Origin of the sequence: Robiginitalea myxolifaciens (assembly GCF_900115205.1) — a bacterium.
Lineage (GTDB): Bacteria > Bacteroidota > Bacteroidia > Flavobacteriales > Flavobacteriaceae > Robiginitalea > Robiginitalea myxolifaciens.
Genome location: NZ_FOYQ01000001.1, coordinates 287,274 through 344,944 on the forward strand (window position 1 = coordinate 287,274; position 57,671 = coordinate 344,944).

Here is a 57,671-nt window from a genome sequence, read left to right on the forward strand (position 1 = left end):
TTTTCCATCCGCAGGAAAATGCAGGCTCAGAATGTGAGCTTTGACGAGATCTACGACAAGTTTGCCATCCGGATCATCTACAAATCAGATCGGAAAAACGAGAAGTTCCTGGCGTGGAAAATCTATTCCATAGTTACGGACCACTTTACACCAAATCCCGTACGGCTCCGGGATTGGATCTCCTCCCCGAAGAGTACCGGATATGAGGCGCTTCACATTACTGTTATGGGGCCCAAAGGCCGGTGGGTCGAGGTACAGATTCGGTCCGATCGCATGCATGAAATTGCCGAAAAAGGCTATGCGGCCCACTTTAAGTACAAGCATGGCGAGCAGAAGGAACAAGGCATTGAAATCTGGTTGAACCGCCTGCAGGATGCCCTGGAAAATCCCAATGGGAATGCCGTGGATTTTGTGGAGGAATTTAAACTCAACCTCTATTCCAAGGAGATCTTTGTATTTACTCCCGACGGGGATTTGAAATCCCTGCCTAAAGGAGCTACCCCATTGGATTTTGCATTCCATATCCACACCGAGGTGGGTATGCATACCCGCGGGGCCAAGGTCAATGGGAAATTAGTCCCCTTGAATACTGAACTGCGCAGTGGGGACCAGGTAGAAATAATTACTTCAGATTCTGCGAAACCCAATCAAAACTGGTTGGATTATGCGGCTACAGGCAGGGCGCGATCCAAGATTCGCTCTTCGCTGCGTGAGGAGAAGAAAGAAGTGGCCATGGATGGGAAAGAGGTCCTGAGAAGGAAACTGAAATCCCTGAAGGTAAACCTGAACGAAGATGCGATCAACAAGGCTGTAGCCTACTTTAAGCTGCAAACCAGCCTGGATTTATTCTATCGGGTTGGCAATGGCACTATTGACAACCAGCAAATCCGGGATTTTGCTTCCTCCTACAACAATGCCTTTATCAGTTTCTTCAAGAACAAGATTCGCCGGTCGCCTGCACCCGAAAATATCGACAGGGAGGAGATCACCTCCAAGTTCGATATGCTCGTTTTTGGCAAGGAGGAAGAACGCTTAAGCTATAAGCTGTCCAAATGCTGCAACCCGATTCCCGGGGATGAAGTGTTTGGTTTTGTAAGTGTGAACGAAGGCATCAAGGTGCACAAGAAGAATTGTCCCAACGCTATTTCGCTGCAATCGAATTACGCCTATCGGATTATCCCTGCCAAATGGATCGATTCTACCCAGGAGGAATTCACCGCGGAAATCAAAATGAGCGGAATCGATAATATTGGACTGATCAATGACATTACCGATCTGATCTCAGATGAGATGCACGTAAACATGCGACGTATCAATTTCAATACAGAAGGCGGGACGTTTAACGGGGAGATTACAGTAGTGGTCAAAAACAACTCCACCCTGAAAAAACTCATGAACAACCTGAGGAAGATCAGCGGGATCGATAAGGTGGCCCGTAAATAATATTTCCGTACCCGAATTCCTAAATAATAACCGTATTTTTACCCCCGGAACTTCTGCCAATTATTATGGGTAATAAAGACCAGGAAATCGTCAAAAATGTCTTTACCTCTTACCTCGAAGAGAAAGGACACCGTAAAACGCCGGAACGCTACGCCATTCTTCGTGAGATCTACGAAAGCGACGACCATTTCGACATTGAGTCGTTGTATATCAAAATGAAGAATAAAAATTACCGGGTGAGCCGGGCAACGCTTTACAACACAATCGAACTCCTGCTGGAATGTAAATTGGTGCGCCGTCACCAATTCGGAACAAACCAGGCACAGTATGAGAAATCCTATTTCGACAGGCAGCACGATCACGTTATTCTGACGGATACCGGCGAGGTGGTCGAATTCTGCGACCCGCGTATTCAGTCTATCAAGAAGACCATCGAAGAAGTTTTCGATATAAAAATTAACAATCATTCCCTCTATTTCTACGGTACTCGAAACCAGAATGAGGAAACCGCAAATTAATCCGAGCTATTTATGAGCGTAGATCTCTTACTCGGCCTCCAGTGGGGGGACGAGGGCAAAGGAAAAATCGTCGATGTTTTAACCAAAGGCTATGATATCATCGCCCGCTTCCAGGGGGGACCCAATGCCGGGCATACCCTGGAGTTCGATGGGATCAAGCACGTCTTACATACCATTCCCTCTGGAATCTTTCACCCCAATGCTGTCAATGTTGTCGGTAACGGGGTGGTTATCGATCCGGTAATCTTCCGGAAGGAGATGGAGAAGCTCGGAGACTTTCCAATTGATCCGTATAAAAATTTGCTCATTTCGCGCAAAGCGCACCTGATCTTACCGACCCACCGCTTGCTGGATGCGGCCTCAGAAGCCGCCAAGGGGAAGGCCAAAATCGGCAGCACCCTCAAGGGAATCGGCCCCACCTATATGGACAAGACCGGGCGTAACGGGCTTCGAGTCGGCGACCTGGAATTGCCCGATTGGAAAGAACGCTATCGCGCCCTGGCCGACAAGCACGAGAAAATGATCGCGTTCTATGATGTCGATATCCAATACGACCTCAAAGAATTAGAAGCCGAATTTCTAACAGCTGTTGAAGATTTGCGCAAGATTACGTTCATCGATAGCGAACAATACCTCTTTGACGCCCTGGATTCCGGAAAGAAAATCCTGGCCGAAGGGGCCCAGGGATCCCTGCTGGACATCGATTTCGGGACGTATCCCTATGTTACCTCCTCCAATACCACGGCTGCCGGAGCCTGTACCGGATTGGGCATAGCCCCTGGGACCGTTGGAGATGTATTCGGAATTTTCAAAGCCTATACCACCCGGGTGGGCAGTGGCCCCTTCCCTACCGAACTTTTTGACCAGGATGGGGAGACCATGGGTCGGGTTGGCAACGAATTCGGAGCTACCACCGGCCGTCCGCGGCGTTGTGGCTGGCTCGACCTGGTTGCGCTGAAATATGCCGTACGGGTCAACGGAGTTACCCGACTAATGATGATGAAAGCCGATGTATTAAGTGGTTTTGACACCATAAAGGTCTGTACGGGTTACCACTACAAGGGAAAGCAAATTCAACACCTGCCCTACACGCTTGAGGCAGAGCACCTGACCCCGATCTACAAGGAGATGCCGGGTTGGAAGGAGGATCTGACCAAGATGAGCAAGGCGGAGGAACTCCCCGCTAACCTCCTCGCATACATCACCTATCTCGAGGAGCAGCTCGATACCCCTATTGGTATTGTAAGTGTTGGACCAGACCGGACCCAGACGATTCACCGATAAATCATCCCTTTGAAACCCTTTGCCTCCTTTCTGGTTTTTATCCTGGCAGGCATAGTGCTGTGCGAAACCCTGCAGGCACAAGATGGTACTGCTTCTGGCCAGAACTCCGATCAGGAGCAGGCAGGGAGTAAAAAAATCAATATTGTTTACGGGGGGAATTTCACCAAGGACGAAAACCTGCGTCCCGGAGCTTCTATATTCAGTAGGGATTCCCGCCAAGTACAGTTCGAGCATCAGGGGGCGGACCTTTGGTGCGATTACGCGCTGCTTTACCAGAAGGAGAACCGGCTGGAGGCTATTGGAAATGTACGCCTGGTCCAGGGGGATTCGGTTACCATGACCAGCGGTTACGTTGAGTACGACGGAGACCTCAAACTGGCAAAATCCTACCAAAAGGTAGTCCTTCGCAATCAGAATAGCACCCTAACCACTGACACCCTCTTCCTGGATCGCGAAAAGCAGGAAGCATATTACCAGCACCAGGGCAAGATCGTGGATTCTGCCAACACGCTTACGAGTCGGGTTGGAAGATACTTCATGACTACCAAGAAATATCAATTCCAGGATTCCGTCCGTATTGTCAACCCGGAATATGTCATGGAGTCGACCCGCCTGGACTACTATACCCTTTCGAAAAACGCGTACATGTACGGGCCCACCCTAATTACGGGTGACTCCTACACCATGTACTTTGAACGCGGGTACTATGACACCAATATAGAGCAGGGATACGGGATCAAAAACACCGAAATCCACTACAACAATCGGATTATCGAAGGCGATAGCGTTTACTTTGACAAGGCCACGGAATTTGCTTCGGCCACCAACAACATCACGGTAACGGACACCCTGAACAACGGGGTAATCCGTGCCCATTATGCCGAAGTCCATAAGGCTCAGGATTCGGTTTTCGCGACCCGCCGGGCGCTTTCCATTAGCCTGGTGGAACAGGACTCCCTATATATGCATGGTGACACCCTGATGGTAACGGGAAAACCTGAAGCCAGGATTCTGCGGGCATTTCGCGATGCGCGTTTTTATAAGACAGATCTCAGCGGAAAAGCGGATTCCATCCATTTTGAACAGGCAACCGGGATTACCCAGCTCATTAAACGGCCGGTGATGTGGAATCTTGAAAATCAGATGACCGGGGACAGTATTTACCTTCTCAGTGACATGGAAACCGAGAAACTCGATTCCCTGAAGGTCATTGGCAACGCCTTTATAATCTCTGAGGACACGACCGGGTATCGTGGCTATAACCAGGCCAAGGGCAAGGACCTCTTTGGAAAATTCAGGGAAAACGAACTCCGCCTGGTGGATCTGGTAGGGAACACAGAGGTCGTCTACTTTATGTACACGGACGACCAGGAACTATTCGGTATTAACAAGATCGCCTGTAGTAAGATTCGCTTACTCCTTGAGCAGAGCGATATTGATCAGATCACCTATATCACCCAACCCGACGGGACCATTTACCCGGAGGCTGAATTACCCGAGGAACAACGCGTACTGGAAGGTTTCATTTGGCGGGGGGATGAACGTATTCGCTCGGTGGATGACCTGTTTGGGGAGGACGACAATAACATCGTGCTTCCCGAAATCCGGGGACTTACCGAGTCCATTGACCGGGATGCCGAACCCGAGGAGGAGCCAAATGATCCCGTTAAAGGTAAGGCCACCCCGGCCCCTCAATTGATGAAACGCGGCGGAAACAACGAGTAGTGATGAATCCTGATTTCCGGAAATATCAGGCACAAACAGGGCCCTATCCCATGGGCCTGGAGGTAGATCGCGCTGACGGTTCTTATATCTATGACAAACAGGGTAAGGCCTACCTGGATTTTGTCGCAGGGGTATCGGCCTGTACCCTCGGGCACTGCCACCCCAAAGTAGTTGAAGCAATACAGGAACAAAGCTCCCGCTATATGCACGTAATGGTCTATGGCGAATTTGTGCTGGAACCCGCCCTGGATTTATGCCGCCGACTGGCTGCGCTTTTGCCTGACCCTTTGGATAGCACCTACCTGGTAAATTCGGGTACGGAGGCCATGGAAGGCGCCCTGAAGCTGGCAAGGCGCGTAACGGGACGTAAAGAGATCCTCGCTGCCAAGGATGCCTATCACGGCAACACCCTTGGGAGTTTGAGCCTTATGAGCATGGAGGAGCGCATGGAACCCTTCCGACCCCTGTTGCCGGGCGTTGACTACATTGCATTCAACGATTTCGATGCATTGGAACGCATTGGAGCGGAAACAGCCGCCGTAGTCCTGGAAACCATCCAGGGGGGTGCTGGTTTTATCGAACCCACTGCCGGCTACCTCAAGGCAGTCCGCGATCGATGCGATGCTGTCGGGGCCCTATTGATACTCGATGAAATTCAACCGGGATTCGGACGCACCGGAAAACTATTTGCTTTTGAGCACTACGGTATTGTTCCCGACGTCCTGGTGATGGGAAAAGGCATGGCCTCAGGACTACCGGTAGGAGCGTTTACTGCCAGTCACGAGCACATGCGGCAGCTCAGTGAAAATCCAAGTCTGGGACATATCACCACTTTCGGAGGCAATCCCGTAATTGCAGCCGCAGCCCGTGCTACACTTGAAGCGTTATACGCAGAGAAGCTCATCGAACAAACCCTTGAAAAGGAGGCCCTATTCCGGGAATTGCTGGTTCATGATACGATACAAGAAGTACGGGGCAGGGGCCTGATGCTTGCCCTCATGCTTCCGGATCCTGCAACCACCAACTACCTCGTCACTGAAACGCTCAAGCGAGGACTGATCCTCTTCTGGTTACTCTTTGAACCCCGCGCGGTACGCCTTACACCTCCCCTGACCATAAGCAAAAAGGAGATACGAGAGGGCTGCAGCATTATCCTGGAGTTACTCGACAATTACCGCCCTGTTAACTAATTTGTTGATAAGTACCCCCTGAAATCCCCATTCTCGTCCACTTAAAAAAATACTTTTAAGTCCATACGGAATCCAAACCAGTACGTATGGCGTTAGATCCGAACGAACAACCCGGACCCCCTATAGCGAAATTTGAATCCATGCTCAAGACCGACGACGTCTATTTCTTTGACGCCGAGGATTTTGAGGAAATTATCCACCACTACCTTAACAACGGGAGAATCTCCCTGGCCAAAAAGGCTATTCGCATGGGGCTGCAGCAGCACCCTGATGCATTGGAATTGAGGCTTTTAGAAGTGGAGGTTCTGGTCTTCGAGAACCATCTGGACCAGGCTCAGCTCATTCTGGATCAACTGCAGCAAATCAACAGCAGGAATCAGGAAATTTGTATCCAACAAGCTAATATCTGTTCCAAAAAGGATCAGCATGACCTGGCAATCGACTGGTTAAAACGCGCTCTGGAGCTCGAACCCGATGATCCGGATGTCCACTCGCTACTGGGAATGGAATACCTTTTCCTCGATGCCTATAGCGAGGCCCAACAGTGTTTTATGCGCTGTGTGGCCGAAGACCCAGAAGATTACGCCTCGCTTTACAACGTGGTCTACTGTTTTGAATTCCGGGAGGATTTCCGGGGTGGGATCCGCTTTTTAAATGCCTACCTAGAAACGAATCCTTATTGCCAGGTAGCCTGGCATCAGCTCGGGAAACTCTATAAGGAACTGGACATGCTTAAAGAAGCCCTCGGTGCTTTTGAATTTGCTGTAATCTCAGATGATTCCTTTATCGGGGCCTATTTCGAAAAAGGCCGGGTTCTGGAAAAACTGGGAAGGCTCGAGGAGGCTATCGAAAACTACCAGGCAACCATGGACCTGGACGACCCAACCTCTCACGCCTATCTGCGCATGGGACGTTGTTTCGAAAAATTAGGCGATGATGAGCAGGCCCAGGCTTACTACTACCGAACCGTTCACGACGATCCGCTTCTCGATAAGGGCTGGCTGGCGATCACTGAATTTTATCTCAGGCGTGAGCTGTATGAGAAAGCATTAGAGTTCGTTAACAAAGCCATTCATATCGACGGAGAAAATGCCGATTACTGGGCACGGTGCGGAAAGATACACCTGGCAACCGGAAACCTTGACGAGGCCGATTACGCATATAGTCAGGCGGTACGCCTGGAGGATTACAGCCTCGGAACCTGGAGTTCCTGGTGCGAAGTCCTTTGGCAGGCAAAAGAGTATCAGGCACTTTACGAGGTCCTTAAGCAGGCCATTAAATTTCATCCCAAAACCGGGGAATTCAGATACCGGCTCGCGGGAATCAGTTTTTTACTGGGGAAGGAGAAAAAAGCCCGTACACAGCTCAAGCACGCCATTAATATGCTTCCGGAAGCCTACCCGCAGTTCCAGGAGGATTTCCCGGAATTCCCGCATTGGGTTCCTATCGAAAAAGCATCGGACCAACCCGGGAAAGCTTCGGAATAAAAGCAGTATTTTTGCGTTTTACCAGCATGGAACAGCGCAATCCCCGCAACTATCTTTTCTTATTACTCAAGGGCATGGCCATGGGTGCCGCCGACGTGGTACCCGGCGTTAGCGGAGGAACTATTGCCTTTATATCCGGAATCTATGAGGAACTGATCAGTTCCATAGATGGAATTCGCCCGTCGTTGTTGGGAATTTGGAAAAAATCAGGATTTAAGGCTTTCTGGTCTGCGCTGAACGGGAATTTCCTGTTAGCTGTTTTTACGGGTATCGCCATCAGTGTTATTTCCCTGGCCCGTGGGATTAGCTGGCTACTGGATAACCATCCGATTTTGGTTTGGGCCTTTTTCTTTGGTCTGGTCCTGGCCAGTGTCATCTATATCGCCCGTCAGATCGAACGCTGGAACTGGAGTCACCTCCTGGTTTTCCTGCTGGGAGCCGGAATGGCTTACCTGGTTATCAACCTCCCGGTTTCCGAAGACCAGTCGGGACTGCCTTTCCTTTTCCTCAGTGGCGCCCTGGCTGTATGTGCCATGATACTTCCAGGCATATCCGGTGCTTTTATCCTGGTGCTTCTGGGTTCCTATCGGACCGTATTAGAAGCCGTGCACAATTGGGATCTGAACTTGCTGGCTGTTGTTGCCGTGGGTGCAGTTTTCGGATTGTTGAGCTTTGCCCGCCTGCTGAAATGGATGTTTGCCCGATTCAAAAATATTACCCTGGCCCTACTCACCGGATTCATCCTGGGTTCCCTGCTCAAAATCTGGCCCTGGAAGGAAGTACTGGAAACCCGCGAATACGAGGATAAAATTATTGTAATACGGGAAGCCAATGTCTGGCCCGGACAATTCGAGGGGGATCCGATGATATTACAGGCTGTGGGGTTGGCACTTCTTGGCTTTGCCCTGATCTTCCTTCTGGAGGGATTGGCTACCCGAAAGCACTCCACCTCATGATGTTTCACCACAGAAGCCTGACAGACAAATTCCTGTTGTTTATCAAAGGGCTTTCCATGGGGGCAGCCAACAAAGTCCCCGGGGTGAGCGGGGGAATTGTCGCTTTCGTGGTTGGCTTCTACGAGGAATTTATCTATTCCCTGCAGCGGATAAACGTCAAGGCGTTCCGACTACTCTTCGCAGGTCGGTTCCGCAGCTTTTACCAATATATCAACGGTACTTTTCTCTCCATCCTGGTTCTGGGAATGCTCTTCAGCTACTTCAGTGTTTCCAAGATCCTCGACTACTTCCTCGAGCGGCAGGAGCTGCTGGTTTGGTCTTGCTTTTTTGGGATGATCATTGGTTCGATCTACTTTATTTCGAAGGATTTCAAGCATTGGAATAAACGCACCATTCCTGCCGGGATTATTGGCCTGGTGGTGGGTATTTCCATTAGTTTCCTGAGTCCTGCACGGGAAAACGACAACTTATTCTTCATTTTCTTCTGCGGAATCATCAGTGTTTCAGGTATGACGTTGCCAGGACTGTCGGGTTCGTTTATCCTGATCTTACTGGGCAATTATGTTCTGCTGCTAGTGGATTCTGTCAATGCGTTATACGATACCCTGGTGGAAGTATTTCAGGGTGATTTTAGCTTTACGGAGAATACCCAGCGCCTGGATACCCTGAAGGTACTGGCCGTTTTTACGGCGGGGTCTGCCGCCGGACTGGTTACTTTAAGCCATTTACTGGGCTATGTACTCAAACATTTCAAAAACCTGACCACAGCGGTTATCATTGGGTTTATCTCCGGTTCGCTGGGCGTGGTATGGCCCTGGAAACGGGCCGTCTACAAGGTTGGGCAAGATGGACTTCCCCTTACCGATTCCAATGGAGACGCCATCCTGGCAAACTACCAGCGGTACTGGCCGGATCTCAGTCAGGTCGAAAACCTTTGGGCCCTGGTTTCAATTGCCTTCGGTATCGGGATCCTTATTGCTTTGGAATGGTATGGCAAAAACCGCCTGGAAAGAAAAAATAAACCCGCAGCATGAAACGCTTTGGCCTAATTGGAAAGAACATCGCGTACTCCTTCTCCAGGGGATATTTCGCCCAAAAATTCAAGGACCTGGGGCTGGAGTCGCACAGCTACGAAAATTTTGACCTTCCATCCATAACCGCGTTCCCTGAGCTAATCAAATCAAATCCCGACCTCAAAGGGCTCAATGTAACGATCCCTTACAAACAGGAAATCATTCCCCTGCTCGACGATCTCCATCCTGAAGCGGAAGCTATCGGTGCCGTAAACACAATCGCTTTTGTGGAAGGTAAAACTATGGGGTATAACACCGATATCATTGGATTCCGCGATTCTTTAAAACCACTGCTGAGACCCACCGACCAGGCGGCGCTTGTGCTCGGATCCGGCGGTGCTTCCAAGGCGGTTTGTCATGTGTTGGATAGTCTTGGAATTCGCTTTGAGATGGTCTCCCGAAAGCCGGGTCCCGATCAGTATAGTTACCAGGACCTGACCGACGGTGTTCTCGGACAGTACCAAATCCTGATTAATTGCACCCCGCTGGGTACCCATCCCAGAATTGAAGCAGCTCCGGATCTCAGGTATGAGGCCCTGGATTCCTCCCACTTGCTCTATGACCTGGTGTATAATCCTCCCCTGACCCGTTTCCTGAAACTCGGTTTGCAGCAAGGCTCCAGAATAAAAAACGGCCACGAAATGCTGGAGCTTCAAGCCGAAGCCTCCTGGGGAATCTGGAATTCCTGAACCCTTTTGTTTAACTACTTTTTGTTGCTATCTTACCATGTACTAGAACGGCATGCCAGTGTTGCAGGGCCAGCTAGTCCATAAACTATTCAGGATGTCTGAAGCGAAGAACAAGGAACTGTCCCAGGAGGCAGGGGGTGAGGAGTTGGAAAAGACTCCGGAGAAACAGGAATCGGAAGCCAAAACTACTCAGCCGCAGGAAGATGCTGCCGTCGAAGAAGTAGTCGAGGTAGCGGAAGATGCGAAGGTAGCTGCCAGCGAGAAAAAAGAACAGCCTTCCGAATTAGCAGCATCAGCGGAAGCGGACAAGGCAGAAGAAGCGGAAGCGGACGTGGAAGAAGAATCGGAAGCAGAAGCAGAAGCGGACGCGGAAGAAGAATCGGAAGATGAAAATGACATCGATGCGCAAAATGCAGAAGATGCCGAAGATTCCGAAAACGAGCGGCGCCACCATATCCCCTTTTTGGACTACCATGAGCTTAGCATGGAAAACCTGGTCGGGGAGTTACAGCGCTTGCTGAGAACCGAAAAAGTCCAGGCCATTCGCAGACATGCCGATACCATCAAAAGGGAGTTCGATCAAAAGTTCCGCGAATTTATTGACGAAAAGAAGGAGGAATTCGTTTCCCGGGGCGGAAACGAGATAGATTTCCGGTATAACTCGGTTACCAAACGTCAGTTTAATGAACTGTACTCCGAATACCGTGAAAAACGCAACCAATACTACAAAAGTCGGGAACGAAACCTGAAGGAAAACCTGCAGACCCGTCTGGACCTTATCGAGGAACTCAAAGGTCTGGTCCATGTCGAAGAAGACATGACTTCCACCTATAATACCTTCAAGGAGGTACAGGAACGCTGGCGCAACGCAGGACCGGTTCCCAGGAACAGCTATAACGACGTTTGGCGCACCTATCAGCACCACGTTGAAATCTTCTATGACTTCCTCCACCTGAACCGCGAATTGCGCGACCTGGATTTTAAATTCAACCTGGAGGAGAAGGAAAAACTAATCGAAAGGGCCGAAGCTTTGGCGCAGGAACCAGACCTGAATAAAGCCTTTCGCGAACTGCAAACCCTTCATAAACTATGGAAGGAGGAACTCGGGCCAGTTGCCAAGGACAAGCGCGACGAAGTCTGGGAACGCTTTAGTGCGGCTACTAAAACCATCCATGAAAGAAGGCAGGAACACTTTAAACAACTCGATGCCCGGTACGAGACCAATCTGGAAACCAAGAATGAGATTATTGCCAAAATCCTTGGGATCAGCGAACAAGTAGCCGACAATCACCGGGCTATCCAAGGTCAGATCCGGGAGGTAGAAGCATTGCGCGAGTCCTTTTTCAAGGCCGGAAAAGTACCTCAAAAGGAAAATGAAAAGACCTGGGCGGCCTTCAAAGGGGCGGTGCGGGCATTCAACAAAAAGAAGAATGCCTTTTACAAAAACCTGAAGAAGGAGCAACAGGAAAACCTCGATCGCAAACGCGCCCTGCTCAAACGAGCCGAAGAACTCAAAGAGAGCGAAGCCTGGGAGGAAGCCACCCCGGAGATGAAACGCATCCAACAGGAATGGAAGCAAATCGGCCATGTCCCCCGAAAATTCTCCGATAAGATTTGGAAGGAATTCAAGGCGGCCTGCAACCACTATTTCAACCGCTTACATTCTCGGAAAAATGCCGATCAGGCACAGCACAGCAAAGACCTGAAGGTAAAAGAGGATATCCTTTCAGAATTGAAAGAATTCCAGACGGGTAAAGACAGGGAAGCCGACCTGAAGCAACTTCAGGAATTTCTCAAGCGCTGGAAGGCTTCGGGGCGACTGCCGAGAAACCGCCAGCACCTCGACCGCAAATTCCAGAAAATTATCGATGCCATCTTCAGAAAATTGGGGGTCAGCAAACAGGAAGCCGACTTACTGCGTTATGGCGACAAAATTAAGAAGTTGGCCAAAGCAGACGATGTACGGACCATCGAGGAGGAACGCCAGTTCATCCGAAGAAAAATCGAAGAAAACAAAGGGGAGCTCCGGCAATTAGAAAACAATCTGAATTTCTTTACCGACCCTTCCGAAGATAATCCTTTGGTTAAAGAAGTAATTGAAAGCATTGACAAGCAGAAGGAAGCCCTGGAGCGGTGGCAGGAGAAGCTAAAAAAGCTCAACATCCTGAGGAACAACCTGGAAAAGGAGGCCAATCCTAAAGAAGAAACTGAAGGCGCTGATCATGAGGAAAGCGCTGGCGAACAGACCGATAAGCAATCGGAATAGCGCTTATGCCCCGGGGGTTGTTACTTCTCCGTAGAGATCAAAATCCGACGCTTCGGTAATACGGATGTCGGCAAATTCCCCGATACGCAAATAAGAAGATTCGGCCGGGATCCACACCTCGTTATCGACATCCGGAGAGTCGAATTCGCTCCGACCTACGAAATAATTGCCTTCCTTCCTGTCGATCATACAGCGTAACGTCTTCCCGACTTTTTCTTGATTCAATTCCCATGAAATCCGTTCCTGGGCTTCCATAATTTGGGCAGCTCTCCGTTCTTTAACTTCCTCCGGAACATCGTCTTCTAGTTTAAAGGCATGGGTCTGTTCTTCATGGCTGTAGGTAAAACATCCCAGGCGATCAAAGCGCGTTTCCTTTACCCAATCCAAGAGCAGTTGGAAATCCTCCTCTGTTTCACCGGGATAGCCTGTAATCAAGGTAGTACGGATGGCCATTCCGGGAACACGCTCCCGGAATTCCCGTAGCAAGGCATTCGTTTTCTCACGAGTCGTTCCCCGGCGCATGCTCTTGAGAATGGGGTCGGAAATATGCTGTAGCGGGATATCGATATAGTTACAGATTTTCGGTTCCTCCCGCATCACATCGAGGACTTCCAGGGGGAAGCCACTGGGAAAAGCATAGTGGAGACGGATCCAATCAATTCCGTCTACTTCGACCAGCGCCCGAAGTAAATCGGCCAGTACTCGCTTTTTATACAGATCCAGGCCGTAATACGTTAAATCCTGGGCAATCAGGATAAGTTCCCGTACGCCCTTTGCAGCCAAAGCTTCCGCTTCGGTTACCAATTCTTCTATGGGCTTGCTTCGATGTTTCCCGCGCATCAAGGGAATGGCGCAGAAGGAACAGGGGCGATCACAGCCCTCGGCAATTTTGAGATAGGCGTAGTTCGCCGGGGTAGCCGTAAGTCGCTCTCCCACCAATTCGTGGCGATAATCCGCTCCTAGTGCCTTGAGCAGTCGCGGAAGGTCCCTTGTCCCGAAATAGGCATCCACATCGGGGATTTCTTTTTCTAAATCAGGTTTATAACGCTCACTGAGGCAACCGGTTACAAAAACCTTATCGACTTCTCCTGCCTCTTTCTGACGAACGTATTCCAGGATAGTATTTACGCTTTCCTCTTTGGCATTGGCGATAAATCCGCAGGTATTGATTACTACGATATTCCCTTCCTGTTCATGCACAACCTCCTTATCAGAAGCGCGTAACTGCCCCATAAGCACCTCGGAGTCGTACAAATTCTTGGAACACCCGAGGGTAACGACATTAATGCGATTCTTTTTTAAAGACTTGGTTCTCATGATTCAGTCGGGACTAGCAACACTTCGATTCAGGGCGCAAAGGTAGTGATCTTTATTCCAGATAATCCTTGGGGGCACGACGGAATCTCTCCAGACCTTCAAAGGCCAAAGCAAAATTGAGTAACTGCTTTTCGGTGTATGTAGGACCAATCCAGGTCAGGGAGGCCGGGCGGCCATCTTCCCGGAACCCCATCGGTTGGGTCAGTGCAGGGAATCGGCCAACGGCCGCGACACTCGCCAGGCGGTTGCTGATGTCCAGAACCGCATTGAGCTCAAGGTCCTGAAAAGCTTCTTTAAAATAAGCCTGCCCGTCCGCTTTCATTTGTGCATCCATAGCGGCGAGTTCCTCATCCGTTAGCGTGCTCGCTGCTGTTTGTTCCAGGTAATACTGCCCGTAGGGCATCCGCAAGAGGGAATCCGCACGGTTATAATCCAGGATGGCGTTCAGATCCGCAATACCAGCAACAGGATAGGCCTCGAGATATGCAGGAAGCGCTCTTTTCATTTCTGCCGCGAGGAATTCCCGAAAGGGAAGGTTCGGCCTGTCGGGCTGCTGGAGTGCCACCAAATTTGCCCCGGCTGCTTCCAAAACATCCAATGCCCGAGCGTAAAGCGAATCAGACTCCTTCAAATCGGTGTAATATCCAAAACGTTTTTCGCTTAAATCGACTACTGCAGGCAGGAAGAGACCATCGGGAAAATAAAAGTCGGTAGAGACGTTATCCGATGGATCCTGACCGGTCATGGCATCCATTAGTACGGCGGCATCCAAAACTTTTCTGGCCATCGGCCCCGGGGTATCCAGGGCATTGGAAATTGGGATTATCCCGGTACGGCTCAACATACCCACGGACGGTTTCAATCCAACCAAACCATTTTGCGAAGCGGGCGAAAGGATGGATCCCGAGGTCTCAGTGCCTATGGCGGCAAAGGCGTAACCTGCGGCGATGGCGGCCCCGCTTCCGGAGCTCGATCCTCCGGGTGAAAGGGTAGCCCGTCCATAGGGGTTCAACGTCTGTCCTCCAATAGCACTATAGCCCGAAGGGCATTGTTGGCAGAAGAAATACGCCCATTCACTCATATTCAATTTTCCCAGTACAATAGCACCCCGTGCCTTCAGACGACCGGTAACAAACGCGTTTTCCGGACTGTGATTGGCCAGTGCTGCAGCTCCGGCCGTGGTGGGCATCCCCGCTACCCCGATATTGTCCTTAACCAGCACGGGCATGCCAAAGATGGGATGGCGTTGCTCTGCCGGCATGGCTTTTAGGACATAATCGCGATCGCGTGCCTGCTGAACGGCATCGGGATTCAGTGCAATGATCGCGTTCAATGTCTTTGTACTATCCAGTTCATATTTGAAGATTCGGCGCAGGTAGAAACGGGTAATTTCTTCATAGCTAACTTCCCCCCTGGCCACAGCATCCTGTAACTGAGTCACTGGTTGTTCGAGGATAAGGGATTTCAACTGACCGTAGCGGGCCTCGCTTAATGCCATGGCTTCCGGATACAGGGTTTCAAATACTTCCTGCTTATCCTGGAAGTGGGATTGGATCAGGGAATAATCAGGTCCACCTTCCGCTTTGGAAGCACTGACTAACGCGGCCTCGTCATAGGGAGTCCAGAGTTGCGGGACCTCAGCTGGGGTATCGGCCACCTCAGGATTGTCTTTACAGGAAATCAGCAGGGTCAGGACCCCGAATAGCAAAAGTCCTTTGCTTAACGCCTTCAATCCTTTAGTTTGTTCCATTTTTCAATGTTTTTTTGATTCATCCGGACAAATTCATCTTTGCCTTCGGCTTCGGCCAGTTTCAACGACTTTCCAGCCGCCGCTACGGCTTCTTCATACCGACCCAAAGCAGCCAGTACCAGGGACCTAACCCTGTGGAAATAATAGGTGTCCCCGCCAAGTTCGAGGGCCTGATCCAGGTAACCGAGCGCACGGGAATAGTCCCGGTCCGATTCCTGCAGATATCGCGCAGCTTCGTAATAGGTTTGTGCGGTTGGATTGTTTTGAAGGGCTGTGGCAATCTGCTTTTCCATTTCGGCTTGCGTGTCTACTTCGATGGCAAAACGTAACTCCAGCCGATCCCAGCGCCAGTACATATCCATGCCTTCATGGGTAATCTGATCAAAGCCAATTTGAAAGTTCTCGGTAACCGTAGTACGTGTTTGTGGATAGGTCGTAAACCGCAACAAATCGTCCTGAGGAGAATAGTTTTGGCGACCATCACCCCAATGTGTGGTGTCCTTGTGAATGGCAATTTCCCAAAGGTCCTCCTGTGGAAAGGCGTACAGTGCATATGTCCCGGCCGGCACTTTATTTCCTGCAATTCGAACCGGGCAGCTAAACTTGATTTTTGTGGATTCATTGGCCCCTACCCGCCAGATACGTCCGTAAGGAACTAGATTACCGAAAATTTGACGCCCCCGAACTGCAGGTCTGGAGTAACTGACCTGGACCTGGCACAGGCCCACGTCCTGAATAATAGTTTGTGCGGGACTTGCTTTAGGATGAACGAGTTGTGCACTCGCCGGGGCAAAGCCCAGCCCTAACAGAAGTCCAAATAGGAAGTATAGTCTACGTTCCACAACCATCGGAGGATTTAGTTTTCCAGCTTAAAGAAAGAATCTACAAATTCATACTTGTTGAACACCTGTAAATCTTCCATGCCTTCCCCCACACCGATATACTTGACGGGTATCTGAAACTGGTCGGAAATTCCGATGACCACGCCCCCTTTAGCGGTTCCATCTAATTTGGTAACTGCAAGGGAACTGACTTCAGTTGCCTTGGTAAACTGCCGTGCCTGTTCAAAGGCATTCTGACCTGTAGAGCCGTCGAGCACAAGCAGTACCTCATGCGGAGCGTCAGGAACTACTTTTTGCATAACGCGACGTACCTTGGAAAGCTCGTTCATCAGGTTCACTTTATTGTGCAATCTTCCCGCCGTGTCGATAAGCACAACGTCGGCCCCCTGCCCCACTGCAGATTGGAGGGTGTCAAAGGCCACAGAAGCGGGATCACTTCCCATATTTTGTTTTACAATAGGCACCTCGGCCCGATCCGCCCAAATTTCGAGCTGCTCGATCGCAGCTGCACGGAAAGTATCGGCAGCGCCTAACACTACCTTTTTACCCTGCATTCTGAACTGATAGGCTAATTTTCCAATGGTGGTTGTTTTTCCAACACCATTGACCCCTACTACCATGATAACGTAAGGACCATCGACTTCAGGCAGCTTTAATTCGGCCGCCTGGCCGGTCTCAGTCTCTGAGAGTAAACCGGCAATCTCTTCCCGAAGGATTCCATTGAGTTCCTCCGTGTTGACGTATTTATCCCGGGCTACCCGGGCCTCGATCCGCTCAATGATCTTTAGGGTGGTTTCTACCCCGACGTCGGAAGTAACCAATACTTCCTCCAAATCGTCGAGCACCTCATCATCTACCCTTGATTTACCGGCTACAGCTTTGCTTAACTTGGAAAGAAAGCTCGTTTTGGATTTCTCCAGACCTTTGTCCAGAGTCTCCTTCTTTTCCGATGAAAATATACGTTTGAAAAAACTCATGAAAATCAGCTGAATTGCTAAGATACTATATTGTAAAGAGCTGCTAAAACCAACAAAAAAACCGCCCCTTAAAAGGGCGGTTTTGCTATGTCTTGCGGGGAAATATTCCCTTCGCTCTTTTACTTTTTAGCCAACCAATCGTTCACCAATTCGGGAGCCATTACAGATTCCACGAAGGTGTAGGCTCCGGATTTAGGAGACTTAACCATTTTGATGGCTTTGGTCAGTCGCTTGGAACTGGATTGCAGGGTTGCAACGGTCTTCTTAGCCATGATTCTTTATTTTATTTCTTTATGAACTGTCATACGCTTAAGGATTGGATTGAACTTCTTGAGTTCCATACGATCCGGCGTATTCTTTTTATTCTTGGTGGTGATGTAACGGGATGTTCCCGGCATACCAGACTCTTTGTGCTCCGTGCACTCGAGAATTACCTGTACTCTGTTACCTTTCTTGGCCATGACCTAATTTTTGATCCTTGTCTTATCGGAGCACACCCTTCTCACGGGCATCCTTCAATACGGCAGAAATTCCTTTCTTGTTGATAGTCTTGAGAGCGCGGGCGGAAACCTTAAGGGTTACCCACCGGTCTTCTTCCGGAATGTAGAACCGCTTTTTGGTCAGGTTTACATCGAACCGACGCCTGGTCTTGTTGATAGAGAAGGACACATTATTTCCAAATTGGGCCCTTTTTCCGGTAAGTTCACAAACTTTTGACATTGCGCTAAACTTTCGTGGTTCAAAACAGGCTGCAAATTTATGTCATTTTAAGCGGCTGTCCAAACATCTTTTTCAGAATTTTAGGATTTCCGTCATAAGCATCTCAAAACCCTTATGTACAGCCTTTTGGACGATTCGCTCCCGATGGTTCCCCATCTCGAATTTTTGGCAAACTTCGCCCTTGGGACCACTGACTGCCAAATATACCGTACCTACCGGACTATCTGAATCTCCTTTAGTGGGTCCGGCATTGCCTGTAGTGGCGATGGCAAAGTCCGCATTGAGTACCTTCCGGGCTTGCCTGGCCATGGCAAGCGCCACCGCTTCGCTTACTACCGAATGCTCCTCGATAAGATCCTGGGGAACTCCCAGTACTTCATTCTTTATTCGCGTGGCATAGGTAACCAAACTTCCTAAAAACACCTTGGAAGCTCCGGGTACCATGGTTATCTGGGAAGCGATCCTTCCTCCGGTAAAGCTTTCGGCTGCACCGAGGGTAAGATTTTTTTCCCCGCAAATCCGCAGAATAGTTTCTTCCAGGGATTCCCCGGCCTCTTCCCCGTAGAGAATATCCCGAACCTGGTCGGCCAATTCCCCTAACAATTGATCCATTTCCTCCTCCAGGGCAACGGCATCTGTTCCCTTAGCCGAGAGTCGTAGACGCACTTTACCCAGATTGGGCAAGTAAGCCAATTTGAAGTGCCGCGGAAGATTATCCTGCCAATCCGAAATACGCTGTGCAATGGCACTTTCGCCCAATCCATAGGTAATCAGGGTGCGGTGTAAAAGTACCGGGGGACGGAATGTTTCCCGAATTCTCGGGACTACTTCATTGCTGAATAAGGCCTTCATTTCCAGGGGTACTCCCGGGAGGGAAACCAAAACCGCATTGTTCGCTTTCATCCACATTCCGGGAGCTGTACCATAAGCGTTGTGGAGTACCGTTGCCCGGCTGGGCACGAGCGCCTGGCGGCGATTCAGATCAGAGATGGGCGTGCTAATGTATTTCCGGAATAGTTCCTCGATATGCTCCAGGACGGAATCGTCCTGCTTGAGCTCATCCCCGACATATTCACAAATAGTATGTTTGGTAATATCGTCCTTGGTCGGGCCAAGCCCACCGGTCATAATGATGAGTTCGGCACGAGACTCAGCCTCCTTTAACGCCTGGATAATGTGTTCGCGATCGTCCTGTACAGAGCTTATCTGAAATACAGAAACCCCGATTTTGGTTAGTTCTGAAGCCAGAAACGCGGAATTGGTATCCACGATCTGGCCAATAAGGATCTCATCGCCTATGGTCAGAATTTCAGCCCGCATTAAAGCTCAAAATCGTTCCGGAGTTCGCCAATAACCTGGTTGATATCTGTTTTGAGCAAGGGGAAACGCTCACGAATCTCCTCCATATTCCCTTCGGTTTTCCCAAGGGTTTCTATTTCCAGGGCGGTGGCGCGGGTTTGCTCCATCCCCAACAGGTCAACGTTGGGTTTGATTTTATGCGCGAGTTGGTACACCTGTTCGTAGTTTGATGCACCAATAGCAGCTTCCAGGGCTTCTAAATCCGGGGGAACTTCCTCCAGGAATACAGAAATTACCGAAAGGATGAAATCTTCATCACCATCTGCCATCTCATTGATTTTATCCAGGCTGTAGATCATTATTTAACTTTTAGAGAAAACATAGTTTCTCCCTCGAGGGAGCCGACAAGGTAATCATTTGACGCAACCCTGCCAACCCCGGCGGGGGTTCCGGTAAAGAGGATATCTCCTTTTTTCAGTGTAAAAAAGGTGGAGACATAGGCGATGAGTTGGTCAATACCCCACAGCATTGAGTTTGTATTTCCGCTTTGTACCACTTCCCCGTTCCGTTGTAATTCAAAATTCAGGGAATTGTGATCCGTAAAGCGCTTGGCGGGTACCCAGTTCCCAATCACGGCTGCGCCGTCAAATCCTTTGGCCTTCTCCCAGGGCAAGCCTTTTTGTTTTAATTCCTGCTGCAAGTCCCTGGCGGTAAAATCCAGGCCTACCGTAATCGCATCGTAATAGGTATGGGCGAATTCGGGCGCAATATGTTTCCCAACCTTGCAGATTCGAAGCAGTACTTCGATTTCGTGGTGGATCTCATTAGAAAATTCCGGGATGTAGAAGTCCTGTTCCCGGGGCAGGATGGCCGAATCGGGCTTTATAAAGAGCACCGGATCTTTAGGGCGTTCATTGCTCAACTCGGTAATATGGTCGGCGTAATTCCGGCCAACACAGATCAACTTCATCCCAATCGGTTATTTAATTTGCTCAATTTGATTTGAGTAAGCACCTTCTTGGTGTATAGCGGAAAGTCCGCATTGAGGATCCATCCCAAATAACCGGGTTCCTGTTCCAACACCTCATCGACCAGGCGGCCTTTGTGTTTCCCGAATCCAAAGATAGGTTCCCCTTCCTCATTCCGCCTTACAAAACCGGCAAAGTCCAGGGTGTCGTTATGGGTCGAGAATGCGGCTAATTCGGCAATATCATTTTTCAATTCAGGATAGCGATCCAATTGAGCGAGCAGCACTTCATACGTTGCCTGGGTGTCGGCGCCGGCACTATGGGCATCGGTGAGTTGTTTCCCGCAGTAAAAGGCGTAGGCGGCCTCCAGGGTTCGTTTTTCCATCTTGTGGAAGATGGTCTGGACATCGACGCTTTTAGCATTTTTCATTTCAAAATCCACACCTGCCCGAAGCAATTCTTCGGCAAGCAGCGGAATGTCAAAACGGTTGGAATTAAAACCTCCCAAATCACAACCGCGAATCATCTGATAGATTTCCGAGGACAGCTCCTTGAATGAAGGGTGGCCTGCTACTTTTTCATCCGTAATTCCATGAATGGCAGCAGCTTCGGCCGGAATCGGCATTCCGGGATTCACCAGCCAGGTCTTGCTTTCCTTATTGCCGTTCGGGTGTACTTTCAAAATCGCTATCTCTACGATCCGGTCTTTGGCAATATTGGTCCCGGTGGTTTCCAGGTCAAAAAAGCAAATGGGTTTTTTGAGGTTTAATTCCATGATGATGTTTCAATTCTACAGCCGACTGGCCAGGGATAGTAAAGGACTTACACCTCTCGTTCCGGGTCCCAGGCCTCCAGATAATCGGCAACGGCCTTTACAAACATACCTCCAAGGGCGCCGTTGACTACGCGGTGATCATAACTGTGGGACAGGAACATTTTTGATCGGATCCCGATAAAATCTCCATCAGCGGTTTCAATTACCGAAGGTTCTTTACGGATGGCTCCCAAAGCGAGGATTCCTACCTGCGGCTGATTGATAATCGGTGTTCCAAAAACACTTCCAAAGGAACCCACATTGGTCACTGTGTAGGTCCCGTCCTGAATTTCGTCTGGCTTCAGGGCATTTGTGCGCGCCCGATGGGCAAGATCATTCACTGCCCGGGCCATACCGACCAGGTTCAGTTGATCCGCATTTCGAATTACGGGCACAATGAGGTTGCCGTCGGGAAGCGCGGCCGCCATCCCCAGGTTTATATTCTTCTTTTTAATGACCCGGTCGCCATCCAGGGAAATATTCATCAGGGGATACTTCTTGAGGGCGTGGGCAACAGCCTCCAGGAAAATTGGGGTAAAGGTGAGTTTCTCCCCCTCCCGGGCCTCAAATCCCTTCTTAACGCGCTCCCGCCATTTAACCACTTCGGTAACATCTACTTCCACAAAGCTCTGTACGTGGGCCGAAGTAGTGACGCTTTCCAGCATATGCTTGGCAATTAGCTTGCCCATGCGGCTTAGGGGAATGATTTCATCGCCTGCCTTCAAACCTGCTGGGGGTACAGCCGCAGTAGTCGCTTTTTCCTGTGCGGCCGGAGCAGCTGTTGCAATTTCGGATGCGACCTGGGTTTGGGTCGTTGGTGCCGGTGCTGGTGCTGATTTTATTTCCTGAGTTGCAGGTTGTACGGTATTGGATCGTCCTGCAATGTATTTCAACATATCCTCCTTGGTCACACGACCATCCTTGCCGCTACCTGGGATTTTCTCTAACTCCTCTTTAGCAATTCCTTCTTCCCGGGCCATGTTTCGCACCAGGGGTGAATAGAAACGTCCGTCGCCGGGTACCGGGGCAAGGGCCTGTTGTGCCGCCTGCATGGCGTCCTCCGCCTGAGTAGCTGCTTCGCTTACTGCTGCAGCTGGCTGGGGCACTGAGGCAGCCGTTGTTGCTTCGCCCTTGGACTGTACTTCCTGAGTTTCCGCTGGCGCCGCAACCGATGGTGCAGCCACTGCAGGTGAATCACCTGCCTCAGCACCTACCTGAATTACCGCAACCACTTCGCCTACCTTCACAACATCGTCAATATCGAAGCGTTTCTCGAGTAAAACCCCGTCTACTTCACTTGGGACTTCCGAATCTACCTTGTCCGTTGCAATCTCAAAGACAGCCTCATCGGCCTCAATAGTATCGCCTACTTCCTTGAGCCAGGAGGTCAGGGTGGCCTCCGCTACACTTTCGCCCATTTGAGGCAGCTTCAATTCAAATGTTGACATATTCTCAATTTAGAAGCACTAAATCGCTTTTTCGTTGCAAAAATAATAAAATAACGCCCTGTACAGATTAAAATTATCAACGGCTATCGATTCAGAGAACCCTCAAAAGGGATTCGCTGAAGGATAGACCTTCCCAAGGTTACCTGATCTGCGTACTCCAGATCATCGCCTACCGGAATACCCCGGGCTATGGTACTCAGGGTTACCTCAAGACCTTCCAGTTGCCGGTAGATATAAAAATTGGTGGTATCCCCTTCCATAGTGGCACTCAAGGCAAGAATCACCTCTTTCACCTCCCCTTCTTTAACCCGGTCAATCAGGGATTTGATGGTCAAATCCTGAGGACCAATGCCGTCTACTGGCGATATCTTTCCACCGAGTACGTGGTACAATCCGCGATAGTGGCCGGTAGCCTCGATGGCCATAACATCCCGTATATCTTCGACCACGCATACCAGGGCTGCTTCCCGTTTCGGGCTGCTACAGATTTCGCATAGCTCTGTATCGCTGATATTGTGGCACACGTTACATCTGCGGATACCTTCTCTTAATTCAAGGAGCGCCTCTGCCAAGGCCTGTGTTCGCGCCTCAGGTTGCCGCAGTAAATGTAGCACCAGACGCAACGCCGTGCGCTTTCCAATCCCGGGTAGCAGCGCGACTTCTTCCAGGGCCCGGCGTAAGAGAAGGGAGGAAATTTCCATGGCCACAAAATTACGCATCTATTTTAAGTTTTGTACTTTGCCGCAGCTAAAATCGGTCATGAACTCCACGGGCATTTTGCTATTGATTGGCGGCTATTTCGCCCTGCTGCTGATCATAGCCTACTTTACAGGGAAGAACGACAACAATGAGGATTTTTTCCGCGCAGGGAAGCAATCGCCCTGGTACCTGGTTGCCTTTGGTATGATTGGGGCCTCCCTCTCCGGGGTAACCTTTATCAGCGTTCCTGGGTGGGTGCAGGATTCGAGTTTCAGCTATATGCAGGTTGTTTTCGGCTATCTGGCCGGATATTTTGTAATAGCCTGGGTCCTGCTACCCCTTTATTATCGCCTGGGACTGACCTCCATCTACGAATACCTCGATACGCGCTTTGGTTGGCATAGTTATCGTTTGGGCAGCCTGTCCTTTTTTATATCCAGGGTTCTCGGTGCTTCCTTCCGCCTATTTCTGGTCGCGATAGTCCTGCAACAATTTGTCTTTGACGCCTGGAATGTTCCTTTTGAGCTCACCGTTGTCTTGTCTATTCTCTTGATCTGGGTTTACACCTTCAAAGGAGGCATAAAAACCATTGTCTGGACAGATACCCTGCAGACCTTTTTTATGTTGTTGGCCGTTGGATTGAGTATTTACTTTATAAACGACAGCCTTGGCTGGAGCCTGGGGGAATTTTTAAAATCCGAAGATCTCAAAGCATACAGCCAGATCTGGTTTACCGATTCCCTGGCCGATAAAAACCACCTGCTCAAATCGTTTTTTGGCGGGATGTTTATCACCATATGTATGACAGGCCTGGACCAGGATATGATGCAAAAGAATCTGACGTGCAGGAACCTGAAAGACGCGCGCACCAACATGATCAGTTTTAGCCTGGTGCTGGTTGTAGTGAACTTTGTATTCCTCCTGCTGGGCGCCCTGCTTTTTATTTATGCTCAACGCAATGGAATTGGACTACCCCTGATGGATGGCAGTCCGAAAAGCGACCTCCTTTTCCCGGAAATTGCCCTGAATGGAGATTTGGGACCCTGGGTGGGCATAACCTTTATGTTGGGACTCATCGCTGCCGCCTACAGTAGCGCCGATAGCGCACTGACTTCCTTAACCACTTCGTTTTGCGTGGATTTTCTCGGCATTGAAAAACGGGAGAAAAATCAACGAAAAGCCTTGAGGAAACGCGTTCATATTGGGATGAGCCTACTCCTGATCCTCGTGGTCATCGCGTTCAAATACGTCCTGGATCGGAACGTCATCGATGGCCTGCTCACCGTTGCCACCTATACCTATGGCCCTTTGCTGGGACTCTTTGCCTTTGGTATCCTCACCCCGTATGCCTTAAAGGATCGTTGGGTATGGGTAGTAGCCATCCTGGTCATTTCCGGAGTGTATGCCCTGGCGAACCTTCCTGGTGAATGGCTGGGGGGATATGCATTTGGGTACGAACTCCTGCCGCTCAACGGACTACTCACCTTTTTAGGGCTATACCTGATTCGTAAACCGAAGTAAATTCCAACACTGCGCTTAATAGGTGCCGGCAGCCAGCATCACCAACGTACAGGCCTGAATCGCTTCAATACCTGCCTCACGGAGCTCCGCTTCGAATTCCGGATTCTCAGTACCCGGATTGAAAATAACCCGCTTTGGAAGTAAATTCTGAATAAATTCGTAATATGGTTCCTGATTGTTTTTATTCAGATAGAGTGTGATGGTGTGGATATCCTGGATTCTTTTGATTTCTTCCAGATTCGATGTAATTTTAGCACTTTCCAAAGTCCCCCCGACTCGTCCGAAACCTACTGTTTCAAACCCGTTATTTACCAGGCGTTTCACAGCCAGGTAACTATATCGCCGGGGCTTTAAGGAGGCCCCCATAACCAGGGTTTTTTTGTCCGTCATAAGATGTGTTAAAGTGGTACCACTGCTGTAACGACTCGCAAAGTAATGCGTCTATAGCATATAGATACGAATAATCATTGGTAACGCTGTATTTTTTATAGTTAATGGTTAGTGTTTAGTATAGCTTATCAATGTAGCGAGCCCCGGCTCCCGTAAGGGATGTCGGGGCTTCGTATTTTTTGCTGTAACATATTTCCGCCCAGTTCGTCCTAACAGTGGATTGTTTTAAACAGCAGATAGATCAAAAGAGACAACCCGTGGGCGGAACTCTTTTGTTAATAGCTGTTAAACTTGAAGAAAAGCGTAACAATCCCAAAAAGTAATCGTCTTAAACATACGGATCCGTACCTCCCAGTGGAGTGGTTGGTTAACGCTGAGGAAGCGGACCTAAGGAACCCTGGCCAAATGGTCAGGGTTCTTTTATTACCAGCGGATTATTACACTTCCCCAAGTAAAACCACTTCCGAAGGCGGCCAGCACGACAAGATCCCCTTCCTTGATTTTTCCAGCCTCCCAGGCCTCCGTCAGGGCAATTGGGATACTGGCGGCAGTCGTATTCCCGTAGTGCATGATATTGTTAAAGACCTGATCATCGGACAGGCGGAATTTCTTCTGGATAAACTGGGCGATTCGCAGGTTTGCCTGATGCGGAATGAGCATATCAATGTCGGTAGCCTCCAGACCATTGGTCTTTAAGCCTTCCATAATGACCTCGCTAAAGCGCACGACGGCATTTTTGAAAACAAATTGCCCGTTCATATACGGGTAGAAAGAGGTGTCTTCAGGGTCGTTATCTTCGAGAATGTCACTCACCCAGCGCTGCCCCATTCCCGGTGCAATCAAAGAGAGTTCCTCTGCGTGTTGTCCCTCGCTGTGCAAATGGGAGGAAAGGATTCCCTTGGAGGTATCCTCTTCGCGACTCAGGATCGCCGCACCGGCGCCATCTCCAAAAATGACAGAAACGCCGCGCCCCCGCGTGGTCATGTCGAGGCCCTTGGAGTGTAGTTCAGAACCGATCACAAGGATATTGCGGTACATCCCCGAACGGATATACTGATCCGCTACGGAAACGGCGTACACAAATCCAGAACATTGGTTTCGCACATCCAAAGCTCCCACCGTGGGCAGCTCCAGGTCGCGCTGCACCAGGACCCCGGGTCCGGGAAAATAGTAGTCCGGACTGAGGGTAGCAAAAATGATAAAGTCAATATCATTCTTATCAATCCCGGCGCGCTCAATAGCCTGTCGGGCGGCTTTCACCCCCATAGAAGTGGTGGTTTCTCCCCCATCGGGATCCACATGCCTGCGCTGTTCGATACCTGTTCGTTCGCGGATCCAGGCATCGTTGGTATCCATTACTTTAGAAAGATCGTCATTGGTTACGACCCGTTCAGGCACAAAAAAGCCCAGGCCGGAAATCTTGGAGTGATACATGCTCGTTTCGTTTGGTTACGGACCTCAGTAAATGAAGTACTTAGGAAAATCTAAAATACTACTTAATTGGAAAGTCCGTATCTTTTCAGGTATAAAAATCGAATCACAAAACTTACGATGAAAGCATTATTTACCGCCTTTTTCCTACTACTCTCCGCAACGCTGCCCGCCCAATCCCAGTTGGAATATCAAAAACCTCCACAGGAAATCATGGACCTTGTGGATGCCCCTATGACCCCTTCGGTCTGGACTACTGATTCGGGGGAATTCATGATCCTTTTTTCAAGGAACCGTTACAAAAGCATTGCTACCCTTTCCCGGGAGGAAATGCGCCTGGCAGGCTTGCGGATTGATCCAAAAACGAACATTGGCAGCCGGACTACATATTACAACTCCCTGGCTGTAAAAGCACCGGCAGACCGGGAAGCGACCCCGGTTAGCGGATTACCGGAAAAACCCCAGCTTTCAAATTTCAGGTTATCTCCGGATCAGCGAAAATTGGCGTTGACCCATACCTCGGCTACCGGCGTTGAACTTTGGCTGGTAGATTTGGAAGCGGCCAGTGCCCGCCGCTTATCGGCAGGCCCCCTAAATGCGAATCTCGGCGACGTCATCAACTGGTTCGCCGATGGGAATGCCCTCCTGGTTAAAATGCTGCCCAGCGACCGACAGGCACTCGTAAATCGCTCTGAAGTAGTGCCCTCCGGCCCTACTATTTCCACAAACGATGGAAAAAAAGCCCAAAACCGAACCTATCAGGATCTGATCAAGAATCCGGATGATGCCTTCAATTTTGAGCAATTGGCCCGCTCGGAACTCCATCGGATCGGTATAGACGGCTCCCAGGAGCTCTGGGGGGAAACGGCCATGTACCGCAACCTTGATTTTTCTCCGGACGGCGAATATCTCATGGCAGTCACCGTGGAAAAACCCTTTTCCTATCTGGTACCGTACTACCGCTTTCCATCGACTACTGAAGTCTATACCAAGGGCGGAAACAAGGTCAAGACCCTCCTGGAGGTGCCCCTGATCGAGGACCTCCCTAAGGGGTTTATGGCGGAGCGCACGGGAATGCGCGATTTAAGCTGGCGGGCAGACCGTCCTGCGAGCATAATTTACGCTGAAGCCCTCGATGGTGGAGACCCGGCCAATGAAGTGCCATTCCGGGATGAAGTCTTTCAATGGGACGCCCCTTTTGATAGTGAGGCTCGCCCGCTGCTGAAAACCATCAATCGCTACAGTGGCATCTACTGGGGAACGAAAAACCTGGCGATTGCCATGGATTACTGGTGGAATACACGAAATACAAAAACCTATGTTTTTGATCCGTCCAATGCGAGCAAAGAGCCTGTGGTGCTGGACGATCGAAACTATCAGGACCGCTACAGCGACCCGGGGAACTTTGCCACGGAAAGAAACGAGTTTGGCCGCAACGTACTCGCTTTGGATCGCAAGGGGAATGCCTTTAGGCTGGGAGATGGATTTACCCCCGACGGGCAATTTCCATTTGTAGATCGCATCGATTTAAAAACCCAGAAGAAAACCCGTTTGTACGAATCCCGCCTGGAGGGTAAAATGGAATCCTTAATGGAGTACAGCCCCAAAGAGGATCGGTTACTGGTACAAATCGAGTCCCCCACGGAATATCCAAACTATTATTTCAAGAGTTTGATCCGGCGAAAAGGTCCACAGCAGTTGACCTTTTTTGAGAATCCGTTTAAAAGTATGCAGGATGTATACAAAGAGGTAATCACTTATGAGCGTGAAGACGGACTGGCACTTAGCGGTACCCTGTACCTGCCGGTGGGTTACGATCGGGATTCCGGCGAAAAACTGCCCATGATCCTCTGGGCCTATCCCCGTGAATATAAAGATAAACAGAGTGCCGCTCAAGTAACTGATAATCCCAATGAATTTATTTATCCCTATTGGGGATCGCCCGTTTACTGGGTTACCCGGGGTTATGCTATTCTGGATGGTGCCGCTTTTCCCATTATCGGAGAAGGCGAAGAACAACCCAATGATACCTTCAGAACCCAATTGGTAGCCAATGCCAAGGCTGCCATTGACGCGGTAGACGCCCTGGGCTACATCGACAGGGAGCGCGTTGCGGTGGGTGGACATAGTTATGGCGCCTTTATGGTGGCCAACCTGCTCTCCCACTCCGATTTATTTGCAGCGGGTATTGCCCGAAGCGGCGCCTATAATCGAACCTTAACCCCATTTGGATTCCAAAGCGAAGAGCGGAACTACTGGGAAGCACCTGAGGTGTACTATACCATGTCCCCTTTTATGCATGCCGAGAAGATGAAAACTCCCCTACTATTGGTACATGGGGAAGCCGATAACAATTCAGGGACCTACCCCATGCAGAGCGAGCGGTACTTTAATGCGCTCAAAGGTCTTGGCGCTACGGTACGCCTGGTAATGCTACCCAAGGAAAGCCATGGATACCGGGCCAAAGAGAGCATTCTGCATTTGTTATGGGAACAGGATCAGTGGTTGGAGCGATTCCTCAAGCCAACCCCTCAGGAGGAAACCCGAAAGCCTTAGAGATACTTGCGAAAACCTTCGATTTCCACTTCGGCCTGTAAGTCGTGCATGAGGTTGTAAAGCCCGAAGAATGTACGATTCATATAGAGAAAGTGGCGTGATCCGCGTCCGGCGTCCATTTTACGGACTTGTGGATCCTTGGCATAGCGTTGACTTAAATCGGCAATAGCCTGCCAGAAGTCGGCATTGGCAAAATCAAAACGCTGACTCTTAAAGGGACGTGTGAAGAGTTCGAGCATATCCCGGAAAAGGTCCATAAAGAAGCGCCCCTCTTCAGGACTGTCTTCAGGAGAAAGGATTTCAAGCTCTTCGAGTTTTTTCCGGACAAATCCGTTATCCTCAAAATTCCTGGAGGTAGCCAATTCAAAATAAGGCGCATAGAATTCCTCGGGAATTTCCTTGATACACCCAAAATCAATGGCGACCAGGTTGTTCGCTGGGTCTACCAGGAAATTTCCGGGATGCGGATCGGCATGAACCTTTTTGAGTCCGTGGATCTGGAACATGTAAAAATCCCAGAGGGCTTGTCCCAGTTTATTGCCGACATCTGGGGAGAGACCTTCCTTACAAGCTTCACTCAGGTGCAAGCCATCTATCCAATCCATGGTGAGGATACGTTCCGAGGATAGTTCCGGATAGTAGCTGGGAAAACGCATTCCCTCCAAATGGGCGCAGGCTTCTGTAATTTCGACGCTTTGCGAAAGTTCCAGGGTGTAATCGGTTTCTTCCTGAAGTTTGTCAGCGACTTCCTTAAAATATTTTTCTGTGTCTTTGGCCTGCAGGTTAAACATCCGCAGGGCAATTGGCTTGACCAGAGCCAAATCGCTGTGAATACTGTCTGCCACCCCCGGATATTGAATCTTTACCGCAAGGGCCTTCCCATCCTTCCAGGCGCGATGTACCTGGCCAATACTGGCCGCATGAGTAGATTCCGACTCGAACTCATCGAACAGGGATTCAGGTCCTGCCCCGTGAAATTTTCGGAATGTTTTTCTGACCAAAGGCGCAGATAAAGGGGGAACATTGAATTGCGCCAGGGAGAACCTGTCGACATACGCCCGGGGGAGCAGGTTCTTCTCCATGCTGAGCATTTGGGCTACCTTCAGGGCACTTCCCTTCAACTCTTTAAGCCCATCGTAAATATCGCGAGCATTGTCCTCATTCAGGGATTCCCGGTCCAGATTAGGGTTGACGAGCTTTTTACCGTAATGCTTTACGTAGTTGCCGCCTACTTTTACCCCTGTTTTGACCAGTTTGCCCGCCCGTTCGATCTTGGTTACCGGGATGCGATCTAATGCTTTCATAGGGTATCAGGCAAATCGTTCTTTCACAAGGAATTTACCCAGGTCTACCACGCTTTCGATGGGGCTGAAATCTAAGAGATCGAACAAGGTGTTTACAGATTTTTCGATAGCCATATCTGTTTTCTCCTGAGCCGGGGAAGTATCCCGTGACCAGAAACGCAAAAGGAAAAGCCAGTGTACCCAAACCCCTTCTGAGAAAATTTGCCTACGGGCCTGGGATAGTTTACCCTGCCCGTCTGCTTCCTCCTGAGGTAGGGTTTCTGCGTATTGCCGCAGACCGCGACGCAGGCCACGCAGTTGTCGCATCTCGGAGAGGTCTTTCTGCCCGTTGCGCACTACAAAGAGGGCGTAAGAACGGTTCAGGGTTAAAATTTCGAAGAAGGTATAGTAAAAGGCCAGCATTCGTTCCCGGGTGCCATAGTCCTGGTATCCCTTATCTTTTTCGAGCAGCGAGAGGGTTTGATCTAAAAATGCAACCCAGACAGCTTCTTTTAAAGTTTCCAGGGACCCGAAGTGCGTGTAAAAGTCCTCCTCCGGAATCTCAGCGACCCGGCAAAAGCTGTATTCATTGGACGGGTAGGCATCGCGCTCCAGGGTTTGGTGCATGTATGCCGAGATGAGTTGTTCTTTAGTTACCGGTTTCTTCTTTTTAGTTGCCGCCATCGGGTAAATCTTAAGGAGTATTTGGTGAGAATAAAAAACGCGCTTTCAGGGAAAACGCGTTTTTCAAACAACCTAACCAATTAATAAACAAACTGATTTCAGACTTCTAATGCGTTTATGGCATCGATCATCATCCATCGATAGGTCAAAGATAATAATGTTTAACTTTTCTGCAAATTTGTTAAACAAAAAATCGTGTTAAAGTTTTTACAAAAAATATACCCCCCGCTATCGTGTCATCTTGTCACGCCTGATCTCAATTTGTCACCCTGGGCTGTTTTGGTATTTTTTTTGACTTTCATCTGAAGATTATTCTAAAATTAAATAGCAATGGCTACAGGTAAAATCAACGTTTCGGTTGACAATATTTTTCCACTTATAAAGAAGTTTCTCTACAGCGACCATGAAATATTCTTAAGGGAATTGATTTCAAATGCTACGGACGCGACCCTGAAGCTCAAACACCTGACTTCCATAGGAGAGGCTAAAGTAGAATACGGCAATCCTCAGATCGAGGTTAAGGTTAACAAAGATGCTAAGACCCTGCATATATCGGATCAGGGAATTGGGATGACCGAAGAGGAAGTTACCAAATACATCAATGAGGTCGCTTTCTCGGGAGCAGAGGAGTTTTTGGATAAGTACAAGGACGCCGGGAAGGATGCCGGAATCATTGGGCATTTCGGATTAGGTTTCTATTCGGCCTTTATGGTTGCCGATAAGGTGGAGATCATTACTAAAAGTTTTAAGGATGCCCCTTCGGTGCACTGGTCCTGCGAGGGCAATCCGGAATTCGAATTAACGGAAGGTACCCGGGAAGAGCGGGGAACGGAAATAATCCTGCATATCGCTGAGGACAGCGAGGAATTCCTGGAAGAAGGCAGGATTCGCGAACTGTTGCAGAAGTATAATAAGTTCATGCCGGTTCCCATAAAGTTCGGAACCCGTACGGAGACGTTGCCTAAACCCGAAGGCGCAGCAGAAGACGAGCCAGCACCTACCCAGGAAGTAGATGACATCATCAACAATCCTAATCCGGCCTGGACTAAAAAGCCTACGGACCTCAAGGACGAAGACTACGGTGCTTTTTACCGCGAGCTCTACCCGATGCAATTCGAGGAGCCACTCTTTAACATCCACTTAAATGTGGATTATCCCTTCAACCTTACGGGGATTCTCTATTTCCCAAAACTCAAGAATGACCTGAACCTACAGAAAGACAGGATTCAACTGTATCAGAACCAGGTATTTGTAACGGATAATGTAGAGGGTATTGTTCCGGAATTCCTGACCATGCTGCGCGGGGTTATCGATTCCCCGGACATTCCATTAAACGTAAGTCGCTCGTACTTGCAGGCCGATGGAGCAGTTAAAAAGATTTCCTCTTACATCACCCGAAAGGTTGCCGACAAACTGCAATCCCTGTTTAAGGAAGATCGCGAGGCATTTGAGCAAAAGTGGAACGACATTAAGATCGTTATCGAATACGGAATGCTCAGTGAGGAGAAATTCTATGAAAAGGCCGACGGGTTCGCTTTGTATCCAACCGTGGATGGCGCCTATTACACCTTTGAAGAGCTCAAGGAGAAAATCGCTCCCCAGCAAACGGATAAGGACGGGAAATGCGTGATTCTCTACGCCTCGGAAACCGAAGCACAGCACAGCTATATCGAAGCGGCTAAAGAAAAGGGATACGAAGTCTTGCTGATGGACAGCCCGATTGTTTCCCACCTGATGCAGAAATTGGAAGGGGACAAGGAAAAGATCAGCTTTGCCCGGGTAGATGCCGATCCCCTGGAAAAACTGATCCAGAAGGAGGAGAAGCAGATTTCCAAACTGTCGGAGGAAGAGCAGGAAACCCTGAAAGGCCAGTTGCAAGGTGTTCTTGGCGAACAAAGTTCGTTTACTGTACAGCTGGAGGCTATGGATAGTAAGCAAGCTCCCTTTGTTATCACTGAACCCGAATTTATGCGGCGGATGAAGGAAATGCAGCAGACTGGTGGCGGGGGTATGTTCGGCATGGGAAATATGCCGGAAATGTACAACCTGGTGGTAAACACCAACCACCCGCTAACCGGGGAAATCCTCAATACCAAAACAGATAAGAAGCGGGAGCGACTGATCCGGCAATCCCTGGATCTCGCACGCCTTTCCAAGGGCCTGCTAAAAGGCGAAGAACTCACCAAGTTTATCGCGCGTTCGTACGATATGGTAAAGTAAGTTCCGTATCTTTTCGGCATGGAATTCCCCTGGCATTACTATATGATGGCCGGTATGTATATCGTTGCCGGGCTGATGCATTGGATCTTCCCGAAAGCCTATATCGCGATCATGCCTCCGAATTTCCCTTCAAAGAAGGCTATGGTTTGGTGGAGCGGCTTCTTCGAAGTCCTGGCAGGCCTTGCCCTGTTGGCCGTAAGTTTTGGCTGGTTCAATTCGCAGCTTCCCAATTTAAAGGCCATTGCCTTATGGGGAATTGTTCTGATGCTGGTGGCATTCCTGCCCGTCCACCTCTATATGGTCCGGGAACCTCAGCGCTTTGCTAACATTCCAAAGGTGGCCTTATGGCTGCGTTTACCGTTACAGGGATTCTTAATTTACTGGGCCTTGTTTTACTTGTAGAAACTCAAATGCTGTTGCGCCATTTTCTGTATGCGATAAATCGATATCATTGCAAAAAACATGAAAGCCAGACCCGCCCAACCATAACTGCTGGGTAAGCCGGGTAAATCCCAGGAAGGAATTTGAAACGATTCTGTATAGGCGAGAACGCGGCTGAATTGGTCTTCCAGTGGATTGCTCACAGCACTCAAAAGAGAATCGCCTTGCGAATAATATATACCCCCAAAAAGCAGGAGGCCAAACCAACCCGCTACCCAATACAGGGTGCGTTTCGAAAGTAAGGGAGCAACGCTTATCTCTTCTGTAATCGGGGAGCTTGCCTCAGGTAAGGCCTGGATCTTGTCCATAACACCCTTACTAAATCCCTCAGGGGCTTTTTCGGTGGCATCTGCCATCAAGGATTTCCAATCCCAGTTGTTTTGATCAGCTTCCATAATTCTGTAACCATTTATCGCATTGGTGCTCTTGTATAAAAGTCAGCATTCGCTGACGTGCCCGATATAGTCTAATCTTCACGGTATTGGGCTGTAGCCCCATTATCTCTCCTACTTCCTTTAAAGAGAGCTCCTGCAGGTAGTGCAAACTGAGTACCGAACGATCCTCCTCGGTAAGGGAATCCAGTACGGTTTTAATAAATTCCCCCCGTTCCTCATCCATAAGGGCAGTCCAGGTGGTATTGGCACTGGCAGCAGGGTTATCTTCCACAGCTACCTCGTGCGTCACACGCCATTTCCGCTTTTCGCGATCACTCACATCCAAAGCGCGGTAATAGGCGATACGGTATAACCAGGTCGAAAATTTCGATTCCCCTTTAAAGCCCTCAAGGGCTTCGAAGGCCTTTACAAAGGCATCCTGTGCAACTTCTTCTGCAATTTCCCGATTCTTGACCACCCGCACGGCAAGGGTATAGACCATATGCTGGTATTTATCCACCAGCAGGCCAAATGCCTGAACATCCCCTTCGCGTACGCTGCGAATGATCTCTTTATCGGTTGGTTGCAAAGTCATTATACCGATATGACGACATTAATTCAATTAAGGTTACACTTGTCGTTCAAAAAAAAATTACTCTTTGCCGTAACCACATTGAAAAATATTCCGTCCTATGAACAAAACAAATAACATCAATCATTTAAAATTATAAAAAATGGGATCTGAAGTAATTGTAATATTAACCATCTTTTCGGCGCTTTTCGGAGTTTGCTATCTGTATTTCTCCACCCGAAACAAGGAGCGCATGGCGCTCATCGAAAAAGGAGCTGACGCCAGTATTTTTACCCGTTCACCTCAGCGTGCAGCTCCGGTGTGGCGCATTTTAACCCTGAACTTTGCACTGCTGCTTATGGGCATTGGAGCAGGAGTAATGGTAGGCGGTATTTTACACCACTTACTACGCGTCGATTATGAAATAGCCATGCCAGGATCAATCTTCCTGCTTGCGGGAACAGGCTTGCTGATCGCCTTTTTTATCGTTAAAAAAATGTCTCAAGAGCAATAGTATGTGAATAAGGATCACCGCATCATGAGATAAGCCGCCTTCGGGCGGTTTTTTTTATACCTTCACAATCTATGGAATCAGCAAATACTCCCCGGGTAGTTAGTACGAACATTGCGCAGCCAACGGAAATCCAATGGCGGGGCAAAACTGAAATTACAGGCATTTACAAACGCCCGAAAGCTCTGGGGGTTTACCTTACACCGGAAGGGGTTCGCGGAGATACCATCGGGGATCGCAGGGTCCATGGCGACATCTTCAAGGCCGCATATTTATTCAACACGGATAACTATCCCTATTGGCAGGATCTGTATCCCGACCTGGAGTGGGACTATGGCCAATTTGGCGAAAACCTGAGTCTTGCAGGGTTGGATGAACAAAAGCTGATCCCGGGATCAGAGTATCAGCTCGGGGAAGCCCGGGTACGAGTTACCATTCCCAGGGAGCCCTGCTATAAACTGGGGATACGTTTCTCAGACCCTGAGGTAATTGAACGCTTTGTAGCCCATGGCAAACCGGGGACCTATGTTCAGGTGCTCGAATCGGGATGGGTCCGGCCAGGAGACACTCTTACACTATTGAAAAAAAGCGAGTTAGGTATCAGCATTGCAGCATATTACGCCCTGTTATTCAGCCGGGACAAACCTGTCGACCAATTGAAGGCAGCCCTGGAAGTGCCCTTCCTCGGGGATCGAAAAAGGAAACTTTTCGAGGGCATGTTGGCCGAATAAACGGCGTCAGGATCTTCCGGCAAAAAAAAAGGGAACCCCTTTGGGCTCCCTTTCTCCGAATTAAACTAACTAAACATCCACTATCGGACAATTTTCAGAGTCTCTGAAAAATTCTCTTTTTCACCGCTCAGGGAAACTTCTACCCGATAGATTCCTTCGTAGGCTTTTTCAAAATTGATAGCCTTCTCAATAACGGTGGCATCCTTGATCCGCTCCATATAAAGGACGCGGTTCTCCTGATCCAGGACCTTCACGATTACGGTGTTGCCTTCCAGGTTCAGGAAGTTTACCAGAATGCGCTCCCCTTTTACCTTAAAGTGCGGATCTGCCAGATCTGCATAATTATTGGTAATTGCGGGAAGGGTCTTATCTGGATTGGCTGCCAGGGTATTAACACTGATAATACCCATAAGGAATAATGCGGCGATTTGAAATTTTTGCTTTTTCATGACGTGATATTTTTAAAATTACACAAGGACAAAGCTAGGGGTGCAGACCAGCCGAAACCACTAGTGGTTTATCCAATAATGGTGTTATTTTACCATCAGATAAGGTTAAATAATTCTTAAATGGTAATATTGCACAGGTTTTGGTTAATTTTGCGCAATCTTGTAGGGATTCTCGTATATAACTTCGAGTAAAAATTTGCTATGCAGAAGGTTAAACCAGCATTTGAAGCAATTGCTCCTGACTTTGGGCATTCCTTCACCTATCAGAAATTCAGTTCTGACAGACCCAATAAGGACTTGATCTGGCATTACCACCCCGAAATTGAGTTGGTTTATGTCAATGGGGGAAGTGGTCGACGTCAGATTGGGAGCCATATTTCCTCCTATACTGATGGGGATTTAATCCTTATCGGCTCCAACCTGCCCCACTGTGGTTTTACGGATGCCTATACCGGAAATCGCAGCGAATCCGTAGTCCAGATGAAACCCGACTTCCTCGGGAATCAATTCCTGGAGCTTCCCGAACTCCGGAATATCCAGAATTTGTTTGCCAAGGCTAAAGGTGGCCTGGCGTTCGGCGGGGCCTCAAAAAAGAAAATAGGAGAAAAGATCGAAATCCTGGAGTATCAGTCCGACTTCCAACGCCTGTTATCTATCCTCAACATCCTTAACGAGCTCGGGAGCAGCAAGGATGTTCAGATTCTCAATGCAGATCAGCTGATCGTGGAAACACAGACAAAGGAAAATGACCGGATCAATATTATTTTCAATTATGTCAAATCCCACTATAAGGAATCGATAGCCCTTGAGGACATTGCAGATTTGGTTTATATGACGGTTCCTTCATTTTGTCGCTACTTTAAAAAAGCGACAAACAAGACCTTTGTACAATTCGTAAACGAATACAGATTGGTTCATGCGTCAAATCTGCTTGCCGAGAACCAACTGGCGATTACGGAGATCTGCTATGAAAGTGGTTTCAACAATATTTCCCATTTCAACAAACTATTCCGGGAATTCACGGGGATGAAGCCTTCTGAATACCGCAATCAGCTTAAAACGGTAATGGCTTGAGCAAAGAAACCCCAGGTCTGAAAGACTTACCCGAATGCGATATTCGGTTAACTGAGGATTTCCTGGATCCCCGGGAGGCCTGGGACATTTATCATACATTACTGGAGGAAACTCCCTGGAGACAAGACAATGTAAAGGTCTTTGGAAAGGTCTATGCCCAACCCCGGCTTACCGCGCTTTATGATATCCATGGTAAATCCTATACCTATTCGGGCCTGACTTTAAACCCGCATCCCTTTACCCCGCTGTTGGATAATTTACGGAAACGAATAGCTGCTGCAAGCGGTGCGGAATTCAGTACCTGCCTGCTCAACCTCTACCGGGATGGGAATGACAGCAATGGCTGGCATGCCGATAACGAGGCTGCCCTGGGCACCAACCCGGTCATTGCTTCATTAAGCCTGGGAGCTACCCGGCAATTTAAACTCAAGCACCGGGAGGATAAAAGCCTTCGTACCTCGGTACCCCTTACCCATGGAAGCCTATTACTGATGCAAGGGGAAACCCAACATCGTTGGCTGCACCAGATTCCCAAAACCCGAAAGGCCGTTGACCCGAGGATCAACCTTACCTTCAGGCGATTGTATTAACTTTGCACCCTATGGAACTACCTGAATTCACAGAGCGGGAGCTCGATCGGATCATCGAAATGGCCTGGGAAGACCGTACCCCGTTTGAAGCCATCACCTTTCAGTTCGGCATTCCGGAAGAGTCGGTTATCACCCTGATGCGACGGGAACTCAAACCTTCCTCCTTCAAACGCTGGCGCAAGCGCGTTCAGGGCCGTTCCACCAAACATGCCAAACGCAGGCCGGAAGAGGTAAATCGTTTTAAATCGAACCAGCAGCGGGCTATAAGCGGAAACCGGATTTCCAAATCGCGGTAGTATTTACCCGTAGATATCATTCAAAATCGCTGCGAGGCGAACCCCTCCGGTAAGTAATTGTTGTTCTACGGTATCCCACCAGACATAGCGATACCGGTAGTAGAGCTTCTCCCCTACCTCAGCCGAATCGTAAACCCGGTTGGTTATCTCCTGGACCTCTTCGACCCAATCCAGCACATCGCCCTGTTGTACTTGTCGAATTTTATTGCGCGACCATCGCGGGAGGGTACTGGCCAGTTCTGTGTAACTCATGCCAAAATCGTCGATCAGGTTAGCATCCCAAACCCGGTGCAGGTTGGTCCCCCGGTCGAACCACTGCAGCTGAATGTCGTTCCCACCCCGATCCTCGGCGCGCCCAACATGCATGGGTTGGTGCAAATCGCCCACCAAATGGACGAGCATCTTCAAATAGAAGATCTCATCTTCCCTGGAGGTATTCGGATCTTTCAGGATCGCGATACATTGCTGAATCCCGGCAACAACATCGCCATAAGGACTTGGGGTGACATCCGTATACTTGGCGTCTGCCGGAAAATTCACATAATGCCAGGGACTGAATTTGCGAAAGGTAGAATCCGATTTGATATCGTCGGCATAAGTGGCAACCTCGGCCAGGCCTTCGCCTGAAAGCAATTCTGCCAGGGCCTTGCGCGCCTTGCGTTTCAAGTGGTGTTGGGCCACTTCCCCAATTACCCGGTGACCGGTTTTTGACCAATAGGGCGGAGCGCTCCAACCCCACAGTGGCAAACAAATCAAAAGAAGGAAAATCAATCGCATAACAAATAATCCAGATGACCTTCCAAAAGTAAGCAATGCCCGTTTAAGGAAATGTTAATTCCACCGGGCTTTTAGCGCATTTTTGGGAACTTCGCACCCATGAATCGCCTCAAAACTTTATTCCTGAAACTCCCGCGCTGGGCACGCCTCCCTGTTGGACTTTTCCTGACAGCAACCCTGGTGGTAGCGGGGTTTATTCTTTCGGTACGGCTGGGACTTTGGGGCCGGATCCCCAGTACAAATGAACTGGCCGAAATCCAGTTAGACCGGGCTACCGAAGTCTATTCGGCCGATAGTGTCCTTATCGGGAAATATTATCTAAACGACCGCCAACCGATTCCACCAGAAGCCATTCCCGGACATGTTACCCAAGCCCTTATCGCCATAGAAGACCAGCGTTTCTACCAGCATAATGGCGTGGATTACCCCAGCTTGTTCCGTGTTTTCTTTAAGAACATTCTCCTGGGGGACAGCAGCGCCGGTGGGGGAAGCACTATAAGCCAGCAACTGGCAAAAAACCTGTTCCCCCGAAAAGCGGGAGGAACGATTCGCCTGGTTGCGGATAAGGTTCGGGAAATGATCATTGCAGGCCGATTGGAAAAAGCCTATGGCAAGGAGGGAGTACTTCACCTTTACCTGAATACCGTTTCCTTCGGAGATAACACCTATGGTATTGAGAGTGCTTCCCAGCGCTTTTTCTCGCGACCTGCCTCCCAACTAAATACGGAACAGGCTGCAGTCCTTATCGGCATGCTAAAGGCTACATATTCGTATAATCCCAGAATTTTTCCAGAGCGAAGTACGCAACGACGGAACCTGGTCCTTCAAAATATGGCCAAACTGGAATACCTTCCCCCTACCCTGGCCGATAGCCTGGCCGCACTTCCACTGCAACTCCAATACCAGCCTTATGGACACGACCAGGGCCTGGCGCCCTATTTCCGGGAAGAAGTGCGCAAACAGGCCGTTGCCCTGATCGCCGAACTCCCAGGAGATGACAAGAACCTGAATATTTATAACTCAGGTCTGAAAATATATACCACCCTGGATTCCCGACTGCAGGAAATCGCCGAGGAACGAATGCATGAGCACATGCCTGCCATTCAAGGGCAAATGGAAAAGGCCTATGGAAATCGCGCGCCCTGGAAGTCTGACAAAACGTTTAAGGACGCCTATTTGCGTGAGTCCGAACCCTACAGAAAACTCAAGGCAGCCGGGATTTCACATGCCGACATAATGGACTCGCTATCCCGGAAAAGATTAATGACTTTGGGAGATTGGCAAGGAGAACGAGAGGTAGAAGCGAGTACAGCAGACAGTTTACTTCACTATGCCCGATTCCTGCAAACCGGAAACCTCGCCATCGATGCCCGAAGCGGGGCAGTTTTAGTCTGGGTCGGAGGCATTGACTACCAGCGCTTTAAGTTTGACCATATAAGTCAAAGTAAGCGACAGGTGGGCTCCACTTTTAAACCTATTGTATACACTACAGCCCTGGAGGAAGGACTGGAGCCTTGCACCTATTTTTCGGCCAGGGAAGTGCGCTATGAGAATCTGGAAGATTGGACGCCCGCCAATTCGGGTTCCGATGACGAAGCCTACCTGAATTATACCCTGAATTACGCCTTGACGCACTCTGTAAATACTGTCGCCGTAAAAGTACTTGAAGAAACCGGGATACCACGGGTGATAGCCCAATCAGAAGCTATGGGCATTCATGAACCCCTGCCTGAAGAGCCTGCAATAGCCCTTGGAGCCGGATCCGTACCCATGGAGCAATTGGCCGCTGCCTACAGCAGTTTTGTGAACAAGGGGAAGCCGGCCACCCCTTTTCTGATTCGGAGAATTGAAGATTCCGAAGGACGCGAACTCTTTGCTCACCAACCCGTCATAAATGAGGAGGCCTTTAGTGAAGAAACCCGGGACCAGATGCTACGTATGATGCAAAACGTTGTAAATGAGGGAACGGCTTCCCGCTTACGCGCTCGCTATGACATACGAGGTGATGTTGCCGGAAAAACAGGAACCACCCAAAAAAACAGGGATGCCTGGTTTGTAGGCCTTACCCCGAAAGTCGTACACATAAGCTGGGTGGGGCTGGACCGTTACGACCTGAGCTTTCCCAATACGACTATCGGTCAGGGGGCTAACGCTGCATTGCCCTTGTTTGCCCTGTGGTACCGGGATGTCCAAAATGATCCGGAATTGCGACATTGGGTCAGTGGACGTTTCGAATTTTCAGAGCAATCCGAAGACCTGGAGGACTGCCCGCCAATTAAGCGCGATGGTTTCTTCAAACGACTCTTCACGAATCCCAACAAGGCGAAAACCCGGAAGTTTAGAAAAAAAGAAGGGCGCTAATCCCCGGAGCACTTAAAATCGTGTTAATGTTTCTGGCCAAAGCATTAAGTGTTGGTACTTTTAGGCCCGACTGACCAAAATGCGCTATTCCGAATGCGGAACTACTACCTCTTCGCATCTCTCTTTACTGTTTTCATAAGTTTCGCCCAAACCAAGGGTGATAAACACTTTACCGTAAAGTACATCCAGGAAAGTATTACCCCGGATGGCGTTTTGGACGAGCCTATCTGGCAAGAAGCCGAAGCCGCCGAGGAATTCTGGGAATACTTTCCAGTCGATAGTATTCAGGCCAGGAAGCAGACCCAGATCAAGATGTTGTTCGATGACACGCATCTTTACGTAGGGATTACTGTCTGGACGGCAGGTAGGAATTATGCCATTCAATCGTTGAGAAGGGATTTCCGCGCCGGGAATTCCGATAACATTACCCTGCTTTTCGACACTTTTAACGATGCTAACAATGCTTTCCTTTTTGGTTCGAATCCCTATGGGGTGCGCCGGGAAGGGTTGGTATCTGGCGGAGGCTTAGATCTAAGTGGATTTACGATTTCCTGGGACGTTAAGTGGAAGGGGGACTCCAAAATCTACGACGACCGATATACCACAGAATGGGCCATTCCACTTACTTCCTTCAAGTTTCGGGAAGGCGAAACGCGGTGGCGATTCAACAGTTATCGTTTCGATACCCAAAGCAATGAGAGCAGTACCTGGATGCACATCCCCCAGAATCAGAATATCTTCGGGCTTACCTTTATGGGGGAAATGCGCTTTGAAAAGCCGCTGGGACGCTCCAGGACCCCAATGGCACTTATCCCCTACGTGAATACGAGTTGGTTCAAGGACCGGGAAAATATTGCAGAGGATACGGGCTTTAAAGTGGGTGGAGATGCCAAGGTCTCTATTGGAAACAGTATGAATCTGGACCTTACTCTGAACCCTGATTTCTCTCAGGTAGAAGTAGACGATCAGGTAACCAACCTCACACGCTTTGAGGTTTCCCTTCCGGAAAAACGGCAGTTCTTTATAGACAACAATGACTTGTTCGCCAGTTTTGGAGACGATAATGATGCCAACCCCTTCTTTTCGCGACGAATTGGAATCGCCGAAGATATCGACGGAAACACTATTGAAAACCCAATAGTAGCCGGGGCCCGGCTGAGTGGAAAAATAAACGATGATCTACGACTGGGCTTTTTCAGTATCCAGACCGAAGAGGACGCGGCCAATGAAATAGCTGCAAATAACAATACCATGCTGGCCTTACAACAACTGGTGTTCGATCGGTCGAATATCGGTTTCTTTTTTATTAACCGGCAGGCAACAGGAAACCCCGATTTTTTGGATGAAGCGGACCGATATAATCGGGTCGTAGGTCTGGATTACAACCTGATTTCATCAAACAATGTTTGGAGTGGAAGAGCCTTCGCACACCGATCGTTCAGTCCCGGAGACCAGGGGAGTGAATGGTCTTCCGGCTTGAGTATGCGCTACAATGTGCGCAACTGGAATGCCTTCGCGCAAGGGGTATACGTAGGAGACGATTACGCCTCTGACCTGGGGTTCATTCGCCGGACGGATATCTTTAAGACCGTGTTTAGTTTTGGGCCCAACTTTTGGCCGCAAAACGGATGGGTCAATAACCATAGCCTGAGATTCATCCCAATATCCATTTGGCAGCCTGGCGTAGACTGGAGGCTTACAGACTACAACTTACGCGGCCGATACGAATTGCAAACGCGCCGGCAGCAGCAATTCCAGATCGAGTGGAATTCACGATATACCTATTTGTTCAGCGATTTTGACCCAACAGGTTCTGACGATGCCGAAGCCCTTCCTGCCGACACGGATTACTATTATAACAATGCACAGATTTCCTATCAGTCGGATCGACGTCGCATCGCTTCCTACGAGATTCAAACGACAATAGGGGATTTTTTCAATGGTTCGCGCTTTACCCTTCAGAGCACGGCAAACCTCAGGATACAACCCAAGGCTTTTATTTCCCTGCAAGCGCGCTACGATCATATTGAATTACCTGAGCCTTATGGCACGGCAGATATCTGGCTAATCGTGCCCCGGATAGAATTTACGTTCTCCAAGTCGCTTTTCTGGAATACGCTGATTCAATACAGCAATCAACGGGACAATTTCGGGATCAACTCCCGCCTCCAATGGCGCTTTGCTCCCCTGTCGGATTTATTCCTTGTCTACACCGACAATTATTTCGTTGATCGCTTTAGCCCAAAGTTCCGATCCATCAACCTGAAGCTCACCTACTGGTTGAATATTTAGGATAGCCGTTTCCTTTCAGGATCCCTTGAGCGCTTTTGGCAAAATCCCCTATCTTTTCGCCAAAGTATTTCGCATGGAACAACCGCTTATTACCAATGATACCATTGTCCTGGGCCTGCTTGCCCTTTGCCTGGGGTTTGTATTTATAACCTCAGGGTCCAAAAGCGGTTTCTGGAAGCGTTTTTATACCTGGGTTCCCGGTATCCTGCTGTGTTACCTCCTCCCGTCGATATTAGCCAGTTTTAACATCATATCTGCCGATAATTCCAGACTCTACTATATGGCGAGTCGGTATTTACTTCCAGCCGCCCTGGTACTGATGACTTTGAGCATTGACCTGAAAGCGGTAAGCAATCTGGGACCTAAGGCCTTGATCATGTTTTTGACGGGTACGGCGGGAATTATCATCGGAGGGCCCCTGGCTATTTTGGTAGTCGCAACCTTTTCGCCGGAAACCGTGGGAGGCGTAGGCTTTGATGCGGTATGGCGCGGCCTGGCTACTATCGCGGGCAGTTGGATTGGCGGTGGGGCCAATCAGGCCGCTATGCTAGAAATCTTTGAATTTAATCAGGACCGATTTGGAGAGATGGTCCTGGTAGACATTATCGGCGCTAACGTCTGGATGGCCATACTTCTCCTTGGAGTGGGTAAGACTAAAAGAATTGATTCCTGGCTTAAAGCCGATGCAAGCGCTATCGAAACACTGAAACAGAAAGTAAGCGAATACACAGCATCCATAACCCGGGTGCCTACCCTTCGCGATTATATGATCCTTTTCAGCATGGCCTTTTTTGCTGTTGGGATAGCCCATTTTTTCGGAGGCTATGTGAGTTCCTGGCTTACCGAAAGCGTCTCCTCCGTATCAGATCCCAGTAGTTTCTTCTCTTTCCTGGGGGGAGAATTCTTCTGGATGGTCGTTATTGCAACGATAATGGGGGTCGCCCTCTCCTTTACCAAGGCAAAAAACTACGAAGGAGCCGGGGCCAGTAAGATTGGCGGTGTATTCATCTACATCCTTGTGGCGACAATAGGGATGCAAATGGATCTTAGTCGAATCCTTGAAAATCCGGGATTAATCCTGGTAGGTCTGATCTGGATCGCCTTTCATGCAGGCCTGTTAATTCTGGTGGCGAAGTGGATCCGGGCACCCTTTTTCTTTTTAGCCGTAGGTAGTCAGGCGAATGTGGGTGGAGCTGCCTCTGCTCCTGTTGTTGCCGCCGAATTCCATCCCGCCTTATCTTCAGTTGGGGTCTTACTGGCCGTATTGGGCTATGTGGTAGGAACTGGGGGCGCACTGTTTTGTGCCTATCTGATGGAAATAGCAGCTACCCTTTAATTGCTGGGAATACGAGTGTATATGCTTTGGAAATATCCCTAAAAAAATACCATCTTTGCGCCCAAATTGATCGAGATGAAAAACGGAATTTATACCCTGTTAGGTTTATTGCTAATTGTTGCCTGTAGTTCAGAACCCAAGGCCGACGAATTGCTGGTGGAAGGAAGGGTCAAAGGGCTTAAAAAAGGGACACTTTACCTGCAGCAGGTGGTGGACACCAGTTTGGTGAGCCTGGATTCAACGCAGGTCGATGCTGAAGGTATGTACCAATTGAGCACTGCGATTTCCGAACCCGATTTTTTCTATCTCTATTTGGATAAGGCCGACAACAATGAAGTAAACGATCGCATCTTGTTTTTCGCAGAACCCGGAGCTACGCGTATCAACAGCCAATGGAATGCTTTCGAAAATGAAGCTGAGATTTCCGGTTCCAAGTCACAGGAAGAATTCCGGGAATATCAGCAAATGCTTTCCCGCTTTAACGTGCAGCAATTGGAGTATAATCGCGCCGCACTGGAGCTGGATTCCCTGGACTCCGCAGGTCTGGATTCCCTGCAACAAGCTTCAGATCGCCTGGAAATTCGCGCGACCTTATATGCGCTTAACTTTGCAATGAATCACAAGGATTCATACCTGGCACCCTTCGTGGCATTGTCGGAAGAAGGCCGCGCCAATCCAAAAATGCTGGATTCCATCTATAACGTCCTGACTCCCGAGGTTGCCGAATCCAAATATGGACGGCAATTAAAAGCCCTGGTGGAAGCGCAAAAGGCGGAAAACTGATTTCAGGGAAATCCGGTATCCCTGGGGAGAAAACTTAAGCTTCTAACTTATTGATACGGCCAACAAGAGCTGTTGCCTCTGTTTCAAGTTCTTTACGAACTTCTTTCAGGTGCTTACGACGGTTTTCGACCTCTTTGTCGTTTACCTTGGCGATAAGTGTATCGAAGGTATCAATTGCCTTGTCGATAATAGCAGAACCTTCTTGAGTAGGTTCAGAACCCTGAGTTGCTTCGACGATATAAACCGCCTCGATGATGTCCCCAAGTACGTTATTGATGTCCCGCTTTAGAATTCGGATGCTAGCCATGATTTGGATTTTGCTGTAAAAGTACGACTTCCTGCACTTATACACTCACTTCTAGCAACTCTGCCCCTGAAGATTGGACAGATATGCGCTCAGCGGCAGCAGGAACCAATAAGGTCTGACCTGCAAGCAAAGTTTCCGAGTGCCCGTCAACTGTAATCTCTGACGATCCCGAAATACCCATCAGCACGGTAAACGAACCCCGCTGGGCTACATCGAGGTTCACCTCGCCTTCCGCCTTCAGGTAATTCGTGGTAAAATAAGGACAGGCAATCATGTTATTCGATTGGTTCGGGGTTCGGGCATAGTCCATTTCAAAATCCCGGTCAGCCCCAAAATCCATGGCATCCAAAGCCAACTCAGTATGTAATTCCCGTTTATTCCCCTGGGCATCTACACGGTCAAAATCATAAACGCGGTAGGTTACATCAGAGGTTTGCTGAATTTCGGCCAAAAGAATTCCAGCTCCTATAGCATGGACCCTTCCGCTTTGGATAAAGAACCCATCCCCGGGCTTTACCGGCTGGTAATGCAGTAAGTCGGTGAGTTTTCCCTCCGCAAGGGCTTCTTCATAAACAGCCTTACTTACAGGCTCCTTAAAGCCCACTATTAATTCCGCATCTTCCTCGGCCTGCATAACGTACCACATTTCAGTTTTACCGAAGGAATTATGGCGCTCGCGGGCCAATTCGTCGTTCGGATGTAATTGAATGGACAGGTCGAGCCTGGCATCTATGAACTTGATCAGAATAGGGAATTCTTTGCCGAAACGTTCGTAAACAGACCCCCCCAACACTTCTTTGGGATGGGCCTCAATGAGCTCATTCAGGCTTTGATTTTTATAGTCGCCATTGACGATCGCACTGACGTCTCCAGGCACCCCGGATAATTCCCAACTTTCACCAATATGCTCTCCTTCAACATCCTTGTTCAGGACAGTATTTAGCTTCTTTCCTCCCCAGAGGCGTTCTTTAAAAATAGGTTCAAAACGTACTGGATAAGCCTTGAAATCTGACATAATTTTTAGGTTTAGTCGCCCTTTAACTCACGTACGATTTGTAGTGCGGTCCTCACATGACCTTTTGGGCCCATTGAATTAAAATTCAAACGAACCATCCCATTGCGGTCAATGACAAAGGTTTCCCGGCCCGGAAGTAGCCCCATTAGCCTGCGCCCTACAGCGAATTTCCTGGCCACAGCTCCTCCCGTATCACTCAAAAGCGTGAAAGGCAAACGATATTTTGAAGCAAATTTACGATGGGAATTGGCGGAGTCCGTGCTAATACCGGCCACTATCGCGCCTGCGTCGGTGAATTGCTCATAACTGTCTCTGAATGAACAAGCCTCAGCGGTACATCCGGGGGTGAAATCTGCCGGGTAGAAAAAGAGAACTACGGGACCCTTCTTTAACTCGGATGCCAGATGAAATTTTTCACCATCCTGATCCTTTAATTCAAAATCCGGCGCAGTCTTGCCTTGTTGCAATCCCATCTCAGCCTGTAAAGGTTACAAAGTTTCTCGGAGTTTCATAGAGTTGAACCTCCAGATCACTTCCCTCAGGCAGATGGGGCCTGAGTCGCTTCCAGATTACCATCGCAATATGTTCTGCAGTCGGATTCAGCTCCTTGAACTCTTCCACCTCCTCATTGAGGTTTTTGTGGTCCATAGCATCCTCCACCTGTTCGCGAATCAAATCCTTGAGCACTTTGAGGTCAATGACAAAACCCGTTTCCGGATCGATCTCCCCGGTTACACTCACAATGAGTTCGTAATTGTGTCCGTGATATTTAGGATTACTGCATTTACCGAAAACCCTGAGATTCTTAGCATCGTCCCAGTCCGGACGGTAGAGCCTGTGGGCCGCATTGAAATGTGCTTTTCTACTGACTTTAACCCGCATTGATCAACTTGTTATCCTTCAAATAGGTGTGAAACCGTTCAAAAATAATTCGGAACCATGCCGTATACTGTTCTGGATGTGCAGCCATGTCTGCCGCTACTGCATCGGGAGTCATCCACTTCCAGGCGGCCACTTCTTCCGGGTTTATGTCGGGTTGGCCCTCAAATTGACCCAACATCACGTGATCCAACTCATGTTCGGTAAGGCCATTATCGAAAGGAGCTTTGTAAATAAAACTGAAAAGTTCCTGCAGTTCTGTGCGGAAACCCATCTCCTCCTGTAACCTTCTTTTGCCAGCCTCTATATTGCTTTCGCCCAACCGTTGGTGGCTACAGCAGGTATTGGTCCACAACAAGGGAGAATGATATTTATGTGCAGCCCGTTGCTGCAACATAATCTCTCCTTTGGAATTCAAAATAAATACAGAGAATGCGCGGTGAAGAACCGCTTTTTCATGCGCTTCCATTTTGGGCATGGTTCCCAAAACTTCATCGCTTTCATTTACGAGGACTACCTGTTCTTCGGTCATTACACAAAAATAAAGCCCTTTGCCTAGAACCCGAAGTCTTTAAATGTAAAATCTATCACAAAATCAGAAGAATCGGGGCGATTTAACCTTCCCTTTGGTCACGATAAAGTCGTAGCGTAAAATGACTTCGAAAGAACCGTCATTAAACGCCGCACTTCCCAATTCCGTTGTTTCCTTATCATAGGCCAGTCCCAGGAAAAATTTGTTATCCGAGAAGTAGAACCCGGCCATTCCGCTAAAAGCGGCATCCCAGCGATAGGCTGCTCCTAAAACAAACTTGTCATTAAACAGGAAATTACCAGAAACATCTACCTGCAGTGGAGCTCCCCTTACCGCCTTGGATAGCAGTGTTGGCTTAAACTTCATCAGTGGGCTCAATTCAAAAACATATCCCGTAATCAGATAAAAGTGCATCTGTTCGTTGGCGATAGTTGGCGAATTTCCTTCCTGAAAGTGCTTGGTTTCCAGCATTCTGGGAGCAGAAAGGCCCAGATAGAATTTGTCTGTATGGTAATAAACTCCTGCTCCGATATTCGGAGCGAAGCGATTTTCAATGTCCTGCAGCGCCATTAATTGAGGATCAATGGAAAATTCATCCAGTTCAGAATAGGCAATATCCAATCGATGTAAACTCGTCTTGAGGCCAAAGCTCAACTCCGCAGCATTACTCAGCATAATGGTGTAGGACAGATCAAAATCCAGATAGGTTTCCGAGGTTGGTCCGATAACATCATTGATTACCGATAGCCCTACCCCAACGCCACGATATCCTAAAGGGGTATGCAGATTCAGGGTTTGGGTGGAAGGCGCTCCATCCAGGCCCACCCATTGTGACCGGTGCAGGGCCGCAATACTAAAATGTCCACGAGATCCGGCATATCCGGGATTAACACTAACCGTGTTATACATATACTGGGTATACTGCCCGTCCTGCTGCCCCGAACTTAGCATGGGCAATAAGAGTAAGAATAACAGGATACCTGAGAATGCCAGGCGATGTTTCAGGATGGGAAAACGTTTAGGCATGATTTATTTGTTTAGGTATAAGTATCCTGCAAGCTGGATATTCTGTCCATCGTCATTCACGTAATCGATTACGTAGAAGTAAGTTCCCACCGGAAGTTTCTGGTCAGCGTCTACAGTAACCCTTCCGTTTGAGGTCCCGTCAAAGACGTTACCATTCGTATTATAAGCCCTGGTAGAGTATACCAGCACTCCCCATCGGTTGTAAATCTTCACAGTATTATTTGAGAAGTTCTCCAGACCGCGGATTTCGAAGTAATCGTGGACATTATCTCCGTTCGGAGTTACCACATTGATCGGGTCCACATTATCATCGACATTTCGTTCCAGGTAATCTGGAATTCCGTCTTCATCGATATCATCATTACTGAAATCCGTATCGCGATTCGCATCTTCTTCAGTAGTCATGATTCCGTCGTTATCATCGTCGGTATCGCGGTAATCCACGTCGTCGGCCCCATCGGTATTCGGCAAGTCGTTAGCCGGATCGTCAATTTCGTCATTGACATCACTATCGATCTGGGTAGCTCCTTCATAACCGTCGTCAAGTCCATCGTTGTCCTTATCGGATCCAACCCAGGTAACATCGGCCACACCGTCCTGATCGTGGTCGTGTGCTTCAATTGCATCGGGAACGCCATCGTTGTCACTATCATCATCCACATAATCCGGAATGCCGTCTCCGTCGGTATCTTCAGGGATCAGGCCAACAGCACCGCCAGCTTCATAAGCATCGTCCAGGCCGTTGAAATTGGCGTCGACTCCGGAGGGCTCGATGTAGCCGAAGGTAGCCTGGGCCTCAACGTTATCTGGGACACCGTCATCGTCACTATCAATATCCAGGTAATCCGGAATGCCATCACCATCGGTATCAGTAGGATTGGTAGCGGGATCTCCGTCGCCGTCAAGGTCAAGATCTTCGAAGGCGTCGACAATACCATCGTCGTCCGAATCCAGATCAACACCGGGAGGATTCACCACCACAGTTACAATAGCACTATCGCACCTACCCTGATCATCGCAAAGGGTGTAGGTAAAGGTATCCGTACCTATAAATCCTGGGTTCGGAGTGTAATCAAGGGTATCATCCGAAGGATCATTTGGAGTGCCGTTATCATTGACTGTAACGGTACCATTAGCCGGATTGGTAAAGGTCAAGGTTCCAACATTAGGAATATCATTGTCATTTACCAGCACATCAATTGTAATCGGAGTGTTTACGAATGTTGCGGCAAAATCGTCCTCAGCATCCACAACCGGATTTACGGTCACCGTAACGGTTGCCGTACTACAATCCCCTGAGGAAGTACAAACCGTATAGTCAAAAGTATCTGTACCGTTAAAGTCCGCATCCGGGGTATAGGATACGATGTCATCTGAGGGATCGTTCGGTGTACCATTATCATCAATGGTAACTGTTCCATTAGCCGGATCGGTAGCCGTAATGGTACCATCCTGGGGGATGCCGGAATCATTATCATAAACCGGCACAACAATACTTACATCTTCATTAACGGTAACAAAGTCATCGACCAGGGTAGCTGCCTGCTGCATACAAACTACCGTAAATCGCGGGAGATCAATACTAACTCCTGCTTTCAGGATGGATGCCGTATAGGTGGAAACCGTCTGGGTAGCAATTACTACGGGCCGAAGCTGATCTCCTCCCACAGCTGGACTCCAGTTAACGGTTGCACTCGCTCCTACATTGGCCGAAATATCCAGGGTTACTTCGTTTTCCGGGCTATTACAATCGGTTAGAATAAAGTACCCGGTGGCGTTGGACCCGCACAAGGTGCCGTCGTAAGTCGCAAAATAGACTCCAGGTTGAGTGGCTTCATAAAAGAAATCCGTTCCGAGTACCGTACTGGTATCCGAAGCCTCATACCAACGATAATTTGACTCATCGCCGCCATTGGGTGCCTGCAGGAGGAATTGACCCTGCACCTGGGAAATACCAAGTAAAAACAGGCTGGCTAGCAGGAGTTTGATATGTCGAAAGTTTATTTTCAAGACTTGGGAGCTCAACGTTTACTGACTTCGGATTATCTGACTACAAACACGACGTTAATCAGCGAGTTGTAATCGGTAGGTTGTCCGATAATATCATAAGTCAGTACCCCATTGGCATCAATGCTCATATTGTCGAAAACAGCGGGATCCGCGTAGGTTACATAGTAATACAGCTCATTTGCAGCATATGTCGGCAAGGCAGTTGGCGCCCCTGCGCTCGCTACGGCAGGCGTTCCGAACTGAGCAATGTACTGTGCGTAAAGATCTACGGTAAACCCGGTTCCATTGGCCGAGGCATCTATTGCTATGGATGGCGGATAGAATACCCGGGCTGCCTTCGAAGTAATCGGCGCGATAGCATTGATCACCTCCTGAACGGTAGTTTCATTTGTAGGTGAAGACTCCGCGCCTTCATCTACATCGATAGGCGTTCTGAGAGATACTTCGTCGTCGAACTGATCATCTGTTCCCAAACTGGATACCGGAACCGATAGGGTTCCCCCTCCGTCGGTCAATTCCAGGTTGCCGGAATTCACCGCAAATGTGGTGTTATACTCGTTGGAAGAATCGTTGTCATTATCCGCAATGGATACCGTTCCTCCTCCATCGGATAGGGTAATATCCGTCCCAGACCTGCTGATGGTCTGCAACTCATTGGAAGCATCGGCATCGGCATCGTCGACCAATGAAGCCAGATCTACTGTTTCGTTAGTCCCGTTCTCAATACCAATGGTCAGGGTAGTTCCGCTCAGTCCGGAACCACTGATGTTCTGATCGTCGGTATTGTCCAGATATCCGCTTAAATCTACATTGTTCCCATCTTCAATGGAAAGCGTGTTTCCAGAAAGGGTCAGGTTCTGATCGTCAGTGTTGTCTGCAAGAGAAGAGAGGTCTACGCTGGTAGAAGATCCATTCTCTATGTCGATCTGAAGGACGTTGCTTCCATTTAAGGTAGCTCCGGTCAGGTCCTGATCGTCGGTTCCAACCAGGGAAGAAAGATCAACGGTTTCGTCAGTACCGTTCTCAATACCAATGGTCAGGGTAGTTCCGCTTAAACCAGAACCACTGATGTTCTGATCGTCTGTGTTGTCAAGGTAACCACTCAGGTCTACGTTGTTCCCATCTTCAATGGAAAGGGTGTTTCCAGAAAGGGTCAGATTCTGATCATCGGTGTTATCTGCTAGAGAAGAAAGATCTACAGTTTCGTTAGAACCATTCTCTATTCCAATGGTCAGGGTAGTTCCGCTTAGGCCGGAACCACTGATGTTCTGGTCATCCGTGCTTCCTGCAGCAACTTCATCAATCGCAGCCTGTACATCGGAAGCAGTCAATCCGGAAGTGCTATTGTCATAAGTTACTTCAGCAGCGGTCTGGTCATCGGTGTTATCAAGGTAACCACTCAAGTCTACGTTGTTTCCATCCTCGATAGAAAGTGTGTTTCCTGAGAGGGTCAGGTTCTGATCGTCGGTTCCAACCAGGGAAGAAAGATCAACGGTTTCGTTGGTTCCATTCTCAATTCCGATAGTAAGGGTAGTTCCACTCAGTCCGGACCCACTGATATTCTGATCATCGGTGTTGTCCAGATAACCGCTTAAGTCTACATTGTTTCCGTCTTCGATGGAAAGGGTATTTCCAGAAAGCGTCAGGTTCTGATCATCAGTGTTGTCAAGGTAACCACTTAAGTCTACATTGTTTCCGTCTTCAATGGAAAGCGTATTTCCAGAAAGGGTCAGGTTCTGATCGTCAGTGTTGTCTGCAAGAGAAGAGAGGTCTACGCTGGTAGAAGATCCATTCTCTATGTCGATCTGAAGGACGTTGCTTCCATTTAAGGTAGCTCCGGTCAGGTTCTGATCGTCGGTTCCAACCAGGGAAGAAAGATCCACGGTTTCGTTGGTTCCGTTCTCAATACCGATGGTCAGCGTAGTACCGCTAAGTCCGGATCCACTGATGTTCTGATCGTCGGTATTATCTAGGTACCCGCTTAGGTCTACATTGTTCCCATCTTCGATGGAAAGGGTGTTTCCAGAGAGGGTCAGATTCTGATCATCGGTGCTTCCAGCAGCAACCTCGTCGATCGCAGCTTGTACATCAGATGCTGTTAAGCCAGATGTGCTGTTATCGTAAGTAACCTCAGCAGCTGTCTGATCATCAGTTCCAACCAGGGAGGAAAGATCCACCGTTTCGTCAGTACCATTCTCAATACCGATAGTCAGGGTAGTTCCGCTCAAACCAGAACCACTGATGTTCTGATTATCGGTGTTGTCCAAATATCCGCTCAGGTCTACGTTGTTCCCATCTTCAATGGAAAGGGTATTTCCGGAGAGGGTCAGGTTCTGATCATCAGTATTATCTGCAAGAGAAGAGAGGTCTACGCTGGTAGAAGATCCATTCTCTATGTCGATCTGAAGGACGTTGCTTCCATTTAAGGTAGCTCCAGTCAGGTTCTGATCGTCGGTGTTGTCCAGGTAACCGCTCAAGTCCACGTTGTTCCCATCTTCGATAGATAGCGTGTTTCCAGAAAGCGTCAGGTTCTGATCGTCCGTACTGCCAGCAGCAACCTCGTCGATCGCAGCTTGTACATCGGAAGCCGTTAAGCCAGAGGTGCTGTTGTCATAAGTAACCTCAGCAGCTGTCTGATCATCGGTGTTGTCCAGGTATCCGCTCAGGTCTACGTTGTTACCGTCTTCGATGGAAAGGGTATTTCCAGAAAGCGTTAGGTTCTGATCATCAGTATTGTCCAGGTAACCACTTAAGTCTACGTTATTACCGTCTTCGATGGAAAGCGTGTTTCCAGAAAGCGTCAGGTTCTGATCATCAGTGCTACCAGCAGCAACTTCGTCGATCGCAGCCTGAACGTCGGAAGCCGTTAAACCAGAAGTGCTGTTATCGTAAGTTACCTCAGCAGCTGTCTGATCATCAGTTCCGACAAGGGAAGCAAGATCCACGGTTTCGTTGGTTCCGTTCTCAATACCGATGGTCAGCGTAGTACCGCTAAGTCCGGATCCACTGATGTTCTGATCGTCGGTGTTGTCCAGGTAACCGCTTAGGTCTACATTGTTTCCGTCTTCGATGGAAAGGGTGTTTCCAGAAAGGGTCAGGTTCTGATCGTCAGTGCTTCCACCAGCAACCTCATCGATCGCAGCCTGAACATCGGTAGCTGTTAACCCAGAAGTACTATTGTCATAGGGGTTAGAAGCCGCCCGGGTATCGAGGACTACGTCTGAACCATCATTATTTGTAAAGGTATACGTGCCGTTTCCATTATCCGTGATATCGGCCTTAGCTACGGTCTGGTTTACTCCATTTTCATTGACATAGGTAAAGGTCCCATCACCATTATCGCTTAAGTTGGTGATTGTCTCCGAAATAGTAACAGAGGCAACATTCAGATATAAAGCACCGTCAGAACCGGCAGCAATATCATTGTTAGCATCGGTACTAATCAGGGAAGTGGATTGCGTTCCACCACCATCAGTAACTTCCAGGGAACCGGCGTTCATTCCAACACCTGTGTTGTATTCATTCGTAGGATCGGCGTCGGCATCGTCTACAAGACCGGCAAGATCAACGGTAGCTGAGCTTCCATCCTCAATATCGACTTGCAGGCTGGTACCGGTAAGGGTTGCGCCAGTCAGATTCTGATCATCAGTGCTTCCGGCAGCAACCTCATCGATCGCGGCTTGTACATCAGATGCTGTTAAGCCAGATGTGCTGTTATCGTAAGTGACCTCAGCAGCTGTTTGATCATCGGTGTTGTCCAGATAACCGCTTAAGTCTACATTGTTTCCGTCTTCGATGGAAAGCGTGTTTCCAGAAAGCGTCAGGTTCTGATCATCAGTGTTGTCCAGGTAACCACTTAAGTCTACGTTGTTCCCGTCTTCGATGGAAAGGGTGTTTCCGGAGAGGGTCAGGTTCTGATCGTCGGTGCTTCCTGCAGCAACCTCGTCGATTGCAGCTTGTACATCGGAAGCCGTTAAGCCGGAGGTACTGTTGTCGTAAGTTACCTCGGCAGCCGTCTGATCATCAGTTCCAACAAGGGAAGAAAGATCCACGGATTCGTTGGTTCCATTCTCAATACCTATGGTCAGGGTAGTTCCGCTCAAACCGGAACCACTGATGTTCTGATCGTCGGTGTTATCCAAATACCCGCTCAGGTCTACGTTGTTTCCGTCTTCAATGGAAAGTGTGTTTCCAGAGAGCGTCAGGTTCTGATCATCAGTGCTTCCAGCAGCCAGTTCTGCAAGGGCGCCTTCAACTTCTGTGGACGTAAAGTTTCCTCCTGCATCGGCAATGTTAACCTCAGCTGCAGTCTGGTCGTCAGTATTGTCCAGATAACCACTTAAGTCCACGCTATTGCCGTCTTCAATGGCCAGGGTATTTCCAGTCAGGGAAATGGTCTGGTCGTCGGTGTTATCTGCAAGAGAAGAAAGATCCACGGTTTCATTGGTTCCGTTCTCAATGCCGATGGTCAGCGTAGTACCGCTAAGTCCGGATCCACTGATGTTCTGATCGTCGGTGCTTCCCGCGGCAACCTCGTCGATTGCAGCTTGTACATCGGAAGCAGTTAAGCCGGAAGTGCTGTTGTCGTAAGTTACCTCAGCAGCTGTCTGATCGTCTGTATTGTCCAGGTAGCCACTTAAGTCTACGCTATTGCCGTCTTCGATGGCCAGGGTATTCCCGGTCAGGGAGATGGTTTGGTCGTCAGTGTTGTCCAGGTAACCACTAAGGTCTACACTATTTCCGTCTTCGATGGAAAGCGTGTTTCCAGAAAGGGTCAGGTTCTGATCGTCAGTGCTTCCACCAGCAACCTCATCGATCGCAGCCTGAACATCGGTAGCCGCAAGGCCTGAAGTACTATTATCGTATGGGTTCGAAGCCGCTCGAGTATCGAGGATTACGTCTGAACCATCATTATTGGTAAAAGTATAAGTCCCGTTTCCATTATCCGTGATATCGGCCTTAGCTACGGTCTGGTTTACTCCATTTTCATTGACATAGGTAAAGGTCCCATCACCATTATCGCTTAAGTTGGTGATTGTCTCCGAAATAGTAACAGAGGCAACATTCAGATATAAAGCACCGTCAGAACCGGCCGTAATATCGTTGTTGGCATCAGCGCTAATGAGGGAAGTGGATTGCGTTCCACCACCATCAGTAACTTCCAGGGAACCGGCATTCATTCCAGCTCCTGTATTGAATTCGTTCGTTGGATCGGCATCGGCATCATCCACATTCAGGGTGAGTGCATTGCCGTTTTCAATACTGATATTTCCCGCACTGCCGTCGGTTGCAATGGTCTGATCGTCAGTACTAACGCTACTAATGTCCACACTTTGATTTCCACCCGCATCGGTCACTGTCAGATTAGTACCGTCAAAGCTGATACCGGTGTTCAATTCGTTGGTCGGATCGGCATCGGCATCGTCTACAAGACCGGCAAGGTCAACGGTAGCAGAGCTGCCGTCCTCAATATCGATCTGCAGGTCAGTTCCGGTAAGGGTAGCGCCTGTTAAATTCTGGTTATCGGTGCTTCCCGCGGCCACTTCATCGATCGCGGCCTGTACATCGGAAGCCGTTAAGCCAGAAATGCTGTTGTCATAAGTTACCTCAGCAGCAGTCTGATCGTCGGTACTTACTCCGCTTATATCCACACTTTGGTTTCCACCTGCATCCGATACCGTAAGATTGGTCCCATCAAAGCTGATTCCGGTGTTTAATTCGTTTGTCGGATCCGCATCGGCATCGTCTACAAGACCGGCAAGGTCA

The 57,671-nt window shown here is 49.0% G+C and carries 52 protein-coding genes (2 of these 52 cut by a window edge); 23 read left to right on the forward strand and 29 right to left on the reverse strand.

Annotated features, from left to right (window positions below; translation table 11 throughout):
- The 10 genes from BM318_RS01240 to BM318_RS01285 all read left to right on the forward strand — a co-directional run.
- A protein-coding gene (locus tag BM318_RS01240) for a RelA/SpoT family protein (protein ID WP_092980035.1) crosses the window boundary here: on the forward strand, positions 1 to 1,443 show its 3' portion. 765 nt of this gene lie to the left of the window's left edge; 1,443 of the gene's 2,208 nt are visible here — the last part of the coding sequence; its start codon lies off the left edge, out of view; its stop codon occupies positions 1,441 to 1,443.
- Between the two features lie 65 nt (positions 1,444 to 1,508).
- A complete protein-coding gene (locus BM318_RS01245; RefSeq protein WP_092980036.1) occupies positions 1,509 to 1,961 on the forward strand; it encodes a Fur family transcriptional regulator in 453 nt (150 codons plus the stop codon).
- Positions 1,962 to 1,973: 12 nt separating this feature from the next.
- Positions 1,974 to 3,245, forward strand: coding sequence for an adenylosuccinate synthase (locus BM318_RS01250; protein ID WP_092980038.1), 1,272 nt, complete (start codon positions 1,974 to 1,976; stop codon positions 3,243 to 3,245).
- 3 nt (positions 3,246 to 3,248) lie between these two features.
- Positions 3,249 to 4,970 (forward strand): OstA-like protein, encoded by a 1,722-nt coding sequence (locus BM318_RS01255; protein WP_394333329.1) that lies wholly within the window; start codon positions 3,249 to 3,251, stop codon positions 4,968 to 4,970.
- A gap of 2 nt (positions 4,971 to 4,972) precedes the next feature.
- The gene (locus BM318_RS01260; RefSeq protein ID WP_092980039.1) at positions 4,973 to 6,160 is read left to right on the forward strand and encodes an aspartate aminotransferase family protein; all 1,188 of its coding nucleotides are present in this window, start codon (positions 4,973 to 4,975) and stop codon (positions 6,158 to 6,160) included.
- An 86-nt stretch (positions 6,161 to 6,246) separates the two neighbouring features.
- Complete coding sequence (locus BM318_RS01265; protein WP_092980042.1) at positions 6,247 to 7,647, forward strand: tetratricopeptide repeat protein; 1,401 nt, start codon at positions 6,247 to 6,249, stop codon at positions 7,645 to 7,647.
- Positions 7,648 to 7,673: 26 nt separating this feature from the next.
- The gene (locus BM318_RS01270; protein ID WP_092980044.1) at positions 7,674 to 8,603 is read left to right on the forward strand and encodes a polyprenyl-phosphate transporter; all 930 of its coding nucleotides are present in this window, start codon (positions 7,674 to 7,676) and stop codon (positions 8,601 to 8,603) included.
- Positions 8,603 to 9,637, forward strand: a complete 1,035-nt coding sequence (locus tag BM318_RS01275; protein ID WP_092982014.1) for a DUF368 domain-containing protein — start codon at positions 8,603 to 8,605, stop codon at positions 9,635 to 9,637. Before BM318_RS01270 ends, BM318_RS01275 begins: the two co-directional genes overlap by 1 nt.
- Positions 9,634 to 10,365 (forward strand): shikimate dehydrogenase family protein, encoded by a 732-nt coding sequence (locus tag BM318_RS01280; protein WP_092980046.1) that lies wholly within the window; start codon positions 9,634 to 9,636, stop codon positions 10,363 to 10,365. Before BM318_RS01275 ends, BM318_RS01280 begins: the two co-directional genes overlap by 4 nt.
- 94 nt (positions 10,366 to 10,459) lie before the next feature.
- Positions 10,460 to 12,631 carry a DUF349 domain-containing protein gene (locus tag BM318_RS01285; RefSeq protein WP_092980048.1) on the forward strand — a complete coding sequence of 724 codons (2,172 nt, stop codon included), beginning with the start codon at positions 10,460 to 10,462 and terminating at the stop codon, positions 12,629 to 12,631.
- Between the two features lie 3 nt (positions 12,632 to 12,634).
- Here BM318_RS01285 and rimO read toward each other — a convergent pair whose 3' ends face one another.
- From rimO to recR, 13 genes are all read right to left on the reverse strand, one after another.
- Positions 12,635 to 13,948 (reverse strand): 30S ribosomal protein S12 methylthiotransferase RimO, encoded by a 1,314-nt coding sequence (rimO, locus tag BM318_RS01290; protein ID WP_092980050.1) that lies wholly within the window; start codon positions 13,946 to 13,948, stop codon positions 12,635 to 12,637.
- 52 nt (positions 13,949 to 14,000) lie between these two features.
- Entirely contained in the window at positions 14,001 to 15,698 is a 1,698-nt protein-coding gene (locus BM318_RS01295; RefSeq protein ID WP_092980052.1) for an amidase family protein, read from the reverse strand.
- Positions 15,677 to 16,540 carry a DUF2911 domain-containing protein gene (locus tag BM318_RS01300; protein ID WP_245759706.1) on the reverse strand — a complete coding sequence of 288 codons (864 nt, stop codon included), beginning with the start codon at positions 16,538 to 16,540 and terminating at the stop codon, positions 15,677 to 15,679. Before BM318_RS01300 ends, BM318_RS01295 begins: the two co-directional genes overlap by 22 nt.
- 14 nt (positions 16,541 to 16,554) lie before the next feature.
- Positions 16,555 to 17,517 (reverse strand): signal recognition particle-docking protein FtsY, encoded by a 963-nt coding sequence (gene ftsY / locus BM318_RS01305; protein ID WP_092980056.1) that lies wholly within the window; start codon positions 17,515 to 17,517, stop codon positions 16,555 to 16,557.
- A 119-nt stretch (positions 17,518 to 17,636) separates the two neighbouring features.
- A complete protein-coding gene (locus BM318_RS01310; protein WP_092980058.1) occupies positions 17,637 to 17,789 on the reverse strand; it encodes a DUF4295 domain-containing protein in 153 nt (50 codons plus the stop codon).
- A gap of 6 nt (positions 17,790 to 17,795) precedes the next feature.
- Entirely contained in the window at positions 17,796 to 17,978 is a 183-nt protein-coding gene (gene rpmG, locus BM318_RS01315) for a 50S ribosomal protein L33 (protein ID WP_088342152.1), read from the reverse strand.
- Positions 17,979 to 18,000: 22 nt separating this feature from the next.
- A complete protein-coding gene (gene rpmB, locus BM318_RS01320; RefSeq protein WP_092980060.1) occupies positions 18,001 to 18,237 on the reverse strand; it encodes a 50S ribosomal protein L28 in 237 nt (78 codons plus the stop codon).
- A 72-nt stretch (positions 18,238 to 18,309) separates the two neighbouring features.
- Positions 18,310 to 19,557, reverse strand: coding sequence for a competence/damage-inducible protein A (locus BM318_RS01325; RefSeq protein ID WP_092980061.1), 1,248 nt, complete (start codon positions 19,555 to 19,557; stop codon positions 18,310 to 18,312).
- Complete coding sequence (locus tag BM318_RS01330) at positions 19,557 to 19,895, reverse strand: Hpt domain-containing protein (RefSeq protein ID WP_092980063.1); 339 nt, start codon at positions 19,893 to 19,895, stop codon at positions 19,557 to 19,559. Before BM318_RS01330 ends, BM318_RS01325 begins: the two co-directional genes overlap by 1 nt.
- Complete coding sequence (locus tag BM318_RS01335) at positions 19,895 to 20,506, reverse strand: fumarylacetoacetate hydrolase family protein (RefSeq protein WP_092980064.1); 612 nt, start codon at positions 20,504 to 20,506, stop codon at positions 19,895 to 19,897. The genes BM318_RS01330 and BM318_RS01335 overlap by 1 nt, the downstream gene beginning before the upstream one ends.
- Positions 20,503 to 21,279 carry a 3'-5' exonuclease gene (locus BM318_RS01340; RefSeq protein WP_092980066.1) on the reverse strand — a complete coding sequence of 259 codons (777 nt, stop codon included), beginning with the start codon at positions 21,277 to 21,279 and terminating at the stop codon, positions 20,503 to 20,505. Before BM318_RS01340 ends, BM318_RS01335 begins: the two co-directional genes overlap by 4 nt.
- Before the next feature lie 47 nt (positions 21,280 to 21,326).
- Positions 21,327 to 22,766: a dihydrolipoamide acetyltransferase family protein gene (locus BM318_RS01345; RefSeq protein ID WP_092980068.1), complete on the reverse strand. Its 1,440-nt coding sequence runs from the start codon at positions 22,764 to 22,766 to the stop codon at positions 21,327 to 21,329.
- 83 nt (positions 22,767 to 22,849) lie between these two features.
- Positions 22,850 to 23,467 (reverse strand): recombination mediator RecR, encoded by a 618-nt coding sequence (recR, locus tag BM318_RS01350; RefSeq protein WP_092982015.1) that lies wholly within the window; start codon positions 23,465 to 23,467, stop codon positions 22,850 to 22,852.
- A 58-nt stretch (positions 23,468 to 23,525) separates the two neighbouring features.
- Here recR and BM318_RS01355 point away from each other — a divergent pair, with 58 nt between their 5' ends.
- Positions 23,526 to 24,986, forward strand: coding sequence for a sodium:solute symporter (locus BM318_RS01355; protein ID WP_092980070.1), 1,461 nt, complete (start codon positions 23,526 to 23,528; stop codon positions 24,984 to 24,986).
- 15 nt (positions 24,987 to 25,001) lie between these two features.
- Here BM318_RS01355 and BM318_RS01360 read toward each other — a convergent pair whose 3' ends face one another.
- Positions 25,002 to 25,376 (reverse strand): CoA-binding protein, encoded by a 375-nt coding sequence (locus BM318_RS01360; RefSeq protein ID WP_092980071.1) that lies wholly within the window; start codon positions 25,374 to 25,376, stop codon positions 25,002 to 25,004.
- 423 nt (positions 25,377 to 25,799) lie between these two features.
- Positions 25,800 to 26,810, reverse strand: a complete 1,011-nt coding sequence (locus BM318_RS01365; protein WP_092980072.1) for a 3-oxoacyl-ACP synthase III family protein — start codon at positions 26,808 to 26,810, stop codon at positions 25,800 to 25,802.
- A gap of 117 nt (positions 26,811 to 26,927) precedes the next feature.
- Between BM318_RS01365 and BM318_RS01370 the strand changes: the two genes are divergently transcribed.
- Positions 26,928 to 29,363, forward strand: coding sequence for an alpha/beta hydrolase family protein (locus BM318_RS01370; protein WP_092980074.1), 2,436 nt, complete (start codon positions 26,928 to 26,930; stop codon positions 29,361 to 29,363).
- On the opposite strand, the gene BM318_RS01375 is transcribed toward BM318_RS01370, so the two are convergent.
- Positions 29,360 to 30,667, reverse strand: coding sequence for an ABC1 kinase family protein (locus tag BM318_RS01375; protein WP_092980075.1), 1,308 nt, complete (start codon positions 30,665 to 30,667; stop codon positions 29,360 to 29,362). The two genes, BM318_RS01370 and BM318_RS01375, sit on opposite strands and share 4 nt — an antisense overlap.
- Before the next feature lie 6 nt (positions 30,668 to 30,673).
- A complete protein-coding gene (locus BM318_RS01380) occupies positions 30,674 to 31,330 on the reverse strand; it encodes a TetR family transcriptional regulator C-terminal domain-containing protein (RefSeq protein ID WP_092980076.1) in 657 nt (218 codons plus the stop codon).
- A gap of 330 nt (positions 31,331 to 31,660) precedes the next feature.
- Between BM318_RS01380 and htpG the strand changes: the two genes are divergently transcribed.
- Complete coding sequence (htpG, locus tag BM318_RS01385; protein ID WP_092980078.1) at positions 31,661 to 33,550, forward strand: molecular chaperone HtpG; 1,890 nt, start codon at positions 31,661 to 31,663, stop codon at positions 33,548 to 33,550.
- Between the two features lie 18 nt (positions 33,551 to 33,568).
- Positions 33,569 to 33,952 (forward strand): DoxX family protein, encoded by a 384-nt coding sequence (locus tag BM318_RS01390; RefSeq protein ID WP_092980080.1) that lies wholly within the window; start codon positions 33,569 to 33,571, stop codon positions 33,950 to 33,952.
- Here the strand turns inward: BM318_RS01390 and BM318_RS01395 are convergent.
- Together BM318_RS01395 and BM318_RS01400 are read right to left on the reverse strand one after the other, a co-directional pair.
- Entirely contained in the window at positions 33,943 to 34,386 is a 444-nt protein-coding gene (locus tag BM318_RS01395) for a hypothetical protein (protein WP_092980082.1), read from the reverse strand. The two genes, BM318_RS01390 and BM318_RS01395, sit on opposite strands and share 10 nt — an antisense overlap.
- Positions 34,376 to 34,960 carry an RNA polymerase sigma factor gene (locus BM318_RS01400; RefSeq protein WP_092980084.1) on the reverse strand — a complete coding sequence of 195 codons (585 nt, stop codon included), beginning with the start codon at positions 34,958 to 34,960 and terminating at the stop codon, positions 34,376 to 34,378. The genes BM318_RS01395 and BM318_RS01400 overlap by 11 nt, the downstream gene beginning before the upstream one ends.
- 139 nt (positions 34,961 to 35,099) lie before the next feature.
- Between BM318_RS01400 and BM318_RS01405 the strand changes: the two genes are divergently transcribed.
- Both BM318_RS01405 and BM318_RS01410 read left to right on the forward strand, forming a co-directional pair.
- Complete coding sequence (locus BM318_RS01405; RefSeq protein ID WP_092980086.1) at positions 35,100 to 35,450, forward strand: DUF6249 domain-containing protein; 351 nt, start codon at positions 35,100 to 35,102, stop codon at positions 35,448 to 35,450.
- Positions 35,451 to 35,521: 71 nt separating this feature from the next.
- Entirely contained in the window at positions 35,522 to 36,178 is a 657-nt protein-coding gene (locus BM318_RS01410) for an MOSC domain-containing protein (protein WP_092980087.1), read from the forward strand.
- A gap of 80 nt (positions 36,179 to 36,258) precedes the next feature.
- Here the strand turns inward: BM318_RS01410 and BM318_RS01415 are convergent, their stop codons facing one another.
- Complete coding sequence (locus BM318_RS01415; protein WP_092980089.1) at positions 36,259 to 36,627, reverse strand: hypothetical protein; 369 nt, start codon at positions 36,625 to 36,627, stop codon at positions 36,259 to 36,261.
- 201 nt (positions 36,628 to 36,828) lie between these two features.
- On the opposite strand from BM318_RS01415, the gene BM318_RS01420 reads away from it, so the two are divergent.
- From BM318_RS01420 to BM318_RS01430, 3 genes are read left to right on the forward strand one after another with little or no spacing between them, the layout of a single operon-like run.
- Positions 36,829 to 37,701 carry an AraC family transcriptional regulator gene (locus BM318_RS01420; RefSeq protein ID WP_092980090.1) on the forward strand — a complete coding sequence of 291 codons (873 nt, stop codon included), beginning with the start codon at positions 36,829 to 36,831 and terminating at the stop codon, positions 37,699 to 37,701.
- Complete coding sequence (locus BM318_RS01425; RefSeq protein WP_092980092.1) at positions 37,698 to 38,291, forward strand: alpha-ketoglutarate-dependent dioxygenase AlkB family protein; 594 nt, start codon at positions 37,698 to 37,700, stop codon at positions 38,289 to 38,291. The genes BM318_RS01420 and BM318_RS01425 overlap by 4 nt, the downstream gene beginning before the upstream one ends.
- Positions 38,292 to 38,302: 11 nt before the next feature.
- A complete protein-coding gene (locus tag BM318_RS01430; protein WP_092980094.1) occupies positions 38,303 to 38,587 on the forward strand; it encodes a TIGR03643 family protein in 285 nt (94 codons plus the stop codon).
- 3 nt (positions 38,588 to 38,590) lie between these two features.
- On the opposite strand, the gene BM318_RS01435 is transcribed toward BM318_RS01430, so the two are convergent.
- Positions 38,591 to 39,364 carry a S1/P1 nuclease gene (locus tag BM318_RS01435; protein WP_092980095.1) on the reverse strand — a complete coding sequence of 258 codons (774 nt, stop codon included), beginning with the start codon at positions 39,362 to 39,364 and terminating at the stop codon, positions 38,591 to 38,593.
- 99 nt (positions 39,365 to 39,463) lie between these two features.
- Between BM318_RS01435 and BM318_RS01440 the strand changes: the two genes are divergently transcribed.
- The 4 genes from BM318_RS01440 (at position 39,464) to BM318_RS01455 (ending at position 46,136) form a co-directional block, all read left to right on the forward strand.
- Entirely contained in the window at positions 39,464 to 41,725 is a 2,262-nt protein-coding gene (locus tag BM318_RS01440; RefSeq protein ID WP_092980097.1) for a transglycosylase domain-containing protein, read from the forward strand.
- Between the two features lie 93 nt (positions 41,726 to 41,818).
- Complete coding sequence (locus BM318_RS01445) at positions 41,819 to 44,017, forward strand: DUF5916 domain-containing protein (protein ID WP_092980098.1); 2,199 nt, start codon at positions 41,819 to 41,821, stop codon at positions 44,015 to 44,017.
- Positions 44,018 to 44,090: 73 nt separating this feature from the next.
- Positions 44,091 to 45,353: a DUF819 family protein gene (locus BM318_RS01450; RefSeq protein WP_092982016.1), complete on the forward strand. Its 1,263-nt coding sequence runs from the start codon at positions 44,091 to 44,093 to the stop codon at positions 45,351 to 45,353.
- 75 nt (positions 45,354 to 45,428) lie between these two features.
- Entirely contained in the window at positions 45,429 to 46,136 is a 708-nt protein-coding gene (locus BM318_RS01455; RefSeq protein ID WP_092980099.1) for a DUF4369 domain-containing protein, read from the forward strand.
- 34 nt (positions 46,137 to 46,170) lie between these two features.
- On the opposite strand, the gene BM318_RS01460 is transcribed toward BM318_RS01455, so the two are convergent.
- The 8 genes from BM318_RS01460 to BM318_RS01495 all read right to left on the reverse strand — a co-directional run.
- Positions 46,171 to 46,443, reverse strand: coding sequence for a hypothetical protein (locus BM318_RS01460; RefSeq protein ID WP_092980101.1), 273 nt, complete (start codon positions 46,441 to 46,443; stop codon positions 46,171 to 46,173).
- A gap of 37 nt (positions 46,444 to 46,480) precedes the next feature.
- Positions 46,481 to 47,458, reverse strand: coding sequence for a type I phosphomannose isomerase catalytic subunit (locus tag BM318_RS01465; protein ID WP_092980103.1), 978 nt, complete (start codon positions 47,456 to 47,458; stop codon positions 46,481 to 46,483).
- Positions 47,459 to 47,469: 11 nt separating this feature from the next.
- Positions 47,470 to 47,931, reverse strand: a complete 462-nt coding sequence (locus BM318_RS01470) for a peroxiredoxin (RefSeq protein ID WP_092980104.1) — start codon at positions 47,929 to 47,931, stop codon at positions 47,470 to 47,472.
- A 1-nt stretch (position 47,932) separates the two neighbouring features.
- Positions 47,933 to 48,340, reverse strand: coding sequence for a 6-pyruvoyl trahydropterin synthase family protein (locus BM318_RS01475; RefSeq protein ID WP_092980106.1), 408 nt, complete (start codon positions 48,338 to 48,340; stop codon positions 47,933 to 47,935).
- Positions 48,330 to 48,869, reverse strand: coding sequence for an isopentenyl-diphosphate Delta-isomerase (gene idi, locus BM318_RS01480; RefSeq protein ID WP_092980108.1), 540 nt, complete (start codon positions 48,867 to 48,869; stop codon positions 48,330 to 48,332). The genes BM318_RS01475 and idi overlap by 11 nt, the downstream gene beginning before the upstream one ends.
- Positions 48,870 to 48,932: 63 nt before the next feature.
- A complete protein-coding gene (locus tag BM318_RS01485) occupies positions 48,933 to 49,895 on the reverse strand; it encodes a PorP/SprF family type IX secretion system membrane protein (RefSeq protein ID WP_092980109.1) in 963 nt (320 codons plus the stop codon).
- Between the two features lie 3 nt (positions 49,896 to 49,898).
- Complete coding sequence (locus tag BM318_RS01490; protein WP_092982017.1) at positions 49,899 to 51,905, reverse strand: Ig-like domain-containing protein; 2,007 nt, start codon at positions 51,903 to 51,905, stop codon at positions 49,899 to 49,901.
- A gap of 32 nt (positions 51,906 to 51,937) precedes the next feature.
- The coding region annotated (locus BM318_RS01495; RefSeq protein ID WP_177218238.1) for a hypothetical protein crosses the window boundary (this coding region is incomplete at its 5' end): on the reverse strand, positions 51,938 to 57,671 show 5,734 of its 6,525 nt. Its footprint extends 791 nt past the window's final position.

Bases quoted from the DNA above. Each gene is read 5' to 3' on its own strand.
- BM318_RS01345 (WP_092980068.1), bottom strand. From the start codon at position 22,766: ATGTCAACATTTGAATTGAAGCTGCCTCAAATGGGCGAAAGTGTAGCG.
- BM318_RS01265 (WP_092980042.1), top strand. From the start codon at position 6,247: ATGGCGTTAGATCCGAACGAACAACCCGGACCCCCTATAGCGAAATTT.
- BM318_RS01335 (WP_092980064.1), bottom strand. From the start codon at position 20,506: ATGAAGTTGATCTGTGTTGGCCGGAATTACGCCGACCATATTACCGAG.
- rpmB (WP_092980060.1), bottom strand. From the start codon at position 18,237: ATGTCAAAAGTTTGTGAACTTACCGGAAAAAGGGCCCAATTTGGAAAT.
- BM318_RS01260 (WP_092980039.1), top strand. From the start codon at position 4,973: ATGAATCCTGATTTCCGGAAATATCAGGCACAAACAGGGCCCTATCCC.
- BM318_RS01440 (WP_092980097.1), top strand. From the start codon at position 39,464: ATGAATCGCCTCAAAACTTTATTCCTGAAACTCCCGCGCTGGGCACGC.
- BM318_RS01380 (WP_092980076.1), bottom strand. From the start codon at position 31,330: ATGGCGGCAACTAAAAAGAAGAAACCGGTAACTAAAGAACAACTCATC.
- BM318_RS01450 (WP_092982016.1), top strand. From the start codon at position 44,091: ATGGAACAACCGCTTATTACCAATGATACCATTGTCCTGGGCCTGCTT.
- BM318_RS01475 (WP_092980106.1), bottom strand. From the start codon at position 48,340: ATGCGGGTTAAAGTCAGTAGAAAAGCACATTTCAATGCGGCCCACAGG.
- BM318_RS01280 (WP_092980046.1), top strand. From the start codon at position 9,634: ATGAAACGCTTTGGCCTAATTGGAAAGAACATCGCGTACTCCTTCTCC.
- BM318_RS01455 (WP_092980099.1), top strand. From the start codon at position 45,429: ATGAAAAACGGAATTTATACCCTGTTAGGTTTATTGCTAATTGTTGCC.
- BM318_RS01420 (WP_092980090.1), top strand. From the start codon at position 36,829: ATGCAGAAGGTTAAACCAGCATTTGAAGCAATTGCTCCTGACTTTGGG.
- idi (WP_092980108.1), bottom strand. From the start codon at position 48,869: ATGACCGAAGAACAGGTAGTCCTCGTAAATGAAAGCGATGAAGTTTTG.
- BM318_RS01415 (WP_092980089.1), bottom strand. From the start codon at position 36,627: ATGAAAAAGCAAAAATTTCAAATCGCCGCATTATTCCTTATGGGTATT.
- BM318_RS01310 (WP_092980058.1), bottom strand. From the start codon at position 17,789: ATGGCTAAGAAGACCGTTGCAACCCTGCAATCCAGTTCCAAGCGACTG.
- BM318_RS01245 (WP_092980036.1), top strand. From the start codon at position 1,509: ATGGGTAATAAAGACCAGGAAATCGTCAAAAATGTCTTTACCTCTTAC.
- BM318_RS01355 (WP_092980070.1), top strand. From the start codon at position 23,526: ATGAACTCCACGGGCATTTTGCTATTGATTGGCGGCTATTTCGCCCTG.
- BM318_RS01340 (WP_092980066.1), bottom strand. From the start codon at position 21,279: ATGGAATTAAACCTCAAAAAACCCATTTGCTTTTTTGACCTGGAAACC.
- BM318_RS01285 (WP_092980048.1), top strand. From the start codon at position 10,460: ATGTCTGAAGCGAAGAACAAGGAACTGTCCCAGGAGGCAGGGGGTGAG.
- rimO (WP_092980050.1), bottom strand. From the start codon at position 13,948: ATGAGAACCAAGTCTTTAAAAAAGAATCGCATTAATGTCGTTACCCTC.
- htpG (WP_092980078.1), top strand. From the start codon at position 31,661: ATGGCTACAGGTAAAATCAACGTTTCGGTTGACAATATTTTTCCACTT.
- BM318_RS01485 (WP_092980109.1), bottom strand. From the start codon at position 49,895: ATGCCTAAACGTTTTCCCATCCTGAAACATCGCCTGGCATTCTCAGGT.
- rpmG (WP_088342152.1), bottom strand. From the start codon at position 17,978: ATGGCCAAGAAAGGTAACAGAGTACAGGTAATTCTCGAGTGCACGGAG.
- BM318_RS01390 (WP_092980080.1), top strand. From the start codon at position 33,569: ATGGAATTCCCCTGGCATTACTATATGATGGCCGGTATGTATATCGTT.
- recR (WP_092982015.1), bottom strand. From the start codon at position 23,467: ATGGAAATTTCCTCCCTTCTCTTACGCCGGGCCCTGGAAGAAGTCGCG.
- BM318_RS01365 (WP_092980072.1), bottom strand. From the start codon at position 26,810: ATGTATCACTCCAAGATTTCCGGCCTGGGCTTTTTTGTGCCTGAACGG.
- BM318_RS01270 (WP_092980044.1), top strand. From the start codon at position 7,674: ATGGAACAGCGCAATCCCCGCAACTATCTTTTCTTATTACTCAAGGGC.
- BM318_RS01275 (WP_092982014.1), top strand. From the start codon at position 8,603: ATGTTTCACCACAGAAGCCTGACAGACAAATTCCTGTTGTTTATCAAA.
- BM318_RS01405 (WP_092980086.1), top strand. From the start codon at position 35,100: ATGGGATCTGAAGTAATTGTAATATTAACCATCTTTTCGGCGCTTTTC.
- BM318_RS01410 (WP_092980087.1), top strand. From the start codon at position 35,522: ATGGAATCAGCAAATACTCCCCGGGTAGTTAGTACGAACATTGCGCAG.
- ftsY (WP_092980056.1), bottom strand. From the start codon at position 17,517: ATGAGTTTTTTCAAACGTATATTTTCATCGGAAAAGAAGGAGACTCTG.
- BM318_RS01470 (WP_092980104.1), bottom strand. From the start codon at position 47,931: ATGGGATTGCAACAAGGCAAGACTGCGCCGGATTTTGAATTAAAGGAT.
- BM318_RS01370 (WP_092980074.1), top strand. From the start codon at position 26,928: ATGAAAGCATTATTTACCGCCTTTTTCCTACTACTCTCCGCAACGCTG.
- BM318_RS01445 (WP_092980098.1), top strand. From the start codon at position 41,819: ATGCGGAACTACTACCTCTTCGCATCTCTCTTTACTGTTTTCATAAGT.
- BM318_RS01325 (WP_092980061.1), bottom strand. From the start codon at position 19,557: ATGCGGGCTGAAATTCTGACCATAGGCGATGAGATCCTTATTGGCCAG.
- BM318_RS01400 (WP_092980084.1), bottom strand. From the start codon at position 34,960: ATGACTTTGCAACCAACCGATAAAGAGATCATTCGCAGCGTACGCGAA.
- BM318_RS01435 (WP_092980095.1), bottom strand. From the start codon at position 39,364: ATGCGATTGATTTTCCTTCTTTTGATTTGTTTGCCACTGTGGGGTTGG.
- BM318_RS01465 (WP_092980103.1), bottom strand. From the start codon at position 47,458: ATGTCAGATTTCAAGGCTTATCCAGTACGTTTTGAACCTATTTTTAAA.
- BM318_RS01360 (WP_092980071.1), bottom strand. From the start codon at position 25,376: ATGACGGACAAAAAAACCCTGGTTATGGGGGCCTCCTTAAAGCCCCGG.
- BM318_RS01295 (WP_092980052.1), bottom strand. From the start codon at position 15,698: ATGGAACAAACTAAAGGATTGAAGGCGTTAAGCAAAGGACTTTTGCTA.
- BM318_RS01375 (WP_092980075.1), bottom strand. From the start codon at position 30,667: ATGAAAGCATTAGATCGCATCCCGGTAACCAAGATCGAACGGGCGGGC.
- BM318_RS01395 (WP_092980082.1), bottom strand. From the start codon at position 34,386: ATGGAAGCTGATCAAAACAACTGGGATTGGAAATCCTTGATGGCAGAT.
- BM318_RS01460 (WP_092980101.1), bottom strand. From the start codon at position 46,443: ATGGCTAGCATCCGAATTCTAAAGCGGGACATCAATAACGTACTTGGG.
- BM318_RS01250 (WP_092980038.1), top strand. From the start codon at position 1,974: ATGAGCGTAGATCTCTTACTCGGCCTCCAGTGGGGGGACGAGGGCAAA.
- BM318_RS01430 (WP_092980094.1), top strand. From the start codon at position 38,303: ATGGAACTACCTGAATTCACAGAGCGGGAGCTCGATCGGATCATCGAA.
- BM318_RS01330 (WP_092980063.1), bottom strand. From the start codon at position 19,895: ATGATCTACAGCCTGGATAAAATCAATGAGATGGCAGATGGTGATGAA.